Origin of the sequence: Afifella pfennigii DSM 17143, from assembly GCF_000688515.1 — a bacterium.
GTDB classification, from domain to species: Bacteria; Pseudomonadota; Alphaproteobacteria; order Rhizobiales; family Afifellaceae; genus Afifella; species Afifella pfennigii.
The window spans coordinates 1-47,941 of sequence record NZ_JHZK01000028.1 but is presented as its reverse complement, the minus strand read 5'-3'; the positions used below and the strand labels follow the sequence as shown (position 1 = coordinate 47,941).

Here is a 47,941-nt window from a genome sequence, read left to right as displayed (position 1 = left end):
GCGATCTCCGCATCGAGCCACGCCCAGTCGATCCGCTCGCCCAGCCGGACGAGCTCGTGTCGCATGTTGATGATCTGGTCGAGCCGGGCGCGGAACAGGTCATCGGTGAGCTCGCGATTGGGCGCTCTCGGTCGCATCGTCACCTCTCGTGATCCTCTCAATCGAATCACGGAAAGGCGCCGCCGGGAATCCCCAAACCGCATGCGAAATCGCAAGGTTCCGCAGGCTCAAGCCACCGAATCCTGCAAAACCGAAACCTTGCGAGAGACCGAAATCCGTCGACTATCAGCCGCTTATGCGTTCTTCACAGTCAACTGAAAAGCTGCCGCTGCCCATACTGATTTTCTCTTCCTTGGCCTTGCGCGCAGCGGAACGCGTATGAACTTGATCGAGATATTAATTTTAAATCAAATCACTCGCATCATTGTCAGTATAATCGTATTTATATATTGTAATAAAGCCATTATTGGATGCATATACGCAATATATATATGTATGTATGACGCGCCTATCTGCCAAACACAGGGACATAGCAGGACGTAGCCTCACCGGGAGAGCTTGCGTCGGCGGCGGCGACGCTTGACCCTTTTTCTCCTGCGGTAGTTTCAGGTGAGGGCAAAGAGAGAGTCGCGGACGCACCTTTGACAGGCAAGGAAGTCGCGGCGGCGATGCTCTATGATGATCGGCGGCGAGGTCACCACCTGACGCGGGAACTGCTTCGTCTCTGGAAGAAGCCTACGGGGAAGCCGATGGAGCCAAGGCGAACCCCGGCGCGATCGGGGGCGGCCACTCCAGACCTCCGCTGCGCGAGCGCCTGACCTGGCGGCCGACGGCGCGTTTCAGGAGATCGGCAAGCTGGTCGTCGAAGTTCCGGTACCGGATCTCCTGCGTCACAGTCCCGTCCTTGATACTCTGGTGCGTGATCACCCGCCGCTGATTGCGCCGGAACATGAGCTCGTCGACATACCTCTGAAGGTGCTTCCGGCTGATGAAGTGAAAGACGCCGAGCTGCGCCCGCTTCAGGAGGGAGGCCAGGCTCTCCGCCCGGTTGGCGTGGACCGACCCGATGGCGAACTGGTCATCGCCGTGCGTGACCGTCGAGTGCTCCTTGAAAGCCTTGGCGGCACGGGAGATGGCGCGGTCGTCGTCGGACATGATCACCGCGTCCTTGGAGACGAAGCGGTCGAGGAAACGGCCGACGTTCTGCGCGTCACTCTTCTCGATCACCGCAGCGGCCACCCGGCCGTCGCGGCTGGCTGCGACGGCGACCTGCGGGCGTGCGGATCCCTTGCCCGGCGGGTTCCAGACGTATTTGTGGAACCGGCTCTTCTTCTTGCGCGGCGGGGCGCCCATGAAGGTCGTGTCGACCTCGACGATCTTCCCCAGGAGCGGCTCGTCTCCGTCTCGGTCGTCGGTCATCTCGCGGATGGCGTGGGCGATCTTCCAGGCTGTCGGCTGCCGGACCCCCAACTGCTTGCCGAGGATGACGGAAGAGACACCCTTCGAGGAGATCAGAATCAGGTACAGAGCCCGGAGCCACACCTTCAGGGGGAGCTTTGTGGCATGCATCGGGGTCTTGGTGGTGACGGTGAACTGCCCGGAGCAGTAGCGGCATTCGAAGAGACCGGCGCGCGATTTCCGGCCCTTCTTTCGGAAGCGCCAGACCTCCGCGGAGCCGCAGTGCGGACAGTGGGGGCCATGCGGCCAGATGAGGGATTCGAAGAGCCGACGCGCAGAATCCTCGGTCGGATACTTCGCTTCCAGCCACTCCAGGCTGTTGACCCTCGGTGCCCTTTTCCCGGCCATGCCACGACCCACGAAAGAAGGCCTCGCATGTGGGTGGCGCCGGAGCCCGATCAAGCTCCTGAGAGAGACGACCTAAAACCTTGGTTAACCTGTGCAATCAGGTGAATGCACCTGCGTTTGGCAGATAGGCGCGATGTATGATATTAAATAAAGTAAAAAATAACATCTAATACAGCTATCCAGTAGGTTATATTTTTTTATAATATTTCGTGTTATGCCGATTTTAGAAATATGTAAATCGGATGTGCTCATAACATACACATAGCCAAACGGCGCATCTGAAGTGCGTCTGCATAGAGCGTCCCTCTCAGAATAAGAGAGGATTGCAGGCACTCCGTCCCTTGCAAGCCCGTGTCTCACGCCATCCGCAGAGATACGGCTGACTATCAGCTCTCGCCTACCCCGCCTTCACCATCAGCACCCAGTTGTCGCCCTCGCTGCGCCAGCCCTCCTTCACCATTTTGCGCCGCGCCAATTCGCGAAAGCCGCAGCTCTCGTAGAGCCGGCGGGCGCCGGTATTGGCGTCGGAGACGATGAGGGAAAGGCCGGCAGCGCCGGCTTCCTCCGCGAGCCGGTCGGCGATGGCGAGAAGCTCACGGCCGTAGCCCTTGCCGCGGTGCTGCCGATAGGTGGCGAGCACATTGATGTACCAGGTGCGGAGAGCAAGGTTCTCCAGCTCCAGGAGCGGCACGAAGATAGGCGGCACGTCCGGGCCGATCGGCTCCGGCTCGCCGGTGAGGCGATAGCCGATGAGGCAGGCGGCGACCTTGCCGCCCTCCTCGCGCAGGACGGCGTTGCGATAGGAGAAGCTGCCTTCCTCGCGCCGCGCCCGCCGGCGGCCGACCTCCATGGCGTCCTCGCCCGGCTCGGCCATGCCCGACCACAGATAGACCGGCAGGCCCTCGCCGGCGATGGCGACGAAATCGGCGAGCGCGGCGGCGTCCTCCGGCCTCGCCTTGCGGAAGGGCGGCTTCAGCTCCATCCCGGTTCCCTCCCGGCGCCTCTGTCGGCGCGGCCTCTACATGCCCGTATAGATCGGGCCTTCGCCGCCCTGCGGCGGCACCCAGGTGATGTTGCGGTTCGGGTCCTTGATATCGCAGGTCTTGCAGTGGACGCAGTTCTGCGCGTTGATGACGAAGCGCGGCTCGCCGCCATCCTCCGTGACCCATTCATAGACGCCGGCCGGGCAGTAGCGTGCCGAGGGCCCGGCATAGGCGCCCCATTCGCTGTCCTTCTGGATGAGCGGGTCGGCGAGGCGCAGATGCACCGGCTGGTCCTCTTCGTGGTTGGTGTTCGACAGGAACACGGAGGAGGGCTTGTCGAAGGTGAGGACGCCGTCGGGCTTGGGATAGGCGATTTTCTCGCATTCGGCGGCCGGCTTCAGGCTGGCGTAGTCCGCCTTGCCGTGGGAGAGCGTGCCGAAGAGGGAAAAGCCGGCGAGCGAGTTCGTCCACATATCGAGGCCGCCGAGCATGACCCCGAGCCGGGTGCCGAAGCGCGACCAGAGCGGCTTGACGTTGCGCACCTTTTTCAGGTCCTCGCCGATGGCCGAGCCGCGCCAGGCGGCCTCGTAGCCGGCAAGCTCGTCATGGCCGCGCCCGGCGGCGAGGGCTTCGGCCGCATGCTCGGCGGCGAGGATGCCCGACAGCATGGCGTTATGCGTGCCCTTGATGCGCGGCACGTTGACGAAGCCGGCCGAGCAGCCGAGGAGCGCCCCGCCGGGGAAGGAGAGCTTCGGCACCGACTGGAAGCCGCCCTCGGTGATGGCGCGCGCGCCGTAGCCGATGCGCTTGCCGCCTTCAAAAAGCGGCGCGATCTCCGGATGCGTCTTGAAGCGCTGCAGCTCCTGGAAGGGCTCCAGATAGGGGTTGTCGTAGTTGAGATGGACGACGAAGCCGATGGCGACGAGATTGTCGCCGTAATGGTAGAGGAAGGAGCCGCCGCCGGTCCTGTTGTCGAGCGGCCAGCCGAAGGAATGCTGGATGAGGCCGGGCTCGTGCTTGTCCGGCTCCACTTCCCACAGCTCCTTGAGGCCGATGCCGAACTTGGCCGGCTCGCGGCCTTCGTCGAGCGCGAAGCGGGAAATAAGCTCCTTGGCGAGCGAGCCGCGCACGCCCTCGGCGATCAGCGTGTAGCGGCCGAGAAGCGCCATGCCCGGCTGATAGGCCGGGCCGGGCTTGCCCTCGCGCGTCACGCCCATATCGCCGGTGGCGACGCCGATGACCTTGCCTTCCTCGTCGGTGAGGATCTCCGCGGCGGCAAAGCCGGGATAGATTTCAACGCCCAGCGCTTCCGCCTTGCCGGCGAGCCATTGGCACACCTGGCCGAGCGAGCCGATGTAATTGCCGTGGTTGCCCATCAGCTTCGGCATCAGGAAATTGGGCAGCCGCGCCGCCCCTGCCGGGCCGAGATAAAGAAAGCGGTCCTTCTTCACCTCCGTCGTCAGCGGCCTGTCGGCATCCTCGCGCCAATCGGGAAACAGGCTGTCGAGCCCGGCCGGGTCGATGACGGCGCCGGAAAGGATATGGGCGCCGACCTCCGAGCCCTTCTCCAGGACGACGACGGAAATTTCCGCGTTGAGCTGCTTCAGCCGGATCGCGGCGGCAAGGCCGGCCGGCCCCGCTCCGACGATGACGACGTCGTACTCCATGCTCTCGCGCTCGGGCGCCTGCGAACCTTGTCCGTCCGTCATCTCGCTCGATCCCATCTGTCTCTCCCGTTTATCTGCTGCAACGCATAGACTGCCTGGAAGCTTCCATTCAATTGCTGCGGCGCATTATCCTGCCTGCCGCGGCCTTTCAGAAGCCGCCGCTTGATGGCAGAAAGGCTCCGTGAGCCCCGCCCTGTCCAAGCCCGCCCTGAAGGAGCTTCTGCGCTTTTACGTGGAAGCCGGCGTCGATTGCGCCGTCTCGGAGGGCCCGCTCGACCGTTTCGCCGAAAGCCGGGAACGCGCCGAGCGTGCCAATGCGGCGCGCCGCCGTGCCGAGATGGAGCGTGAGGCGCGGCAGGCCGAGCGCGCAAGAGACCCGGGGCGGGAGCCGGGCGGGCGCGCGTCCTCGCCGCCGCCGGCGCCGCTCGCTCCGGCGCAGTTGCCCTCCGAGGAGGCGGTGATGGCGGCGCGCGAGGCCGCCCGCGGCGCCGCTTCGCTGGAAGAGCTGCGCGCCATCCTGGAGGGCTTTGAGGGCTGCAACCTGAAGCGCACGGCGACCAGGCTCGTCTTCGCCGACGGCAATCCGGAGGCAAGGGTGATGCTGGTCGGCGAGGCGCCGGGCCGCGAGGAGGACATTCAGGGCCTTCCCTTCGTCGGCCGCTCCGGCCAGCTTCTGGACCGCATGCTCGCCGCCATCGGGCTTGATCGCGAGACGGTCTATATCGCCAACACCATCCCCTGGCGCCCGCCCGGCAACCGCGAGCCCTCGCCGATGGAGCGGGCCATCTGCCGGCCCTTCATCTCGCGCCAGATCCAGCTCGCCGACCCCGATTTCCTCATCCTTCTGGGCAATGCCGCCGCCAAGGAGATGCTGGAGACCAATACCGGCATCACCCGCCTGCGCGGCCGCTGGCAGGATTTCGACACCGGCAGCCGGAAAATCCGCGCCATGGCGACCTTCCATCCGGCCTATCTCCTGCGCAATCCGATGCAGAAGAAGCTCGTCTGGCGGGACCTTCTGGCGCTTGCCGAGGCGCTGGAAAAAGGCTCCGGGGAGGCCTGAGGCGGGCCGCCAAAAAACCGTGATCGGCAAGGGCTTGACCGCCCATCGGCGGCGGGTCTACGGGCGCTCTTATCGAACGCTTGCGAATCGGCCATGGCACGTCATCTTCTGCCAATCACAGCGCTATTGGTGAGCGTCGCCTTCCTGCTCACCGCCAACGGTCTGCACGCCATCCTGCTGCCCATCCGCGGCGGGCTGGAGGGCTTTTCCTCGCTCTCGCTCGGCCTTGTCGGCACCGGTTGGGCGCTCGGCTTCATCGCCAGCAGCCTGATGGCGCCGCGCATCGTCGGCGCGGTCGGGCATGTGCGCGCCTTCGCCGCCTGCGCCGCTGCGGCGGCCATCATCATCCTTCTCAACGGCATGTGGGTGAACCCGCTCTCCTGGATTGTCCTGCGGGTCTTCTCCGGCTTTGCGCTCGCCTCCAGCTTCATGATCATCGAAAGCTGGCTCAACGAGCGCGCCACCAACGAGAGCCGGGGAATGGTCTTCGGCGTCTATATGACCATCACCTATGTGGCGATCGTCGTCGGCCAGCTCCTCCTTGCCGCTTCCGACCCGAACGACACGCTGCTCTTCATGGTCGGCGCCATCTTCTTCTGCCTGGCGCTGTTGCCGCTCACCCTGTCGCGCGTCGCCGTTCCGCAGCCTTTGACGGCGGTGCATCTCGATTTGCCGGGGCTCTTCCGCAACTCGCCGGTCGCCTTCGTCTCCGTCCTGATGGTGGGCGTTGCCAACGGCGCCTTCGGCACGCTGGGTCCGCTCTTTGGCGTGCGCATCGGCCTTTCCACCGGCCAGATTGCCGGCCTGATGAGCCTTGCCATCATCGTCGGCGCCTTCGCGCAGATGCCGGCGGGGCGGCTGTCGGACCGTATGGATCGGCGCTTCGTGCTCTCCGCCGCCGGCCTGCTCGCGGCTCTGGCGGGGATCGGCCTGGCGGCGGTGCAGCCGCAGGGGCCGATCGCCCTCATCGGCTTCTTCATCGTCTATGGCGGGGCATCCTACGTGCTCTATTCCATCGCCGTCGCCCACGCCAACGACCACGCCTCCGACCTCTCCTTCGTGCAGGTCTCCGGCGGATTGCTCTTGCTCTACGGCGTTGGCACCATGGTCGGCCCGCCGATTGCGGCCGGCGCCATGGAAAGTCTTGGGCCATCCGGCCTTTTTTGGCTGACGGCGGCGGGGCATCTTTCTATCGCCCTTTTCGCCCTCTACCGCACCAGCCAGCGTCCCGCCGTGCCGCAGGAGCTGCGCGAGGGCTACGCCGCCGTGCCGAGCCCGCGGGCGCTCACCCCGCAGACGGCCGTGTTGCAGCCCGACCCGGAGAGCCTGGAGAGCGGCGAGGAGGAGGAAGGCGCCGCCGCGACGCCGCAATGAGCTTGCGCGCGTCCAGGAGCCGCGTCGGAGGGGCATGGAACTTGCGTGCCGTTTCGGGGACAATCGCCGGAACGAAGGAGGTGAGGCGTGGATTTCGGGCTTGACGCAGTGATGCTGGCGCGCATCCAGTTCGCCTTCACCGTCGCCTTCCACATCGTCTTCCCGGCCTTCACCATCGGCACCTCCGCCTTCGTGGCGACCTTGGAAGGCTACTCGCTGGCGACGGGCAGCGAGCGACATCACCTGCTGGCGCGCTACTGGACCAAGGTCTTCGCCGTCTCTTTTGCCATGGGCGTCGTTTCCGGCATCGTGCTCTCCTACCAGTTCGGCACCAATTGGAGCCGCTATTCGGAGGTGCTGGGCAACGTCATCGGCCCGGCCATCGGCTATGAGGTGCTGACGGCCTTCTTCCTGGAGGCCGGCTTCCTGGGCATCATGCTCTTTGGCTGGAACAAGGTGCCGCGCCCGGTGCATTTCGCCGCCTCCGTGCTGGTGGCGCTCGGCACGGCGCTGTCGGCCTTCTGGATCCTCTCGGCCAATTCCTGGATGCATTATCCGGCCGGCTACGAGATGCGCGATGGTATCGCCTATCCGACCGATTGGTGGCAGATCATCTTCAACCCGACCTTCCCCTGGCGGTTTACCCATATGGTCGTCGCCGCCTACCTCACCACGGCGCTGGTGGTGATGGCGGTCGGGGCGCGCTTCATCTTGAAAAACCGCTTTCTCGACGATGCCCGCACCATGCTGCGCATGGGGCTCGGCCTTCTGCTCATCCTCGCCCCGCTGCAACTCCTCATCGGCGACCAGCACGGGCTCAACACGCTGAAATACCAGCCGGCCAAGGTGGCGGCGATCGAGGCGCACTGGCCGCAATCCGGCGTCGCGCCGCTCATCCTCTTCGCCATTCCCGACGAGGCGGCGGAGACGAACCGCTACGAAATTTCCATTCCCAACGTGGCGAGCCTTATCCTGACGCATGAATGGGAAGGCGAGGTGACCGGGCTGAAGGCCTTCGCGGCCGAGGACAGGCCGCCCGTCTGGCCGGTCTTCTTCGCCTTCCGGCTGATGGTGGGCATCGGCCTCTTCATCATCGCGCTCGCCTTCTGGGGCGGCTGGGCCTGGCTGCGCGGCAGGCTGATCGTCTCAGACAGGTTCCTGCAGGTGGCGGCCTATTCCTGGCCGCTCGGCTTCATCGCCATCCTCGCCGGCTGGATGGTGACGGAGATCGGCCGCCAGCCCTGGGTGGCGACGGGTATTTTGCGCACCGCGGAGGCGGCCTCGCCCGTGCCCGCCGCGCATGTCGCCACCTCGCTCGCTCTCTTCGTTATCGTCTACGCCATCATCTTCGCCGCCGGCATCCGCTATATGAACCGGCTCTTGAACAAGGGCCCGGACCGCGAGGCGACGCTGCCGGAGCTCGGCGTGCCGCAGCGCCCGCTCTCCGGCGCCGGCGGCGGCAAGGCGGAGCCTTCCAGCGCGGCGAAGACGGGGTAGGAGATGCAAGCCTGGCTGCCTGAGATTTGGATCGCGCTTTTGGGCGTTGCCGTCGTGCTCTACGTCCTCATGGACGGCTTCGATCTTGGCATCGGCATCCTCTTCCCGCTGGCGCGCGACCGTGTGGAGCGCGATCAGATGATGAGCTCGGTGGCGCCTTTCTGGGACGGCAACGAGACCTGGCTGGTGCTCGGCGGCGGCGGGCTCTGGGTGGCCTTCCCGCAGGCCTACGCCATCATCATGCCGGCGCTCTACATCCCGGTCATCGTCATGCTCCTGGCGCTGATCTTGCGCGGCGTCTCCTTCGAGTTCCGCGTCGTCTCCGAAAATCGTTTCTGGGACTTCACCTTCTTCTTCGGCTCGCTGGTCGCCACCTTCGCCCAGGGGCTTGTCCTCGGCGGCCTCATCCAGGGCATTCGCGTTGAGGACGGCGCCTTCGCCGGCGGTCCCTTCGACTGGTTCGACGCCTTCACCGTCACCTGCGGCCTCGGTCTCATCGCCGGCTACGCCCTGCTCGGGGCGACCTGGATCGTCTTGAAGACGGAAGGCCCGGTGCGCGAGGGCATGCGCAAGCTCGCCGGCCCGCTTCTCGTCCTCGTCCTCGTCTTCATCGCCATCGTCAGCCTGTGGACGCCGGTGGCGGTGGGGCGCATCGCCGAGCGTTGGTTCGACTGGCCCAATGTCGCGCTCCTATGGCCGCTGCCGCTGTTGACGCTGCTGCTCGGCTTGCAGGTCTATCGCGGGATCGAGGAGGGTCGCAGCGTCCTGCCCTTCTTCGGCTCCATGGGCATCTTTCTTCTCTGCTTTCTCGGCCTCGCCATCTCCTCCTGGCCCTATATCGTGCCGCCGCCGGGGGAGGGGCCGGGCGGCGTGACGGTGGCGGAGGCTGCCGCCGCGCCGGAAACGCAGCTCTTTCTTCTCGTCGGGGCCTTGGCGCTGATCCCGGTCAATCTCGGCTATACGGCCTATAATTACTGGACTTTCCGCGGCAAGGTCCGCCCGGGCGACACCTATCACTGACAAGACCTATCATCGAGGAAAGGGAGCAGGGCATGGGCGACAGGCCCTTCATTCCGGTCGCGATCGCGGTGCTGACCGTCTCCGACACGCGAGATCTGGCCGATGACCGCTCCGGCGGGACGTTGCAGGCGCGCATCGAGGAAGCCGGACACCGCCTCGCCGGGCGCCGGATCGTGCGCGACGAGGTGGGCGAGATCCGCGCTGCGGTGAAGGCGTGGATCGAGGATGCGGCGGTCGATGTCGTCATCACCACCGGCGGCACCGGCTTCACCGGCCGCGACGTGACGCCGGAGGCGGTGGAGCCGTTGTTGGAAAAGCGCATGGAGGGCTTTTCCATGCTCTTCCATCGTCTTTCCTTCGACAAGATCGGCACCTCCACCATCCAGTCGCGGGCGACGGCGGGGGTGGCGGGCGCCACCTACATCTTCGTCCTGCCGGGCTCGCCCGGCGCCTGCCGCGATGCCTGGGACGGGATTTTGCGGCCGCAGCTCGACTACCGCACCATGCCCTGCAATTTCGTGGAGATCATGCCGCGGCTGGACGAGCATCTGCGCCGCAGCAAGAATTGAGGCGCTAGAGCCTTTCATGGCCAGGTGGAAGCGATTCTGTTTCTTGGTCGCCGCGGCGATCCGCAAGGAGGGGCTCGCGGCGCGATGCGAGGCATCGGGCAAGAGACCCGACAAAGCGGGCGCCCGGCGAGCGGAAACCCGGCGGGCCAGGCGCCTTGGCGCCAAATCCATCGGGTCTCGGCTCATCCGTAGCACCGCTACGGTCTCGCCGATCCCCAAGGGCCTTGTCGCCAATGCGCTCTGGCAGAACGCTCCCACCTGGCCATGAAAGGCTCTAAGCTCTCACGCTGGCGGCTCCATCCGCGCCGCGATCCGCCGCGCCGCCCGTCCGCGCGCCAGGGCTTCCAGGCATGAGGCGCCGCGCGCCGCCAGCACCGCCTCCTCGCGCCGGATGAGGAGGCCGCGCCTTAGCGCCCGCGGCCGGTCGAACATCGCGGAAAGTCGCTGAAGCCGCGAGCCTGCGGGGGTGAAGCGCGCCGCGCCGCCTTCCGATAGGGCGAGGAATTCGCGCACCTCGCCGATCCAGCCCTCCACGGGCCTGGCGCCGCCCTCCATCAGGAGCAGCCAGTCGCCGCGGGCCGTCTTGAGGGCCGCCTCCATCCGCGCGCAAGCGATAAATTCCGCGCCCGCCTCTTCGGCGACCGCCTGCATCTCCGCGCTCGGGCGATCGCCGACGACGAGCGCCTCGCGCACCATGCCTTCGATGGCCGCCGGGACGAGGGCGGCGAGGCTGCGCGCCAGGTGCTGCGCTTCCTCCGGTTGGGCGATGACGGCGCTGAGCATCGGGGCCTGTTAGCCGAAAGTCGCGCCAAGCCCAAGGCATAGCCGTCGTATCGGTCGCTGCGCCTAAGGCCGCTCGGCTTGCGTCGGCACTGTATGGGAATAAAGTCATATATGTTCTTGTCTTGTTCTCATTATCGCGCTATGTCACGTTGCATGTCTGAGCCGAGCCCCGACACCGCCCTTCAGCCCCGCACCCCGGGCGCCGCTCCCGCGCCAGCCCCGCGCCGGAGCCCCGTCTCCTCTCCAGCGTCTCGCGTCAGGGGGGAGGCGGCGTGGCGGGCGCTCGGCCGGGCAGACCTTTTCCCGCCCGCGGCGGGGCCGGGGATTCTGCCGCAGCGGCGGCGCGGCCGCGGCGCCGCCTCCAACGAGAGCGGGCGCTACGAGACGGAAAGGCGCGAGGCCTTCGACGACGGCTGGGAGAGCCTGGAGGAGCTGCCGCGCCTGAAGACCGAGGTCACCATCGAGCGGCCGAGGAAGATCATCACCCGCAACGCCTCGCCCGACATTTCCTTCGACCGCTCCATCAATCCCTATCGCGGCTGCGAGCATGGCTGCGCCTATTGCTTCGCCCGCCCGACCCACGCCTATATGGGGCTTTCGCCGGGCCTCGATTTCGAGACGCGGCTCTTCGCCAAGCCCGACGCGGCAAGGCTCCTGGAGAAGGAGCTGGCGGCGCCCGGCTATCAGGTGAAGACCATCGCCATCGGCACCAACACCGATCCCTACCAGCCGATAGAGCGGCATTACCGCATCATGCGGCAGGTCTTGGAGGTTTTGGCGGAGGCGAACCACCCCGTCGGCATCGTCACCAAATCGGCGCTCGTCCTGCGCGACCTCGATATTCTCGGTCCCATGGCCGAGAAGGGGCTCGCCAAGGTCGGCATCTCGCTGACGACGCTCGACCGCAAGCTCGCCCGCGCCATGGAGCCGCGCGCCAGCGCGCCGGAGAAGCGGCTGAAGGCGATCGCCGGCCTGGCGGAGGCCGGCGTGCCGGTGGCGGTGATGACGGCGCCGGTCGTGCCGGCCGTCAACGACGCCGAGATCGAAAAACTGCTGGAGGCTGGCTCTGCGGCCGGGGCGAGCTCGGCCGGCTATGTGCTGTTGCGCCTGCCGCTGGAGGTGGCGCCGCTCTTCACCGAATGGCTGCGGGAGAATTTCCCGGACCGGGCGGAGCATGTCCTGTCGGTGATGCGCGGCATGCGCGGCGGCAAGGATTACGATGCCGCCTGGGGCGAGCGTATGCGCGGCAGCGGTCCCTATGCCTGGCAGATCGGCCGACGCTTCGAGCTGGCCTGCCGGCGCCTCGGCCTCAATGTGCGCCGCGACACGCTGCGCACCGACCTTTTCACGCCGCCGGTGCCGGTGGGCGGGCAACTGAAGCTGCTGTAAGGGGGCGCCTTCGGGCAATCTCGGCGCAGTTTCGCTCCCCCGCACGGTGGGGTGGGAACGCCAGCCTCTGCGCCATGCGCGGCGTAAGGGTCATAGGCAGCCCCGCGCTTTGGCTTGCGCGGCAAGGCTCGGCGGCCTATCGCCGAGAGATGGCTGGCAGGACGGCGATTCGAACAAGCGCGGGCGCGGCAAAGCCCGCCGGGCCGCATTTCAAGGCCGAGCGCCGGTTGATGCGCGCCGGCTACAGGCGCATCGCCGGCCTCGACGAGGTGGGCCGCGGCCCGCTCGCCGGCCCGGTCGTCGCCGCCGCCGTGGTGCTCGATCCGAAAAACGTTCCTGCCGGCATCGACGATTGCAAGGCGCTGACCGCCCAGCGGCGCGAGGCGCTTTATGCCGAGCTGCTTCGCTCCGCCGATATCGCCGTCGCCTATTGCTCCACGGCGACGGTCGACCGCATCAACGTCCTGCGCGCTTCCCTGTTGGCGGCGGAGCGCGCGCTTGCCGCCCTGCCGAGCCCGGCCGACGCGGCGCTCATCGACGGGCGCGACCTGCCGGCGGGCCTTTGCGTGCCCTGCGAGGCGATTATCGGCGGCGACGCTTCCTCGCTCTCCATCGCCGCCGCCTCCATCGTCGCCAAGGTCTGCCGCGACCGCATGATGGCGGCCTGCGATGCCAGCTTTGCCGGCTACGGCCTTGCCTCCCACAAGGGATACGCCACGGCCGGCCACCGCGCCGCCCTCGTCAGCCTCGGGCCTTCGCGCCTGCACCGGCAGAGCTTTGCGCCGGTCGCCGCCTGCCTTGCGGCGAAGTAGCGCCCGGATAACGAGACCCCGCGACGAAAAAAGGCGGGCCGCGGCCCGCCTTCGTTCTTGCGAAACATCCTGCCGCGCCTTGGCGGCGTCTCAGTGGCGCTTCAGCCCCTCGATGGAGGCATCGACCAGCCGCGTTCCCGTCTCGCCCTGCGCCTGCTCGCCCAGAATGCTGGCGGAGGCGGCGACGGCGACATCGACGGCGCGGGCCTTCACCTCGCTGACGGCCTGCGCTTCGGCCTGCTGGATGCGCATCTCAACGCTCTTGGTGCGCCGCTCGATATACTCCTCAAGCCGCTGCTTGGCTTCCGCGGCATGGGCGGCTGCCTCGTGCTCGGCGAGCGAAACGATCTCGGCCGCCTCTTCCTCCGCCTCCTGGCGCTTGCGCTGATATTCGGCAAGCAGCGCCTGCGCTTCCTCGCGCAGCCGTCGCGCCTCGTCGAGCTCGTGGCGGATCTTCTCCGAGCGTTTGTCGAGCGCCGCGGTCAGCATCCCCGGCACCTTCAGATAGGCCATCAGCGCCAGGAAGGTGATGAGGCCGATGAAGACCCACAGCGTTGCCCAGTCGTTCGCGCTCATGCCTGCCTCCGCTCGCCGCCCGCCTGGGAGACGGCGCGGGCGATTTCGCCCTCGTTCGGGCTCTCGCCGGAGAGCGAGGAGACGATCGCCTGGGTGGTCTCCTTGGCGATGGCGTCGACCTCCGCGAGCGCCTTCTCCTTCACCTCGGTGATGCGCTCTTCAGCCTCTGCCAGCTTGCCCTCCAGATCGGCCTCGACCTTGGAGCGCTCCGCATCCGCCTCGGCCTTGGCCTTGTCGCGGGCCTCCTGGGCGATGCCGTGCGCTTTGGCGCGCGCCTCCGCCAGCGCCTGCTCGTAGGCGGCGACGGCTTCCTCGCTTTCCCGCTTCAGCTTCTCCGCCTCGGCGAGATCGTCGGCGATGCGGTCGTTGCGCTCTTCCAGGATGGTCGCCACGCGCGGTAGCGCCACCCGGCTGAGCAAGAGGTAGAGCAGGCCGAAGAAGACGGCGAGCCAGATGAGCTGCGACAGGAAGGTGGACGGGTCGAAGGGCGGGAAGACGCCGTGCGCGCCCTCCATCGCCTCGCCATGCTCGGCGGCGACGTCAGCCGCCGTTTCGGCGGCTGTCTGCGCTAGTGCCTTGGTCACCACGTGCTCTTCTCCTCAAAGCCGCTTGCGATGCGCACGGCAAAAACCGCCGGGCGCCACGCGGCCGTTCGGTGCTCAGACGGCAAAGATGAGCAGGAGCGCGATCAGGAGCGAGAAGATGCCGAGCGCTTCCGTCACGGCGAAGCCGAAGATGAGGCGGCCGAACTGGCCGTCCGCGGCCGCCGGGTTGCGCAGCGCGCCTTCCAGGTAGTGGCCGAACAGCGAGCCGAGGCCCACGCCCGCGCCGCCCATGCCGATGCAGGCAATGCCCGCGCCGATCAGCTTTGCAGCATCTGCTTCCATGATTCTTTCTCCATTCAAGCGTTGAGAGGGGTCGGCGCCGTCAGTGCGAAGGGTGCAGCGCGTCGTTGAGGTACATGCAGGTCAGGATGGCGAAGACATAGGCCTGCAGGAAGGAGACCAGGATTTCCAGTGCGGTGATCGCCACGACCATCAGGAAGGGCAGGACGGCGCCGGCCCAGCCGACGGCGCCGAACGCGCCGAGCGACAGGATGAAGCCGGCGAAGACCTTCAAGGTGATGTGGCCGGCCAGCATGTTGGCGAAAAGACGAATCGACAGGCTGACCGGGCGCGACAGGAAGGAGAGGAACTCGATCGCCACGATCATCGGCACCAGGGGGCCGGGCACGTCTTTGGGCACGAACAGCTTCATGAAGCCGAAGCCGTGCTTGGCGAAGCCGTAGCCGACGACGATGCTCATGACGAGCAGCGCCAGCGCGCCGGTGATGACGATATGCGCCGTCACCGTGAAGAAATACGGCACCATGCTGAGCAGGTTGGCGACGAGGATGAAGGAGAACAGCGCGAAGACGAAGGGAAAGAAGCGCATCCCTTCCGAGCCCGCCGCCTCGCGCAGCATGTTGGCGGTGAACTCGTAGAACATCTCCGTGACCGACTGCAGTCGGCCTGGAACCAGGCCGCGTCCGCGCGTCGTCATCAGCATGAAGCCGATGATCAGCGTCACGGTGATCGCCATGAACAGGGCGGAGTTGGTGAAGGCGAAGGTGGAGCCGCCGATCTGGCCGAACTCCACGAGGTTGGTCACCTGGAACTGATGGATCGGATCGACCCGATCCGCATTCGCTGCTGCGCTCGCCAAAGCCTGACCCTCGTTCTCCTCAGCCGTTTCCGGCCCCAGCCTCATTCGTGACGGGCAGGCCCGCCGTCCCTTGCCTTGCCCAGCCGCTCGTCCGGCTCGGCGACTTTGCCGGCGGCGCGCAGGACGTTGAGAACGCCCGCGGCGAAGCCGAGCAGCAGAAAGCCGATGAGGCCCCATGGAGAGGTGCCGGCGACCTCGTCGAGGCCCCACCCCAGGGCTACGCCGACCAGGACCCCGGCGACGAACTCGCTTGCGAGTCGCAGCGCCGCCGCATAGCCCGTCCCGCTGGAGGGCCGCGACGTCTCAGCCACTTCCCGTCCGCGCTTTCCTTCCTCCAGAGAGCGCGACAGCTCGGCCAAGCGTCGGGTCAGGTCGGCATCGGCTGAAGACCCGCCCCCGCCTTCTGTCTTCTTTTCCTCACGCTCCCTTTCGGGGCGGTCATCGGCCATGCCCTGGCTCCCTTGCACAGAAGCCGATATGCGGCGCCATCGGTGAAGACGGGGCGGGTTCAGGCCCCTGCGAAACCGGGCGCACCATAGTTTTGCCTCCACCCCAAGTCAAGGACGTCTCGCAGTGCACTAAGGCGCTGAGATTCATAGAAAAATAGCTTTCGGACGGGTTTCGTCAGAGGCTCGCGGCGCCGCCCTCAGCCGGCTTCGCGAAAACGCTCGGCCGTCTCCAGATCGACCGAGACGAGCTGCGAGACGCCGCGCTCGGCCATGGTGACGCCGAACAGCCGGTCCATGCGCGCCATGGTGATCGGGTTGTGCGTGACCACCAAAAAGCGCGTATCGGTCTTGGCGCGCATATCGTCGAGAAGGTTGCAGAAGCGCTCCACATTGGCGTCGTCGAGCGGCGCGTCCACCTCGTCGAGGACGCAGACGGGGGAGGGATTGGTGAGGAAGACGGCGAAGATCAGCGCCATCGCCGTCAGCGCCTGCTCGCCGCCGGACAGAAGCGTCATGATCTGCGGCTTCTTGCCGGGGGGGCGCGCCATCACCTCCAGCCCGGCCTCCAGCGGGTCGTCCGATTCGGTCAGCATCAGCTCCGCCGCGCCGCCGCCGAAGAGGGTTTGGAAAAGCTCGCGGAAATGCCGGTCGACCTCGGTGAAGGCCGCCAGAAGCCGTTCCCTGCCTTCGCGGTTGAGGCTGCCGACCGCCTGGCGCAGGCGGCGAATGGCGGCGATGAGGTCGTCGCGCTCCGCCGTCAGATTGACCAGCCGCGCCTCCACCTCGCGCGCTTCCTCCTCGGCGCGCAGATTGACCCCGCCGAGCCGTTCGCGCTCGCGCAACAGCTTCTCCTGGCGCTGCTCGGTGGCGGCGAGCTCGGGCAGGGCCGCGCCAGGCTTCAGCCCGGCCAACTCGCGCAATCCTTCGGGCCTGACGCCGAATTCGCTGGATATCTCGGCGACAAGATCGGCGCGCCGGGCGCGCATCGCGCCGGCCCGCTCCTCCTCGCGCGCCTTCGCCTCGCGTGCCGAAGAGAGGGCCTCCAGCGCCCTTCTTGCCGCCTCGGCCAGGTCGCGATGCGCCGTCTCGGCCTTGGCGAGGCTGTCCGCTTCCTCTTTGGCGCGTGTCTCCGCCTTGCCGATCTCGGCAAGAAGCGCGCGCTCGCTTGTGACGAAATCCTCCGGCTGGGCCGAAAGCTTGTCCATCTCTTCCGCAAGGCCGGCAAGGCGCGCCTCAAGCTCGCCGACGCGGCCAGCCGCCCGCTCGCCGCGCCCCTTCCAGGCGCCGCTCTCGCGCGCCAGTGCCGCCAGCCGGTCCTGGCGGGCGGCCGCCGCCTGGCGCAGGCTCTGCGCCGCCGCCCGGGCATCGGCCGCAAGGCGCCGTGCCTCCGCCACCTTTTCGCCGAGCGCCGCGACCTTTGCCTCCGCCTCTGCCTGAGCCGCGCTGGCGGCGAGCGCCTTCAAGGCTTCGGCAAGGCGCTCCCTTTGTGTCTTGCGCTCGCTCTCGTTGCGGGCGAGCGCGGCGGTAAGCGCGCTTTGCCGCTCCGCCTGGCGGGCGAGAGCGCGTTCCGCTTCCGTCAGCGCCGCCTGCGCCCGGTCGCGGCCGGCGCGCTTCTCCTTCAGCGCCGTGCGCGAGGCCCGCTCGGCCTCTTCGCCGGCGCTGCGCTTCTGGCTCGTCTGCTGCAGCGCCGCTTCCGTCTTGGCGGCCGTCTTCTCGGCCTTGTCGATGTCGCGCGCCAGGGCTTCCAGCCGGTTACGCTGCTCCAGCCGGGCGGCCGCCGGCGTCTTGGTGCCGCCCTTGATGATGAGCCCGTCCCAGCGCCAGAGCGCGCCGTTCTGGCTGACCAGCCTCTGGCCGACGGCGAGCTTGCCGGCCAGCGCCTCGCCCTTGTCGTCGTCGACCACGCCGATTTGGGCCAGCCGGGGCGCCAGGCAGGCGGCGCCGGTGACGACATCGGCGAGCGGCTTCACACCCGTCGGCAGCTTCGGCGCGCGGGCAATCTTGCCGCGCTCCTTCCAGGCGATCGGCGCTTCCGCGTCGGTGGAGGCGTCCAGATCCTCGCCGAGGGCGGCGGCGAGCGCCGCCTCAAAGCCCGGCTCGACCTTCACATTCTCCATGACCGGGGTGAAATCGCGCTCGCCGAGCGGCCGCAGCAGCTTCGACAGAGCCTCCGATTCGGCCTTGAGCCCGGTTAAAACGCGCTGCGCTTCGGCGCGCTTTTCGCGCGCCTGCGCCTCGCTGTCGCGCAGCTTGCCGGTTGCCGCTTCCTTCTTCTGTGCCTCCGCCTCGGCCCGCTTCAGTGCCGTTTCCGCCTGCTTCAGCGCCGCCTCGGCTTCGGCGAGCTTTTCCTGCGCGCCGGAACCGGCGCCAAGCGCTTCTGCCTCGCGGGCAAGCTTCGCAGCCTCGCTTTCAAGCCGCGCAAGGGCGCCTTCGGCTTCCTTGCGGCGCATCTCGTGCTGGCGCCGCTCGGCTGCGCGGGTCGCCAATTCGCCCTGCGCTTCGGACAGCGCTTGTTCCTCCGCGGCGAGTGCCTCGGCGGCGGCCTCCGCCTTCTTGGCCGCCTCCGCCTCGCGCTTGGCCGCGCCCGCTTTGTCCCGCTCCAGGGCTTTCGCCTCCGCGTCGAGGCGCTTTGCCGCCTCCTCGGCCTCGCGGCGGTGTTCCTCCTCGCGGGCGATATCGGCCTTGGTCTCCGCCTGGCGAGAGCCGAGCTCGGCGAGCCGCGCCTGGCGGCGTTCGGCCTCGCGCTTCAATTCTTCCGCTTTCAGGCGCAGATGCTGGACCGCGGCCCCGGCGCTGGCCGCGCGCTGGCGCAGAGCCGGCAGGCCAGAGCCGGCGACGGCCTCTTCCTTGGCGGCCTTGGCCTGTTCCTCGGCCGCCTTGGCGAGCGAGACGCTGGCCGCCGTCAGCGCCGCTTCGGCCTTGGTCAGCCGTTCCTCCGTTTCCGCGACGCGGATGAGGGCAAGCTGCGCCTCCGCCTTGCGGATGTCGAAGGAGAGGTTGCGATAGCGCACCGCCTGGCGCGCCTGGCGCTTCAGCGTTTCCAGCTGGCCGCCGATCTCGCCGATGACGTCTTCCAGCCGCTCCAGGTTCTGCTCCGCCGCCCTCAGCTTCAGCTCCGCCTCGTGGCGGCGCGAATGCAGGCCGGAAATGCCGGCCGCGTCCTCCAGGATGGAGCGCCGGTCCTTCGGCTTGGCGGCGATGAGCTCGCCGATCTGGCCCTGGCGCACCAGGGCGGAGGAGCGCGCCCCCGTCGCCGCGTCGGCGAACAGAAGCTGCACGTCGCGGGCGCGCACCTCGCGGCCGTTGATGCGGTAGAGCGAGCCGTGGTCGCGCTCGATGCGCCGGCTGATCTCAACTTCGCCGCTTTCCGTCAGTCCCTTGCCGGTGGCGCCGCGCGCCACGCCCGAAGGGTTTTCCACGATGGCGGCGAGCGAGACCTCGGCGGTGTTGCGGGCCGGCCGGTTGGCCGAGCCGGCGAAGATGACGTCCTCCATGCCGGAGCCGCGCATCGCCTTGTGCGAGGTCTCGCCCATGACGAAGCGCAGTGCTTCCACGAGGTTGGACTTGCCGCAGCCATTCGGCCCGACGATCGCCGAAAGTCCCGGCTCGATGGTCACATCGGTCTGGTCGACGAAGGATTTGAAACCGGCGAGCCGCAGCCGCGTGATCTTCATGCGCGGCCGCCCCCGCGCCGGTTGGCGGCAAGAATCGTCAAGTGCCGGAGCCTGCCCCGCAAGGCCTTCCGGTCAAAGGAACTTTTCGATTTCCTCTTTGATCTGGTCAAAGCTCAGCGCTCCGACATTCATCTCGCCCTCGATGAAGAAGGTCGGCGTGCCTTGCACGCCGAATTCGGAAGAGGCCCGATCCTTCGCCGTGTTCAATCCATCGAAGAGTGCCTGATTCTGCAAGCAGGCTTCAAAGCTTTCCTCAGAAAAGCCGACCTGCTTGGCCAGATCCAGGATAGCCGCGTAGCGGTCTTCGGCCAGACCCCATTGCCTCTGGCGCTCGAAGAAGAGGTCGATGATCTCGAAATAACGCCCCTCCGGCGCGCAGCGCGCGAGCATGGCGACGGCATAGGCGGAAGCGTCGATGGGAAATTCGCGGAAGACGAAGCGCACCTTGCCGGTGTCGATATACTGCTCCTTCAGCTCCGGATAGGTTTCCTTGTGGAAGGTGGCGCAATGCGAGCAGGACATGGAGGCGTATTCCACCACCGTCACCGGCGCGTCTTCGGCGCCGAGCACCCGGTCGCCGAGCGGACCCGGCTTCATCAACTCGTCCATGGAGACTTTGGTGTTGGACTGGGCGAGGGCGGCGGCACCGCCAAGGCCGGAAAAGGCGACGAGCGAGCCAAGGCCGAGAGCGGCGACGAATTGGCGACGGGTGAAAAAGGGCAAGGCATATCCTCCTGACGGCACGAAATGGATGCGGGCGGCGGTATGAACCGCGCGTGAACGCTCCTGGCTAGCGCCCAGCTTGGAGCGCCAGCTTTAGGACGAATGAATGTGGCGGCAAAGAGCCGGAAGGCCCGTGCGCGCCTCACGAGCGCGAGAGCACCGCCCGGCCGAGTTGGCGCAGGGATTCCCGCAAAGGGCCTTCCACGCCGGCAAGCCGCGCCTCCAGGCGTCTTTCGGCTTCCTTGTCCGGCTGGCGCGACATTTTCTCGGCCGGCGTGGGAAAAGGGTGCTGCACGAGCTTGATGGCGCCGACGGCGCGAAAGCCGAGAAAGGCGTTCAGCCGGTCGCGCACGCCCTCGAGCTCGTAGGAGAGGGGGAGCGCGACCGACGGGTCGACATGAAGCACGAGCGTCGCCGCCCGGCCCTCGCCGGAGCGCGGCCAGGAGATGCGCTGCGGCGCCGTCAGCCCGGCATAGCGCGGCCCGACGATATCGGGCCACCAGGCAATCAGCTCGGCGCGGGCGAGGCCGCGCTTGCGCATCAAGGGGTCGAGCGTGCCGCCGACGAGCTCGCCGATGGGTTTGGCGCGGCTCTTTCTGATGGCCTTGGTCACGGCTTGCCGGATGAGCTCGCGTCAAGGCCCCGGCGCGGCGCGGCGTGGCGGCGGGCGGTGGAAAACCTGGCGGTCGGCGCTTGCAATCGGCGTCCCCTTTGGAACGATGCGAGGATGTTTCAGTCTAGTGGAGCCGAGGGCGGGCCGAAAGGTCCGGCCGCTGGGGAAAACGGGGAGGGGGCCGGCGCGGCGTCGGCGCTGCTTGCCTGGTACGACCGCCATGCCCGCATCCTGCCCTGGCGCGTCGGGCCGGCGGCGCGGCGCGGCGGCGAAAGGCCCGATCCCTATCGTATCTGGCTGTCGGAGGTGATGCTGCAGCAGACGGGGGTGAAGGCCGTCGCGCCCTATTTCGCCGATTTCACCGCCCGCTGGCCGAATTTCGAGAGCCTTGCGGCCGCGCCGGAGGAGGAGGTGATGGCCGCCTGGGCGGGCCTTGGCTATTACCGCAGGGCGCGCAATCTCATCGCCTGCGCCCGCAAGGTCGTTGCCGAGCATGGCGGCCGTCTGCCGAACAATTCCAAGTCGCTGGCGGCGCTGCCGGGCATCGGCCCCTATACCTCGGCGGCGATCGCCGCCATCGCCTTCGATGAGCCCGTCGCCGCCGTCGACGGCAATGTGGAGCGGGTGGTGAGCCGGCTCTTTGCGCTGGCAACGCCGATGCCGGCCGGCAAGAAGGAGGTGGGGGCGGCGCTGGCGCCGCTGGTGCCGCGCCGGCGACCGGGCGAGTTCACCGAGGCGCTGATGGATCTCGGCGCCACCATCTGCACGCCGAAGCGCCCGGCCTGCGCCCTTTGTCCGCTAAACGGGCTCTGCCGCGCGAGGGCACGCGGCGATCCTGAGGCCTATCCGCTCAAGGCGCCCAAGCGCGCCCGCGCCGGCAGGCACGCCGCCGCCTTCGTGGCGCTGCGGGGGGAGGAAATCCTCCTCGCCCGCCGCCCGCCGGAAGGGCTCCTCGGCGGCATGACGGAGGTGCCCAATTCTGAGTGGCGCGCCGCGCCGGCGAAAAAGATGCCGAAGCCGCCGCTTGCCGCGCCCTGGCGGAGGCTGGAGGCGAAGGTCACCCACATCTTCACCCATATCGAGCTCGAAGTGACGGTCTATGCGGCAACGGTGCCTGCCGGCACTGCGGCGCCGCAGGGTTTCTGGTGGCAGGATCTTGCCGGCCTCAGAGCCGCCGGCCTGCCGAGCGTGATGCTGAAAATCGTCGAGGCGGCCCTGCCCGGCGCGAGCCGTGGCGCGCGCCTTGCCGCACCTGCCGCCGCGCGAGGGTCGCTGTCATAGTTTTGCCGTCTCCTCTCGGCTATGGCGCCGCATGCTTCAGAAGAACCTTGCGGCGCCGCCTTTGCGCCACGTCGTCTTCGATATCGGCCGCGTGCTCCTGCATTACGACCCGAACCTTGCCTATGCCGATCTCATCGCGGACGCGGCCGAGCGGCGCTTCTTCCTCACCGAGGTCTGCTCGGCCGGCTGGAACGCGGAGCAGGACAGGGGCCGCCTTTGGGCCGATGCGGAGGCGGAGGCGATCGCCCGTCATCCGGACAAGGCCGACCTCATCCGCGCCTTCCGTCGCCGCTGGTCGATGATGGTCCCCTATGCCTACGAGGACAGCCTGGCGCTCTTTCGCGCCGTCATCGCCGGCGGCAGCGACGTGACGCTCTTGACCAATTTCGCTTCCGACACTTTCGCCGAGGCGCGGTCGCGCTTTGCGTTTCTTGACGAGGCGCGCGGCGTCACCGTCTCCGCCGCGCTCGGCATCATCAAGCCCGATGAGAAAATCTATCGCCGCCACGCCGAAATCTTCGGGCTGGAGCCGGCCGCCACCCTCTTCATCGACGACAGCGCGGCGAATGTGGAGGGCGCCCGCCGGGTCGGCTGGCGGGCGGTGCATTTTACCGGCGCCGAGAAGCTCCGCGCCGACCTTGAGGAGGCCGGCGTGCCGCTCGCCTGAGCGCCGGCTTCGCTCCAGACACCGCCGCTGCATGTCTTGCCGTTCTCTTGTTCTGAGAGCGGAACGGCATGGATGCCAAGGCGGGGCCTTGGCATGACGACAATCTCCGGGCCCGACGCCTGCCTCCGCCATATCAGACTCGCCCCCCTGTTGTCGTCATGGCCGGCTAGCCCCCGCGTCGTCCCTATGGCCGGACTCGCTCACCCCTGTTGTCGCCATGCCGCCCCGCTCCCCCGTGTTGTCGTCATGGCCGGGCTTGACCCGGCCATCCATTCCAGGGCGCCCGAGCCGAGGTATCGAGCCGACATAGGCAAGCACCCCGCCCGACGCTCCAGAACCCTCTCCCCGCCGGGAGACCTACCCGCTGCCAGGCTCACGCCGCCTGTGCGCTGCGCACCTGCTCGCGCAGGGAATCGATGGGCTTCAGCCCGTCACCTGCCCGCAGATGCCAGAAGACCCAGCCATTGCAGGCTTCCTGCCCCTGCACCAGGGCGCCGACGCGGTGGATGGAGCCTTCGTGGCGGGTCCCGCCGGCCTCGCACAGAAGCGAGCCGTCGGCGCGCACCAGGGCCGAAAGCCGGCCTTTCGGGTCGTAAAGGCGCGTGCCGGCCTTCAAAAGCCCGCTCTCCAGGAGCGAGCCGAAGGGAATGCGCGGCTGGGCGCGCTTGCCGGCGACGACCTTGAGCGCCGGCGCCTCGGCGGGCTCGGCCGCGGCGATGCGGGCCTTGGCGGCCTCGATATAGGCGCTCTCGCGCTCCACGCCGATGAAGTGGCGGCCGAGCTTCTTGGCCACGGCGCCCGTCGTGCCGGTGCCGAAGAAGGGGTCGAGCACGACGTCGCCCGGCTTGCTGGTGGCCAGAAGCACCCGGTAGAGCAGCGCCTCCGGCTTCTGCGTGGCGTGCACCTTGCGCCCGTTCGCATCCTTCAGCCGTTCCTCGCCGGTGCAGATCGGCAGGCTCCAATCGGAGCGCATCTGCAAGTCGTCGTTGAAGGCTTTGAGGGCGTCGTAATTGAAGGTGTAGCGCTTGGCCTTGGCCGAAGGCACCGCCCAGATCAGCGTCTCGTGCGCGTTGGCGAAGCGCCGGCCGCGGAAATTGGGCATCGGGTTGACCTTGCGCCAGATGACGTCGTTGAGCACCCAGAAGCCGAGGTCCTGCAAGATCGCGCCGAGCCGGAAGATGTTGTGATAGGAGCCGATCACCCAGATGCCGCCCTCCGGCTTCAACACGCGGCGGCAGGCCATCAGCCAGGCGCGGGTGAAGGCGTCATAGGCGGCGAAATCGTCGAACTGGTCCCATGCGTCGTCCACCGCGTCGACCTTCGACTGGTCGGGACGGTGGAGCGCGTTCTGCAGCTGCAGATTATAGGGCGGGTCGGCGAAGATGAGGTCGACGCTCTTCGGCGGTATCTTTTCCAGCGCCGCGACGCAATCGCCCTTGATGATGGTGTCGAGCGGCAGGCTCGGCGTCTCGCTCGCGGATGCGGCCAGGCGCCGGGTGGAGGAAGTACGCATCAACAAATCTCTCCCGTTCCGGTCTGGGCAACGCTCGCAGAACAGGGTGAACGGCGCGTTGACAAACACGGTTAAGCCGGTGTGAAGACGCTTGCCGTGGAGCGCCATCGCGCCCTTAAACTTGTCGGCCGGGGCTGCTATAGAGCCGCGCGCCTTTTCCTCAGCCCATGGGTTTGCCGTGCGTCCTTTCTCTTTCGCTTCCCTCTCCCGCGCCCTCGTCCCGGCGATGGCTCTTTCCCTTGCCGCCTGCACCGGGCTGGGGGGCCTTGGCGGGGGCTCCGGTGGCGGCGGCGGCGCGCAGCTGACGGGCGAGGGCGATGTGGATCTTCGCCGCTATATCGGCCCCGATTACTGCCCGGAGCTGCGCGTCAAGGGCGACACGCAGACCATTCGCCGCTTCGCCCGCGGCCAGCAGGAGACGGCCGAGAACGTCGTCTGGCAGGCCGGGCTCGGCGATACCGCCCGCGAATGCCTTTACGATACGGCCGGCAATCTGACGTTGCGCATCGGCGTTGCCGGGCGCGTTCTGGCGGGGCCGAAGGGCGGGCCGACGAATGTCGAGGTGCCGGTGCGCATCGTCGTCGTCAAGAACGAGGAGGCGGTGCTGGCCTCCGAGCTGCGGCGCGTCCCGGTCACCGTCGGGCCGGAGCTTTCGGCCGTCTTTTCAGAGGTTTACGAGCTGACGGTGCCGTCGCCGGGCGACGATCGCGACTATCTCATCTATGTCGGTTTCGACGAGGAGGCCCGCTGAGGGCGGCGCCCTGGTCAAGATTGTCGCAGCTATTTCCACCGGCTGCGTTGACTCTGCGGCCGCGATGAAGATGATGGCGCCCGCGGGTCGAGTCGCGGCCCGCAAGTGGATGACACGCCACGCGGGAGAGTTCCGCTTTCGGCCTTGCGGCCTTGAGCGGACGCCGAAGGAGCAACCGCCCCGGAAACTCTCAGGCGCCAAGGACCGCGCGGCGAGCGACGCTCTGGAAAGCAGCACCGGCCTTAAGGCTGGAGGCTCACCGAAGGAGTAACCGGCCCAAGCGTTGCCTGGGTTGGGAATCTCTCAGGTCCTGCGACAGAGGGGGCGCAAGCGGGTAGATGCCCGCCTGCGGTTCCATGTCTGATGCAGGAGACCCCGTGGCGGATCCGAGCGAGCTGAAGCATACCCCTCTTTTCGACCTCCATCGGGAGCTTGGCGGCCGCATGGTGCCCTTCGCGGGCTACGCCATGCCCGTTCAGTTCGAGGGCATCATCGCCGAGCATGGCTGGACGCGCGAGAAGGCGGGTCTCTTCGACGTTTCCCATATGGGCCAGCGCTTTCTCCTCGGCCCCGACCACGAGACGGCGGCCAAGGCGCTGGAAGCCGTCACCCCCGGCAATCTTTGCGGGCTGAAGCCCGGCCGCCAGCGCTATACGCTGCTCCTTCTCGACAATGGTGGCATCGTCGACGACTTCATGGTGGCGCGCTCGCCGGATCCCGACGACGAGGGCAGCCTCTTCCTCGTCTTCAACGCCGCCCGCAAGGATATCGACGACGCCTATCTCGCCGAGCGCCTGCCTGAGGGCGTCACGCTCGCCGCGGCAGAGGACCGGGCGCTCCTCGCCCTGCAGGGGCCGGCGGCGCACGAGGTGATGGCGCGCCACTGCCCGCAGGCGGCCGAGCTCTCCTTCATGGGTGTGCGGAGCGCCGCCTTCGCCCTGCCGCAAGGCGCGGTCGATATCCATGTCTCGCGCTCCGGCTATACCGGCGAGGACGGTTTTGAGATTTCCGTTCCCGCCGAGCGGGCCGAGGCCGTTGCCCGCGCGCTGCTGGCGGAGGAGGCTGTGAGGCCGGTCGGCCTCGGGGCGCGCGATTCGCTTCGCCTGGAAGCCGGGCTGCCGCTCTACGGCCACGACATCGACGAGACGACCTCGCCGGTTGAGGCCGGGCTCGCCTTCGCCGTCGCCAAGGCGCGGCGCGAGAGCGCCGATTTTCCGGGCGCTGAGCGCATCCTCGCCGAGCTGGCGGAGGGTCCTTCCCGCCAGCGCGTTGGTCTGAGGCCCGCCGGCCGCGCCCCGGTACGCGAGGGCGCGCAGATTCTCGGCGAGAGCGACGCGCTCATCGGCGCCGTCACCTCCGGCAGCTTCGCCCCCACCGTCGGCGCCCCCATCGCCATGGGCTATGTCGACCGCGCCTATGCCGAGCCCGGCACGAAGGTCCAGCTTGCCGGCCGGCGCGGCAGCGAGCCCGCCGAGATCGTCGCCATGCCTTTCGTCCCCCACCGATATCGCCGCTCCGGCGGCAAGCAATCAGGAGCCGCATGAAATGACCACCCGCTACACCAAGGACCATGAATGGGTGCGCCTTGACGGAGACACCGCCACGATCGGCATTTCCGCCTATGCGGCGGGCGAGCTTGGCGACGTCGTCTTCGTGGAGCTGCCGGAGGCCGGCAAGGCGCTGGAGAAGGGCGCCGAGGCCGCGGTGGTGGAATCGGTCAAGGCGGCGAGCGAGGTCTACGCGCCCGTCTCCGGCGAGGTGACGGAGATTAATGCCGCATTGGAAGAGGCTCCGCAGACGGTCAATGAGGCCCCGGAGGGCGATGGCTGGTTCTTCCGCCTGAAGCTCTCCGACAAGAGCCAACTCGACGGCCTCATGGATGAGGCCGCCTACAAGACCTTCTGCGAAGGATTATGAGTAGCTATTTCGCCAAGATTGTCTGGTCCGGCGAGGCGGAGGACGTGCGCGCCAACCGCCACAGCCGCGCGCATGAATGGCGCCTCGATGCCGGCCTCGTCGTGCCGGCCTCGCCCGGCCCGGCCGTGCTGGCGCCGGAGCTCATCCGCGAGGACGCGGTCGATCCGGAGGAGGGGCTCGTCGCCTCCGTCTCCAGCTGCCACATGCTGTTCTTTCTCGATCTCATCCGCCTGCGGGGTTTCACCCCCATCCATTACGAGGACGAGGCGGAGGGCGAGCTCGGCGAGGTGGCGCCGCGGCGCAAGGCCGTCGTCAAGATCACGCTGCGCCCTAAGGTCACCTTCGACGGCGAGGCGCCCGACCAGGCGATGCTGGAGAAGATCCACAACAAGGCCCACGACCTCTGCTTCATCGCCAATTCGTTGAAGTCGGAAGTCGTGGTCGATTTCCGTCAATAGGGCGCGGGCCTTCACCCCGACGACCCGAAAGGAGCCACATGCGCTATCTGCCCCATACCGCCGAGGACCGTGCCGACATGCTGCGCGCCATCGGCGCCGCCCATATCGACGAGCTCTTCCGCGACGTGCCGGAGGACAAGCTGCTCAAGGCCCTGCCGGAGCTGCCGGGACACAAGAGCGAGCTCGATGTCGGCAGGCAGATGCGCGCATTGGCGGCCAAGAACCGCGCCGCCGGGGAGGGCCCGTTCTTCCTCGGCGCCGGCGCCTACCACCACCATGTGCCGGCGAGCGTCGACCATATCATCCAGCGCTCGGAGTTCTTGACCTCCTACACGCCCTATCAGCCGGAGATCAGCCAGGGCACGCTGCAGACCCTGTTTGAGTTCCAGACGCAGGTCTGCGAGCTGACCGGCATGGAGGTGGCCAACGCCTCCATGTATGACGGCTCCACCGCGACGGGCGAGGCCGTCTTGATGGCCTGCCGCCTGACCAGGCGCGAAAAGGCCGTGCTCTCCGGCGGGCTGCATCCGCAATACCGCGAGGTGGTGGAAACGCTCGCCCTGATGGAGGACGACGAATGCCTCTGCCTGCCGCCCGATCCCCGCGGCACGGAGGACATCCTCGCCGATATCGACGATGAGACGGCCTGCGTCGTGGTGCAGTCGCCCTCCTTCTACGGCCAGCTTATCGACCTGAAGCCGATCGCCGAGCGCTGCCGTCAGAAGGGCGCGCTGCTCGTTGCCGTCTTCACCGAGGCGGTGGCGCTCGGCCTCATCGAGCCGCCGGGGGCCGCGGGCGCCGATATCGTCGTCGGCGAGGGGCAGTCGCTCGGCAACGCGCTCAATTTCGGCGGCCCTTATGTCGGCCTTTTCGCCACCCGCCAGAAATTCATCCGCCAGATGCCGGGAAGGCTCTGCGGCCAGACCCACGACAAGGACGGCAAGCGCGGCTTCGTGCTGACGCTGAACACCCGCGAGCAGCATATCCGCCGCGACAAGGCGACCTCCAACATCTGCACCAATTCCGGCCTCTGCGCGCTCGCCTTCACCGCCCATATGACGCTCTTGGGGGCCAAGGGCCTGACGGCGCTGGCGCGCGCCAACCACGCCAAGGCCTGCCGGCTCGCCGACCTCCTCGCCGCCGTGCCGGGCGTTGAGGTGCTGAACGAGGCCTTCTTCAACGAATTCACTATCCGCCTGCCGGGCGATGCCGCCGAAATCGCCGAGAAGCTGGCGGGCGAGGGCATCCTCGCCGGCCTGCCGGTATCGCGGCTGGAGCCGGGTTGCGGGCTCGACGACCTGCTTCTCGTTTGCGCCACGGAGACGGCGAGCGAGGAGGACATGGAAAGCTTTGCTGATGCGCTGAGGAGGGCGCTGGCATGACGAACGACCTGCCCCATCCGATCGCCGCGCTGAAGCCGAAGCGCGAGACCTTCACCGGCAACCGGGCGCTCGATATCGAGGAGCCGCTTCTGTTCGAGATCGGCCGCGCGGAGATTTCCGGCGTCGATATGGAGGAGCCGGAGGATTTCCGGCCGCGCCTCGGCGGGCATGAGCGCAAGGCGGAGCTGAACTTGCCGGCGCTTTCGGAGCCGGAGGCGATGCGCCATTACGTGCGCCTGTCGCAGAAGAATTACGCCATCGACATGGGCATCTACCCGCTCGGCTCGTGCACGATGAAGCACAATCCGCGCCTGAACGAAGCGATGGCGCGCCTGCCGGGCTTTGCCGACATCCATCCGCTGCAGCCCGTCTCCACCGTGCAGGGGGCGCTGGAGCTCATCCACGAATGCGGCCGCTATCTGTGCACGCTGACCGGCATGCATTCCGTCGCCATGAGCCCCAAGGCGGGCGCCCATGGCGAGCTTTGCGGCATGATGTCGATCAAGGCGGCGCTGAAGGCGCGCGGCGAGGATAGGCGCGTCGTGCTGGTGCCGGAATCGGCGCATGGCACCAATCCGGCCACCGCGGCGCTTCTCGGCTTCAAGGTCGTGGCGGTGCCGGCGCGCGAGGACGGCACGGTCGCCGCCGAGGCGGTGCGCGAGGTGATGGCGGCGCATGAAGGCGAGGTCGCCGCCATCATGCTGACCAACCCCAATACCTGCGGCCTGTTTGAGACCGATATCGTGGAGATCGCCGAGGCGGTGCACGAGGCCGGCGGCTATTTCTACTGCGACGGGGCGAATTTCAACGCCATCCTCGGCAAGGTGCGGCCCGGCGATCTCGGTGTCGACGCCATGCACATCAACCTGCACAAGACCTTCTCCACGCCGCATGGCGGCGGCGGGCCGGGTGCGGGGCCGACGGTCCTGTCGGAGGCCCTGGCGCCCTACGCGCCGCTGCCGCTGATCGAGAAGACGGAGGCGGGCTACCGCCTGGTGGAGACGGATGAGGCGGCCTCCGACGATCCCTTCGGCCGCATGACCGCCTTCCACGGCCAGATGGGCATGTTCGTGCGCGCCTTCGCCTGGATGCTCTCCCATGGCGCCGACGGCATGCGCCAGGCGGCCGAGGACGCGGTCCTCAACGCCAATTACGTGCGTGCCCGGCTCGCCGACGTCATGACGCTGCCCTATCCCGATCATCCCTCCATGCATGAGGTGCTCTTCGACGAGCATTTCCTGGAAGGGACCGGCGTGGCGACGCTCGACTTCGCCAAGGCGATGATCGACGAGGGCTTCCATCCGATGACGGTGTATTTCCCGCTCGTCGTCCACGGCGCCATGCTGATTGAGCCGACCGAATCGGAAAGCCGCGCCTCGCTCGACCTCTTCGTGGCGGCCTTGCGCGATCTCGTCTTCGCCGCCAAGCGCGGCGACAAGGAGCGCTTCACCGAGGCGCCGCGCTTTGCCCCCCGTCGGCGCCTCGACGAGACGGGTGCGGCGCGCAAGCCGGTTCTGCGCTGGACGGCGCCCGGGCCTGAAGAGCAGGCCGAGGCGGCGGAATAGCCTCAGGCGCCTGAAAGCTTCAGGCAAACAGCGGCGTCAGCCCGCGGCGGATGAGGTCGAGGGCCAGCACCGAGACGAGAAGCCGGAAGGCGAGGCGGAAATCCGCCTCGCGCATGCGCGAAAGCCCGTGGCTGCCGGCGAGCGTGCCGAGAAAGCCGACCGCCAGAAGCCCGGCGAGCAGCGGCACCCAGGCGGCGAAGGCGAAGCCGAGCGCGGAAAAGGCGATCACCTTGAAAAGGTGCTGAAAGGTCATCATCGCCGCATGCGTGCCGATGACCTCGCGCCGGTCGCCGAGCGCGGGCGCCACGAAGGCGGCGACGAAGGGGCCGGTGGCGCCCAGAAACATGGTCAGGAAGCTGGTCACGACGCCGATGAGGGCGAAGACGAGCCGCTGCACGCGTAGCTTCAGGACCGGTATCTTCCCCCACAGCATCGCCAGGATGAACACGCCGAGCACGCTCTTCAGGAAAGCTTCCGGCAGGGCGACGACGAAGCGCGCGCCGACGAGCGCGCCGACAAGCGCCCCGAGGAGAAAGGGCCAGACCATCTGCCAGCGAACCATGCGCCGCTGCACGAAGGTGCGGCTGAGGCAGGAGCCGAGCTGAACCACGCCATGGATCGGTATGACGGCTGCGACGGGAAGCACCAGCGCCAAAACGGCGAGCATGGTAATACCGCCGCCCAGCCCGAAAGCGGCCGTCAGCGCGGAGGAAAAGAAGCTCGCGGCGAGGATGAGGAGCGCCGCGGGCAGGCCGAGATCCGCCGGCAGCCAGAAGAGGAAATCCATGGCCATGAGGTCATGCGCCGAAGCCGGCGCCCGATCAATCGCGCCGATGGTCGTCCTGGTGCACGGGCGCAATTCGGTGCATGCACCGCCACGAACGCTTCAAACCCGTCCGTTAGACCCTAGCTGCCCACCTCCTGTTCCGTCCGCCGCCTCTTCGCAGCCTTTGAGGATTTCATGACCGCCTTCGTCACCCTCACCGTCAACCCGACCATCGACGACAGCAGCGAGGCGGAGCTGGTGCGCCCCCTGCACAAGATCCGCACCAGGCAAAGCCACATTGATCCCGGCGGTGGCGGCGTCAACGTCGCCCGCGTTCTGCAGCGCCTCGGCGGCGAGGTGGAAGCCATCGTCTGTTCCGGCGGGGCGACCGGCCTCGTCCTCGGCGAGCTTCTGGAGCGCGAAGGCGTCCGCCGCCAGGAGGTCCGCATCGCCGGCATGACGCGCATGGCGCACACGGTCTTTGAGCGCGCCAGCGGTCAGGAATACCGCTTCGTGCCGGAAGGCCCGATGCTTTCGCAAGCCGAACAGGACGCCTGCCTTGAGCGGGTTGCGGCGGCCGAATGCGACTATTTCGTCGCCTCCGGCAGCCTGTCGCCCGGCGTGCCGGAGGATTTCTATGCCCGCATCGCACGGATGGTGACGCAAAAGGGCGCCCGCTTCGTCCTCGACAGTTCCGGCCCGCATTTGAAGCGCGCGCTCAAAGCGGGGCATGTCGCCCTCGCCAAGCCGAGCCTTGGCGAGCTGGCCGGCGTCGTCGGGCGCGAGCTGCACGGGCCGCGGGCCGCCATGCAGGCGGCGCAGGAGATCGTCGGCGCGGGCGGGGTCGAGATGCTGGCCGTGACGCTCGGGCGCAGCGGGGCGCTGCTGGTGAGCCGGGAGGAGGCGCATTTCTGCCGCCCGCCGGAGGTCAAGACGCTCTCCGCCACCGGGGCGGGCGACAGCTTCCTGGCGGCGATGGTCCTGCGCCTGTGGCAGGGCGAGGCGCCCGTCGATGCGCTGCGCTATGCGACCGCGGCCGGCGCGGCGACGGCCCTCACCCCCGGCACGGCGCTCTGCTACCTTGAGGATGTCGAGCGGCTGTTTGAGGAAGTCGCCGAGCGCGACGGCGACCTCGCCGAATAGAATTGGCGTAATTTTTTCGTAAAATTTGCCTTGGCTTTACCTTGGCGCGCAAAAAGCTGCGGCCTTTCCGGGAACCGAACCTCTCTTTCAGACTTGTGCGGCAATGCACAGCGCTGGGGTTGGACATCCGCCACAAGATGCGGAGGCCCCCAGGGAGAGGTTGATGACAAGGAAAGTTTTCACGCGCAGCTCCACGCGCAGGTCTTTGACGGCAGCCATTGCGGGCACCGCCGTCTTCATGACGCTCGCCTATACCACGCTCGGCGAGGCCACCGGCTCCGACGTGCCGGCCTCGGTCGTGGCGGCGCGCATCGACGGGGCTTGGGAGGTCGTGTGCGCGCGCGACACCTGGCCCAATATTACGCCGGGTTGCGCCGACGGCGCCTCCGCGCAGCCTTCCGCCAAGCGTCAGATTTCGCTGACCCATCCGGCCGACGACCCGCTGGTCGCCAAGCTGCGCTGAACGCGCCCGTGGGCGGGGCCGGCTGGCCGGCTCCGCGCCGCTTGGCGGTATCCTAATCATTTCTTTACCGGTTTCTGGACAATTCGCGCCATGAGGCGGCCGCGTGCGGCCTCGAAGGTCGCGAATGTTTGTATCTCGTCGTTTTCGCAGGCTTGCCTCCTGGCTGACGCTTGGCACCGCCCTGGCGCTCGCCGGCTGTGGTTCGGCCCCCAAGCGCATGTCGTCGCTGGAATGCATGCAGCGCGCCATGTATTTTGAATCCAACCGCTCCAGCGACGAAGGCATGCTGGCGGTCGGCACCGTGGTGATGAACCGCGTCAAGTCGAAGGATTTCCCCAACGACGTCTGTGCCGTCGTCGGCCAGAAGAACCAGTTCGCCAAGGGCTTGCTGTCGAAGCCGATGACCGATTCCGGCCGCCCGCGGGCGCAGCGCATGGCCAAGGAGGTCTTGCGCGGCAAGCGTCATCCGGGCGTCGGCGAGGCACGCTTCTTCCACACCGCCGGCTACAGCTTCCCCTATTCCAACATGCATTACGTGCTGATGGCCGGGGGCAATTCCTTCTACGTCAAGCGCAAGGCGCTGCCCGGCCGGCAGAACCGGCCGCAGGAGGTGGTCATCGCCGCCGCCAAGGCGAAACGTTCCGTGCCGAGAGAGGCGCCGCAGGCAAAGCCGCGCGCGCCGATCATGGTGGCCGATACGCGCTCGCGCGCGCCCGCCGCGCCCTCCCGCCAGGTGGTCTTCGCGCCGGCCGCGCCCGTGCAGCCGCGCCCGGCGCCGGTGCTGGCCGCCATGCCGGCCCCCGCGCCTGCGCCGCGGAGCATTGAGGAATTGATCGCCCTCAACTGAACGAAAAGTTCAGCATAAAATTCAACCTGAAGTTTATGTCGCACGGAAGCTGCGCTAGGCTCGCCCCTTGCACGCATCCAGGCCCGCACGCATTCAGGGCATTCAGGGAGGAAGACATGCGCCGCGCTCCGACCCCCACCTTTGCCTTTGCCGCCGCCTTTGCCCTCGCTCTGCCCGCCGGGGAGGCTCTGGCCGTTTGCGGCTGCACCAACATGACCATGGCCCGCGCCGATCCCGGCACGCAGATCATTTGCTCGGCCGCGCAGCGCCCCGGCTTTCCCGAATGCACCGAGCGCACCGGCGGGGCACGCACGACCTGCACCACCACCTACGAATATGCCTGCCCGACCGGCGTCAACAGCGCCAATTGGGCGGGCGCGGCGCCCTCGCAGAAGACCGGCTTCGGCGCCAACGCGACGCTGACGGGAACGGAGAGCCAATGCACCAGCGGCCAGCTCCTTACCCTCACCATCACCGGCAATGGCGGCGTGGAGCCGAACCCGAATATCAACCCCACCAATGCCACCGGCGCCGCCGGTCAGCTGGTGGGGGGCGTCACCTTCAACGTCGACAACACCGCCACCAACCCCTTCCCGCAATATCCGCGCGGCGGCGGCACCCAGAACAACCCCAATTTCGGCGGCGACAATTACCGCTGGGCCGATAACGCGGCGGTTCTCATCGAGCGCGGCAACGGGCGCACGCGCTGGTGGGACAACACCGATCAGGGCAAGGACAACCAGGCCGAGGTCGCCACCTGGAGCTACAAATTCGTCTCCTGGGTGAAGGGCTCTTCCACGGCGCAATCGAGCTGCGCCTGCGGCTTCGACATCACCGTGAACTGGCCGGCCAACGCCAATCCGGTGACGACCTACACCCAGGACCCCGCCTATTCCAGCAACTGCACCTTCTGAGGGCGGCTGGCGGCAAGGCGAGAGGCGCCCTGCCTAGCGGCGCAGGAAGGCGGGCAGGGAGCGCCAGAAGTCGCGCGGCCGCTCCGGATCGGCAAGGTCGGAATCGGCAAGCGCCTCCTCCTTGGCGGTGAGCTCGCGCATGGGCATGGGCTCAAGGCGGGGCGCCTCCCCGTTCAAGGCATCGATCGCCGCGATCATGGAGCCGCCGGCGCGCGCCAGCGCCGCCTCCACGGTCTGAGGCTCCTGGCCGAGATGCTCGGCGAGGAGCCGGTTGCGGATGGCGAGGATTTCTTCTCCGACCGCGCGGTCGCCGCCGGCTTCAAGAACCACGTCGCATTCGGTGTCGAAGCCCATGGAGCGGTTGTTGAGGTTGGCCGAGCCGATCTTCAGCACTTGGTCGTCGGCGATCATGATCTTGGCGTGCACGTAGATGGGCGTGCCCGCCTCGTTCACCGGGTAGAGGATGCGGAAACGGCCCTGCCGGTCGGCCGCCCTGATGCGCTGCAGCATCTGCGTGCGCGCCGAATCCATCACCTTGGCTTCCAGCCAGCCTTCGGCCGTGTCGGGATTGAGGACGACGATTTCCGGCGGGTCGGGTTCGGCGAGCCGCGCCGCGATCGCCTTGGCGATGGTGATGGAGGCGAAATACTGGCTTTCGATATAAAGGCTCTGCTTGGCGCCGGCGATGATGGCGAGCTTCAACGCCTCGATCTCGCTCACCTGCGCGTGCCCGTCATAGGCGGGGATGGTGCGGGCGATGCCGATCTGGATGTCGCGAAGGTTCGCCTTCAGGCTTTCCGGCCAGGCCTCGTGAGTGGCTTTCACCGGTTGCAGGTCCTCGCCCGTCGCGCGCAGCCAGCGCTGGCGCGCCAGCGCCCCGAGCGCCTCTGCCGCCGGGCCTGAGATGCAGGTCGTGGCGTCGTGCCAGGGATCGAGCCTGAACCCCCAAGGCGAGCGCCGCCCCTTGCGCCCCTCTTCGTGTGCGCAGGTGTCCCAGCGTCCGAGCGTCATGTCGATGCCGCCGCAAAAGGCAACCGCGTCGTCGATGACGATGAGCTTCATATGGTGGGCGGCGAGCGGCGGATGGGCGTGGTCGAGCCTCATCTCGACGCGCCCGGGCGCCAGCCATTGCAGCATGTAGAAGGGCGTCTCGCCGCGGGCGAGCGATTGCATGACGCCGGCGTCCCATTTGAGGATGCGGATCTCCAAATCGGAACGGCGCTTGGCCAGCCAGTTGAGGAAGCTGCCGACGGCGTTCGGCCCCTCCAGCGTCTCGCCTTCCGGCTCCAGCTTGATGCGCGCGTCGAAATCCCAGCCGATGAGCAAGACCGATCGGCGCGCCTTCAGCATCGCCTCCTTGGCGGCGCGGAAGAAGTCGGCGGCATCGACGATCACCGCCAGCCGCTCTGCCCGCGCCTTGCGCCAGCAGGTCCGGTCGTTGAGGAGCGAGACGGGGTCCTTCTCGGGCATCGGGCTTCCCATACGGCTCGGCGCCGGCGGCTAGATGTGGCGCAGCCGGTCGCCGCAGGCAAGGCGGCGTGCCATCGCGGGCGGCGGATCGTCTTCTTCTGGCCGTCATTGCGCAAGCCTAGTATGGGCCCGCAAGATCGTGATGACAGAAGAGGCCCTGATGCTGCTCCCAAGCGCCCGCCATTTCCTTTCCCTGACGCTGCCCGCCGCCTGCCTTCTCGCCGCCATGCCGTTTGCCGCCATCCCCACGGATGCGGCCGCGCAGGAGGCCGCGCCGGTGGCCGAAGTGGCGCTTTCCTCCGGCGGGCTGGCGGAGATCGTGCGCACGGCCCGCCTTGCCGGCGATGGCGAGCTCGTCCTTGCCGTGCCCTCCGATCAGGTGGACGACGTGTTGAAGAGCCTTCTCGTCTCCGACCCCGCCGGCACGGTGCGCGGCGTCGCCCTGCCGGGGCCCGACGGCACGCAGGCCGCTTTCCGCACCATGCCCTTCCAGCCTTCCGACCTTGCCTCGCCGGCGAGCCTGATGGCGGCGCTGACCGGCGCGGCGGCCGAGGCGGAGCGCGACGGCACCACCCATTCCGGGCGCGTTCTCGGCGTTTCCCGCCGCCAGCTCGGCGACGGCGCCGAGGAGATGCTGCTCTCGCTCTCCACCGCCGATGGCGAGATCGTCTCCGTGCCGCTCGATGCCGCCACGCGGCTTTCCCTGCGCGAGGAGGCGCTCAAAGCCAAGCTCGCCGACGCCGTCGACATCCTCGCCGCCGCCCGCACCGAAGGCACGCTACGCCTTGCCGTGTCGCTGAAGGGCGAGGGCGAGCGCCAGGTGGCCATCCGCTATGTCGTGCCGGCCCCCGTCTGGAAGAGCGCGCACAGGCTCGTCCTGCCGCCGGAAGGCGAGGCGGCGGAAGGCGAAGCGATGAAGGCGCGCCTGCAATCCTGGGCGGTGGTGGAGAATTTCTCCGGCGCCGACTGGCGGGGCGTGCGCCTGTCCTTGACCTCCGGCGCGCCGGTGACGCTGAAGCAGAGCCTGCATGCGGCCCATTGGGCCGACCGCGAGGAGGTGCCGGTGGCTATGGCGCCGGAGGAGGAGCGGGGGATGCCGCTCCTTTCGCGCCAGCGCAGCTTTGAGGCGCTCGGCGCCGGCCTTGCCGACATGGCCGAGGCCGCCCCCGCCGCCGCGCCCAAGGCTATCTCCGCCCCGACGGCGGAGGCGCAGGGCGCCGAAGCCAGCCTCGCCGTCACCTATACCGTTCCCTTTCCGGTCGACCTTGCCGAGGGAGGCTCGCTGACCCTGCCGGTCGTCGACCGCGAGCTGGAGGCGGAGCGCTTTTCCGTCTTTGAGCGCGGGGCGGGGGGCGAGCATCCGCGCGCCGCCGTGCGCCTCGTCAATGCCGGCGAGACCTCGCTTTCCCCCGGCATCGTCACGCTCTTCGACCCGGCGAGCGGCTATACGGGCGATGCCATGCTGCGCGCGGTGGCGCCCGGCGAGGAGACGCTGCTTGCCTTCGCCGCCGACCGCAAGGTGAACGTCAAGGTCTCCGACAGGCCGGTCGAGGCGATCATCGCCGCCCGCGTCGCCGAGGGCGTCTTGACCGCGACCCGCCGCCACCGCGCCCTCACCACCTACGACGTCACCGGCGCCGCCGACGCCGGCCGCTCCCTGCGCATCGTTCATCCGCGCCGGCCGGGCTGGGAGGCGAGCGTTGAGGGCGCGACGACGGAGGAAGAGAGCGATGCCGCCCGGCTCTTGGTGCACGCCGCCATCCCCGCCGGTGAGCGCCGGCAGGTCACCGTCACCGAGGACCGGCTGGTGGAGGAGACCTACGCCATCGCCGACGCCGACGCCGATTTCATCCTCTCCATCGCCTCCTCCAAGGGCGTCTCGGAGGAGCTTGCCGGCAAGTTGAAGGCTATCGCCGAGGTGAGATCGCGCCAGCGCCAGGCAGAAAAGGCGCTGCAAACCGCCGAGGAGGAGGCCGAGCGGCTGGCCCAGAACCAGGCGCGGCTGCGCCAGAACCTTGCCGCCGCGCCGCGCGGCAGCGATCTGGCGAACCGCTATCTCGACGATCTCGCCCGCTCCGAGGACGAGGTGCTGGCCGCCATGGACCGCGCCGATGCCGCCCGGCGGACCTTGCGGCAGCTTTCCGCCGAGCTGGAGGAGAAGGTGGCCGCGCTCTGAGAGGGCCCGTTCCCGCCGATGCGAGGGGGCGGCGCCGTGCCGCCGCCTCCCAGCCCCGTCATGGCTTGATCTTCGGCCCGTTCCGTGGTGAAGAAGCGGCGATGAACGAGCGACGCATCCGACCTGTCAGCTTTTATTGGCGCTTCCTCTAGGAAGCGGCAGTCGTCATCTTTTTGACCATTGCCGCCGTGTTTCGGGCGAGCAAGGTCATTTTCCACCACGACATCTCCCGGTTCACGGCGGCCCCATCGGAGGAAGGCCGGTGAAGATTGTGAACAATGTCGATTGGGAGATCGATCCCGCCCGTTCCGCGCTCCTGCTGCACGACCTGGAGGGCGAGGAACTGGCCCCGCTCGGCGGCCGGGAGAGAAAGCGCATCCTTGCCGAGGCGGAGCGGCTCGCCCGGCTTTGCGCGGCAAGGGGCGTGCCGGTCTTTGCCTCCAGGATGCCGCCGGCGCGGCGGGAGGGCGAGGCGGGCCTGCTCTACGACATCTGGGCGAGGCGGCGGGCCCCGGCGGCCTCTTCCGAGGCTGGCGACGGAGAGCCGGCGCCGGCCCTCCGGCTGGACGGCCTGCCGGTCACCCGCCTCGAAAAGCGCAGCTACTCCGCCTTTTACGCCAGCGAGCTGGAGGTGAGCCTGCGCCGTCTCGGCCGCGACAGCCTTCTCATCGCCGGCATCCATACCTCCATCGGCTGCCTGTCGACGGCCATCGACGCCTTCATGCGTGACATCCGCCCCTTCATGCTGGCCGATGCCATGGCCGATCTGTCGCCCGAAGAGCACGAGGCCGGCCTGAAGAAGGCGGCGCAGACCTGCGCCCGCATCGCCCGCACCGCCGAACTGGAGGCGGCGCTGCGCCAAAGGCGTCCGCCGCAGGTCTCCTTCGCCTTCGACGTCTGCTGAGACCGGCGGCGCGCGGGTTGGGGGTGCGGCCGGCGCGGTCTGCTTCAATCGGCGTCCGTGCTGTCGCCGAAGGCAAACGCCTCGCGCAGCCCCGCGACCATCTCCTGCGCGATGGCCTCGGTGGTGCCGTGCCGCGCAAAAAACGCTCCCGGATTTTGGCGCAGCACGCTGTCCGACGGCACCTTCGCGGCGGCGCTTGCCGCCTGGTCCGGCCGGGCCAGCCGCAGCGCGGCCAGAGCGATGAGCGCCTGGCTGTATTGCGATCCGTCCCGCGCCGAGCGCTGGGCCGTCGTCAGCATGGCCTCGTAGTCGCCCTGAAAATAACGATGCATCGCCAAGAGGTGGAAGTACCAGCCCGGCGGGTCGAGCGAGCGTTCTATGGCTTGCTGGAGAAGCGGGATGCCTTCGGCGAAATTGCCGCGCGCCGCCAGCCGCCAGCCGAGCTGCGCCAGCGTGTCGGGATCGTGAGGGTTGAGCTCGGCGCCGCGCCGCGCCAGCGCTTCGGCTTCCTCGTAGCGGCCCATGTAATGGCGGATCGACGACAGCGCCTTCAAGGCGAGAACGTTGTCGGGCTCAAGCTCGATCGCCCTGGCGGCCGCCTCCTCCCCCTGCCGGTAGAGCGATTGCGCCTCGCCGCCGCTGAAGCCGAAGCGGCCATCGTCCATGTAGATCCAGCCCAGCATGGCCCAGGCGTCGGCATAGGCGGGGTCGCGTTCGACCGCCGCTTCCAGGCAGGCGCGCATCGGCGCGAACGCGGCGGCCGAAAAGCTTCGCCTGTAATTGTACGACCTCAGCACGCACAGATAGCTGCCGATGCTTTCCGGCGCGAGCGCCGCGTCCCGCGCGCGCAGATCCTCGCTGATGGCGCCGTAGGGCTGGCCGAGCACGGTGGCAATGCGAGATGAGACGTCGCGGCGAAGCGACATGATCGCGCCGGGAGCCAGAGGCACTTCGTAGGATTCGCTCCACACGACCTCGTTCGTCTCCGCCTCGAGCAAACGCACGGAGATCTCCGTGCGCGTGCCCTCCGACAGCACGTCGCCGCTCAGCAGATAGACGATGCCCGCGCCGATGCGTTCCGAGATCGCCGCGGAGGAGACGGCCTAGCCGGACGGCTGGTAGAGGCGCAGCCCCTCGAATTTGCGCAAATCGACGACGAGCTCCGCGCTCAGACCCGCGGAAAGGGAGGCGGAGGCGTCCGAGGCGTCGATGGCGCGAAACGGAAACACCACCACCTTCGGGTTGCCCCGCTCCGTCGTGGCCGGCTCGGGATCGGCGACGACAAGCTGCCAGAACGAAGACGCCGCGATCGCCCCCGCAATGAGGAGGCCCGCCAGAGCGAGCCAGCGCCCGCGCTTTGCCGAATTTGCGGGCGCGGGGGGCGTGACGACCGGTTGGCCGTCCGTGTCGCGCCTTGCCGGGGCCTCGCTCGACGCCGCATTCGGCGGCCCGGCATCGCCAGCCCTGTCTGCCTCCACGCGCCAGTCGAACCTCGGCGCGTATCCGCCCTTGGGGATGGAGATGCGCACCGCGTCGCGCGCGCCTTCTCCCATATAGTAGCTGTCGAGATCGCGCCGCAATCGCCGTGCCTCGATGCGCACCACCGGATCGGCTTGGGCGTCGAAAGTCTCGTCGCGGCCGAAGACTTTGAGCGCGATGGCGAAGCCCTTCAGGGCCCCGGCCCGGCCTGCGAGGCTTTCCTCCACGACGAAGCGCAGGAACCGCCGACGCCGCTCGCTTGCCTCGAATTCGGCCGCCGCCAGCAGGCGGTCGAGCTCGGCCAGAATGTCTTCCGGCGCCGGCCCTGCGCAAGCATCGCCCCGATCTGTGGCCGCCGCGGGCTGCACGGTCGATGTCTCCGCAACGCTGACTGCGAACGATTTTACACCGGGCGGCGAGTTTTTGCGAGACGGTTTGCTCGCAATCGGGCGGCACACCGCCTGTTTGCGGCTGTATTGGCAAAGGTTCGAACATGTTCGTTGCTTCCAGAAGATCGTGAAAAGACACAAAAACGCCTGAAAGCGCCAGAGGGCGCGGGAGATGAGGCGGGTGACAGTTCGCGTGCTTCGATCTTCGACGACATGCCTTAGGAGAGTGCAGGCAAAGTGCGCGAGACCTTCTTCGTGGCGCGTTGGCCGGAGCGCGAATTTCAGATCCGTCGCAGATGCGCCAGGGACGAGGACTTCCGCGCCATCGTTTCCGACTACGACCAGGCCTGCGCGGCGCTGGCGCATTGGCGTCAGGCGGCCGAGGCCAACTCGGAGAAGATCCGCGAATACGAGGAGATCGTCAAAGAGCTTGAGGCGGAAATCCTGGAGCGCCTCGCCTGCGCGCCGTGATCGTGGCCCCGAGCCAGAAAGGACGAAGGCCGGTTTTCACCAAGCATGAGGGAGATTTCTCGATGCATGAACAAATGCGCAAGCGCGAAGCGTTTCCGTGGCGAGGATTGGCAGCGTTCGCCCTCGGTGCCGCCGTCTTCTCGGCAGGCTTTATCGCCGCCCCGGCCAAGGCGCAGGATTCGGAGGCTGCCGGCAGCAAGCCCAATATCCTCCTCATCGTTTCCGACGATACGGGCTGGGGCGACCTTGGGCCCTATCTCGGCGGCGAGGGGCGCGGCATGCCGACGCCGGCCTTCGACAAGCTTGCCGCCGAGGGCATGACCTTCACCAACTTCTACGGCCAGCCTTCCTGCACCCCCGGCCGCGCCGCCATCCAGACCGGGCGCAATCCCAACCGCAGCGGCATGACCACCGTGGCCTTCCAGGGCCAGGGCGGCGGTCTGCCGGCGGCCGAATGGACGCTCGCCTCCCTCCTCAAGGAGGCCGGCTACAAGACCTACTTCACCGGCAAATGGCATCTGGGCGAGAGCGACTACGCTCTGCCGAACGCGCAGGGCTACGACGTGATGAAATACGCCTTCCTCTATCACCTCAACGCCTACACCTACCCCGATACGAACTGGTTTCCGGGCATGAGCGACGAGGTGAGGAAGGTCTTCCAGGATTCCACCAAGGGCGCTTTGTCCGGCAATGCCGGCGAGGAGGCGACGGAGGTCTGGAAGGTCAACGGCGAGTACGTCGACACCCCCGATCAGGGCGTCGTCGGCATCCCCTTCCTCGACGCCTACGTGGAAGCGGCGGCGATCGAGTTCCTGGAGGACGCGGCACAGGATTCCGACACGCCGTTTTTCATCAACCTCAACTTCATGAAGAACCATCAGCCGAACCTGCCGCACCCCGATTTTGAGGGTCAGTCCATCTCCAAGTCCAAATACGCCGATGCGGTGGTGGAGCTCGACGCGCGGGTCGGCAACGTGCTCGACAAGCTCGACGAGCTTGGCCTCACCGACGATACGCTGGTCTTCTACACCGTCGACAACGGCGCCTGGCAGGATGTCTATCCGGATGCGGGCTATACCCCCTTCCGCGGCACCAAGGGCACGGTTCGCGAGGGCGGCAGCCGCGTGCCGACCTTCGCGCGCTGGCCGGGCAGGATCGCGCCGGCGAGCGTCAGCCACGACATCACCGGCGGCCTCGATCTGATGGCGACCTTCGCCTCGCTCGCCGGTATCGACCTGCCGACGCAGGACCGCGAGAACCAGCCGATCGTCTTCGACAGCTTCGATATGACGCCCGTGCTCACCGGCACCGGAGCCTCCGAGCGCAACAACTGGTTCTACTTCACCGAGGATGAGTTGACGCCGGGCGCCGTGCGCGTCGGCAACTTCAAATACGTCTTCAACCTGCGCGGTGACGACGGTGCCGACACGGGCGGGCTCGCCGTCGACACCAACCTCGGCTGGAAGGGCGCCTCGAGCTATGTCGCGACGGTTCCGCAGGTCTTCGACCTGCTTGCCGATCCGCAGGAGCGCTACGACATCTTCATGACCAACTTCACCGAGAGCACCTGGGCCGTGGTTCCGGCCAACCAGGCGGTGGCGGACCTCATGAAGACCTATGTCCAGTATCCGCCCCGCAAGCTCCAGAGCGAGACCTACAGCGGACCGATCACGCTCAGCCGCTACCAGCGCTTCCAGTATGTGCGCGATGCGCTGGAGAAGGAGGGCGTCACCATTGGGCTGCCCACCGGCAACTGAGCCGTCAATGACGAACTGCCGGGCCCGAATGGGCCCGGCCCTTTCCAGTCTGGGCCGATCCCTGAACGGCCCGCAGCCTGAAGGGTGGACGAAGATGCCGTGCATGCCATCCCGCCTCTTGGCCCTCGCGGCGATCCTTTTCGCCGCGCCCGCCATGGCCCAGGACGATCCCTTGCCGTCCTGGAACGAGGGCGCCAGCAAACAGGCCATCATCGCCTTCGTGGAAGGCGTCTCCAGCGAGGCGAGCGCCGATTTCGTCGACGAAGCCGAGCGCATCGCCGTCTTCGACAACGATGGAACGCTCTGGGCCGAGCAGCCCGCCTACTTCCAGCTCCTCTTCGCCATCGACCGGGTCAAGGCCCTGGCGCCGCAGCATCCGGAATGGCAGACGCAGGAGCCTTATGCATCCATCCTCAAGGGCGATCTGAAGACCGCCTTCGCCAATGGCGAAAAGGACGTCGCCGCCGTCGTCGGCGCAACGCATGCGGGCATGACGACGGACGAATTCGCCGCCGTCGTGGAGGAATGGCTCGCCACCGCCAGGCATCCGACGAGGGATGTGCCCTATACGCAGATGACCTATCAGCCGATGCTGGAGCTTCTCGCCTATCTGCGGGCCAATGGTTTCAAGACCTTCATCGTCTCCGGCGGCGGCATCGACTTCATGCGCGTCTTCACCGAGCGGGTCTACGGGGTGCCGCCCCAGGAGGTCGTCGGCAGCGCCGGCAAGCTGAAATTCAGCGTGGTCGACGGCCGCCCGATCCTGGAAAAGCTCCCCGAGATCGACTTCGTCGATGACGGTCCGGGCAAGCCCGTCGGCATCCAGATGCATATCGGCCGCAAGCCGATCGCCGCCTTCGGCAATTCCGACGGCGACCTGCAGATGCTGCAATATACCTGCCTGCCGCCGGGGCCCGATTTCTGCCTCTACGTGCACCACACCGATGCGAAGCGCGAATGGGCCTATGATCGCCAGGCGACCTTCGGCAAGCTGGACAAGGGCCTCGACGCGGCGGCCATCAACGGCTGGACGCTCGTCGATATGGCCAAGGACTGGAAGACGGTGTTCGCGAAGTGAAGGCGGGCGCGGGGCGCGCGCTCGCCTTCGGCCCGTGCTGAAGCGGCCGGGGCCTCAAGGGGCGGCCGTTCAGGGCCGCCCGCCGTTCTTGGCCAGCAGCGAGGCGACCTCCGCGCCGCTGCGCCCGGCGCGCGCGCCGATGGCGTTCAAGGTCTCGCCGCTTTCTGCCGCAATCGCCGCGCCCTTCAGCACCTCCACCGCCTTTTCCGGGGTGAGGCCGAAGGCGGGCGCGGCATCCTCCAGGCTGGCGCTGGTGACGGCGCGGAACACCGCGCCGGGGCTGACATTGGAGCTCGTGCCGGTCATGCCGGTGATGAGGACGGAGGCTGCGAGGCTGACGGCGAAGGCGGCGACGGCGGCGCTGCGCTTCCAATAGAGCGTGAAGGGCTTCCAGTTGCGCACCAGATGCCAGCCGCCGAGCGCGATGAAGGCGATCGACAGCCATTCGTGCGAGAAGCGCACCAGGCCGCCATACCAGTGGAAGAGCAGCATCACCCCGGTGACGGAGGAGACGACGAAGAGGACGATCATCACCGGGGTGACGATGTTGCGGGCGGAAAGCGCGGACATTTCTTTTCTCCGACAAGTGCTGGGCGGGCCGCAGGGCCGCGTCCGGGCCGGCGGGGCGGGAGAGCGGGGGCCTCCGGCGCCGCTCTCCTGCGGCGCCGGCGGGCGCTTTGAGCATGCCGTCGGCTTTCGCGGCAAGAGCTACGCCCGCGCCTTGCGGGAATCAAATTAAATGAATTTAATCAGCAACTTAGAAGATTTCTAAGGCGGGCGCCGGAAAGCCGATGGTGCCGTAAGCGAGGCCGTGGAATGGATGCCAAGGCGGGGCCCAGGCATGACGACAGTCTCAAACTCGGCATTCGTTGTCGTCATGGCCGGGCTTGACCCGGCCAACCATGCCACAGCCCGTCAGCGGGATTGTGGGCTCTCCACCGCAGGCTACCTGATGGCGGTGTGGCTCCCCGTGGTAGAGAAATGCCCGCCTAAGCGGGCGCCGAACGGCGCGCGGCAGGACGACGAAACGACGCGTTCATCTGTCGTCAGGCCAGGGCCCCACCTTGGCATCCATGCCGTTCCGCCGTCGACAGGCTCTGACTTCGCGGTGTCCATTGAACCACGACATGCTCCGATGAAGCCGCCCCGATCGGCTCGCAATTGTCAGTTTCCGCTTCTATCGCTCAAGTTTCGGCGATGCCCCGTCTGAACGAATGGGGTGGCGTCCCGGCGCCGGTGTTAGAGCCTGCCGCCACGAACACCGGCACCACCAGAACCAACGGACAGGGACCATGACATCATCACCAAAGCTGTTCGGGCTGCTTGCCTGGACCGTTTTTGCGTTTCTTTTTCTTTCCGGCGCGGCATGGGCGCAGACAACGGTGCCCATCGGCACGGTTGAGGCCACCATCGACGGCGTGTCCTATCGCGGCGAGACCTTGCATGTGCCCTCGGAAGACACAGCCACGGCGGAAATCCGCAGCTTTGGCCCCATAAGCATGGTGTCGATCCAAGCACACGACCCTGAAGCCGAAAGCATGATGCGTGGTGTACTGAGTGTCGACATCGGTCCCGTCAGCGGGTCCGACGCAGCGGGCGCCGAAGCGTCGGTGAGTTACTTTCCCGAAGGGATGCGGAATTTCTACGTCAGCGACGAGGACCCCGCCCACGCCTCCATTACCGTAGAGACCTTGGCTATTGAGGGCGAGAAGGGCAGGGCAAGGGGCGCGTTCTCCGCGTTTTTGTGCAAGCGCGAAAGCGCGATGTCTGAACTCGATAGCGAGGATTGCATCACGGTCGAGGGCACCTTCGACACCGTGCTTCATCTCGCGGGCTGAGCGGCGCCAGGAAAAGGAAACGACGCGATGTGAGATGTCAGTGTCGCTCGATCCGTCGGGACCACGACCTCGCCGTTCCTTCTCTTGAGCGTGGCGGTCGATTTCGCGATCACGCTGGCCTTCACCCAGCCTGACGAAACCGGTCGCCACGAATTCCGCTATCTCAACTTCTCCGCTTAGGCGGTGCTCGGCCGCGCCATCAGCGAGGTGGAGGAAGGCAGGCGATACGGTGAACCGACCGGCGTTTGCACAGTTCCGGAGGCATGATGAAAACCCCAGCTGCAATTGCCCTCTTCTCAGGCATGGCGGTAATGACGGGACTTGCTCCATGTCCCGTCCATGCCGATCCATCGGCGCAGTTCGTCAACGCGGGCGGCTACGCTGCGGTGGAGGCGGACCGGTTATGGGACGCCATCAACGAAGCCCTTTCTGAGGCCAGCCCGCAATCGGCCTTGTTGCCTGCTGCCGACATCGGTCCGATGCCGCTGGCCGTTTTTGCCCTCGATATGTCGGAGCCTGGGCTGGAACGCGTACGCTATCGGATACGCTATGGGACCAATTGGATCGACGCCCCGCCGAGCGCGGCTCCCCTTCCGATCAGCTATATCGAAGTGGTCCGTTTCAATCTCGGGCCGGCCATTCGCGACGATCTCATCGGCACGCTCGGTGATGAACACGTAGCGGGAGAGGAAGAATTCGGTGTGGGCCCGCATGTGGGATGGCGGCTGATGACCCGGCCGATCATGGGCAATCGGGCCATGATCATGGCCGCCGGGCGCATGGAAATCGGGGCGACGGCGGCACAAGGCGAAGCGTGCCTTGGTTCACCCTGTCTCGATGTGCGCTCGCCTATCGAAACCGCCGCAGCTTGGGGAGAACTGGAACATGCCGGCGCCGTTTCCCGAGGTCCATGGCCGGACAGGTCGGGCAATGTCGTTGCCCCGGCGGTAGCCACTGATCTGTTGCTGGGCGAGATCGACGACATCGAGACGGATATGGCACCCTCCGAGCCGAAGATCCCCGACTGGGCGATCGAGGCGGTCATCGACGTCAACCTTGGACAGGATGAAGGTCTGGACGCCGTCTATCGGTGGGATGGATTGCTCGATGGTTCGGTTGCTGCGATTTGGGAGCGGTTGGCGTCGTTTTCGACCGGTAGCGGGGAACCAACAATGTTTCGTGCCAGGGCTTATGAATGCGCGCGCGGGCCCGAATTTGCACCGCCAGGCGAGTTTTGCCCCTGAGCCAGTCCTGAGTGATGGCGAGGAGACGGTCCGGCGGATCCTCGAAGATCGACGGCAGACATCAAATTAAATGAAAAAAAAATCAATAATTTAGTAGAATTCCAAGGCGGATGATTGCAAGCCGATGCTGCCGTAGGCGAGGCCGTGGAATGGATGCCAAGGCGGGGCCTTGGCATGGCGACAGTCTCAAACTCGGCATTCGTTGTCGTCATGGCCGGGCTTGACCCGGCCAGCCATGCCACAGCCCGTCAGCCGCCGCCGCATTTTTGAGCTTTCCGCCGCAGGCCGCCCTGACAGGGGTGCGGCTCCCCGTGCTGGAGAGGTGCCCGGGTGAGCGGGCGGTGAGCGGCGCGCGGCGAGACGGCCTGAATAACGCCTCCCGCATGTCTCGTCGTGCTTAAGCGGCAGGACGACGAAACGACGCCTTCATCTGTCGTCATGCCAAGGCTTGACCCACGGCTGTCCGGTTTAATTTCACGCCCATTGCAGGAGCATTTGGTTGGGGTCCTTGGACGGCTCTGGGGGTGGCTCGATCAGGCGGTCGATGCGCTTTTTGTGCATGAGGTTGGCGCGCACGAGCCTGGCGAAGGCGAGCGGGCTTTGAATGGCGTTCTGGGCGGCCTGGGCGAGGCGCAGGATGAGGAAGGCGATGAGCGCCACGGCGATCTGGATGCGCACGGCGTTCTCGCCGCGCCCGAGAAAATGCCTGATCTTGAGCGTCTGCTTGACCCACCGGAAGAACAGCTCGATGGCCCAGCGCCTTTTG

General features: G+C 67.4%; 45 protein-coding genes, 1 pseudogene and 1 riboswitch. Of the genes and pseudogenes, 26 read left to right on the top strand and 20 right to left on the bottom strand.

Features of this window, described 5'->3' with window-relative positions; genetic code table 11:
* The 4 genes and pseudogenes from Q331_RS23790 to Q331_RS0116095 form a co-directional block, all read right to left on the bottom strand.
* A pseudogene (locus Q331_RS23790) lies at positions 1-137 on the bottom strand (IS5/IS1182 family transposase); the annotation flags it as partial.
* 598 nt (positions 138-735) lie between these two features.
* The gene (locus tag Q331_RS22150; RefSeq protein WP_051631263.1) at positions 736-1,806 is read right to left on the bottom strand and encodes an IS1595 family transposase; all 1,071 of its coding nucleotides are present in this window, start codon (positions 1,804-1,806) and stop codon (positions 736-738) included.
* A gap of 397 nt (positions 1,807-2,203) precedes the next feature.
* Entirely contained in the window at positions 2,204-2,788 is a 585-nt protein-coding gene (locus Q331_RS0116100; protein WP_026381519.1) for a GNAT family N-acetyltransferase, read from the bottom strand.
* 36 nt (positions 2,789-2,824) lie between these two features.
* On the bottom strand, positions 2,825-4,498 hold the full coding sequence (locus tag Q331_RS0116095) for an electron transfer flavoprotein-ubiquinone oxidoreductase (RefSeq protein ID WP_026381518.1): 1,674 nt from the start codon (positions 4,496-4,498) through the stop codon (positions 2,825-2,827).
* A 139-nt stretch (positions 4,499-4,637) separates the two neighbouring features.
* Between Q331_RS0116095 and Q331_RS0116090 the strand changes: the two genes are divergently transcribed.
* From Q331_RS0116090 to moaB, 5 genes are all read left to right on the top strand, one after another.
* Positions 4,638-5,519, top strand: a complete 882-nt coding sequence (locus tag Q331_RS0116090; RefSeq protein WP_026381517.1) for a uracil-DNA glycosylase — start codon at positions 4,638-4,640, stop codon at positions 5,517-5,519.
* A gap of 93 nt (positions 5,520-5,612) precedes the next feature.
* A complete protein-coding gene (locus Q331_RS22145) occupies positions 5,613-6,893 on the top strand; it encodes an MFS transporter (RefSeq protein ID WP_034492689.1) in 1,281 nt (426 codons plus the stop codon).
* A 111-nt stretch (positions 6,894-7,004) separates the two neighbouring features.
* On the top strand, positions 7,005-8,390 hold the full coding sequence (locus Q331_RS0116080) for a cytochrome ubiquinol oxidase subunit I (protein WP_034492710.1): 1,386 nt from the start codon (positions 7,005-7,007) through the stop codon (positions 8,388-8,390).
* Between the two features lie 3 nt (positions 8,391-8,393).
* Complete coding sequence (gene cydB / locus Q331_RS0116075) at positions 8,394-9,410, top strand: cytochrome d ubiquinol oxidase subunit II (protein ID WP_026381515.1); 1,017 nt, start codon at positions 8,394-8,396, stop codon at positions 9,408-9,410.
* 32 nt (positions 9,411-9,442) lie between these two features.
* Positions 9,443-9,979 (top strand): molybdenum cofactor biosynthesis protein B, encoded by a 537-nt coding sequence (gene moaB, locus Q331_RS0116070; protein ID WP_026381514.1) that lies wholly within the window; start codon positions 9,443-9,445, stop codon positions 9,977-9,979.
* A 282-nt stretch (positions 9,980-10,261) separates the two neighbouring features.
* Here moaB and Q331_RS0116065 read toward each other — a convergent pair whose 3' ends face one another.
* Entirely contained in the window at positions 10,262-10,762 is a 501-nt protein-coding gene (locus tag Q331_RS0116065) for a glycosyltransferase family protein (RefSeq protein WP_026381513.1), read from the bottom strand.
* Between the two features lie 153 nt (positions 10,763-10,915).
* Here Q331_RS0116065 and Q331_RS22140 point away from each other — a divergent pair, with 153 nt between their 5' ends.
* Together Q331_RS22140 and Q331_RS0116055 are read left to right on the top strand one after the other, a co-directional pair.
* The gene (locus Q331_RS22140) at positions 10,916-12,151 is read left to right on the top strand and encodes a PA0069 family radical SAM protein (RefSeq protein ID WP_084175107.1); all 1,236 of its coding nucleotides are present in this window, start codon (positions 10,916-10,918) and stop codon (positions 12,149-12,151) included.
* A 230-nt stretch (positions 12,152-12,381) separates the two neighbouring features.
* Positions 12,382-12,963 carry a ribonuclease HII gene (locus tag Q331_RS0116055; RefSeq protein ID WP_245615702.1) on the top strand — a complete coding sequence of 194 codons (582 nt, stop codon included), beginning with the start codon at positions 12,382-12,384 and terminating at the stop codon, positions 12,961-12,963.
* Between the two features lie 90 nt (positions 12,964-13,053).
* Here the strand turns inward: Q331_RS0116055 and Q331_RS0116050 are convergent, their stop codons facing one another.
* From Q331_RS0116050 to Q331_RS0116015, 8 genes are all read right to left on the bottom strand, one after another.
* Entirely contained in the window at positions 13,054-13,539 is a 486-nt protein-coding gene (locus Q331_RS0116050; RefSeq protein ID WP_026381511.1) for a F0F1 ATP synthase subunit B family protein, read from the bottom strand.
* Entirely contained in the window at positions 13,536-14,123 is a 588-nt protein-coding gene (locus tag Q331_RS0116045) for a F0F1 ATP synthase subunit B (RefSeq protein WP_245615700.1), read from the bottom strand. Before Q331_RS0116045 ends, Q331_RS0116050 begins: the two co-directional genes overlap by 4 nt.
* Before the next feature lie 75 nt (positions 14,124-14,198).
* Positions 14,199-14,426 carry a F0F1 ATP synthase subunit C gene (locus Q331_RS0116040; RefSeq protein ID WP_026381509.1) on the bottom strand — a complete coding sequence of 76 codons (228 nt, stop codon included), beginning with the start codon at positions 14,424-14,426 and terminating at the stop codon, positions 14,199-14,201.
* A gap of 40 nt (positions 14,427-14,466) precedes the next feature.
* Complete coding sequence (locus Q331_RS0116035) at positions 14,467-15,288, bottom strand: F0F1 ATP synthase subunit A (protein ID WP_084175106.1); 822 nt, start codon at positions 15,286-15,288, stop codon at positions 14,467-14,469.
* Positions 15,285-15,692 carry an AtpZ/AtpI family protein gene (locus Q331_RS0116030; RefSeq protein WP_026381507.1) on the bottom strand — a complete coding sequence of 136 codons (408 nt, stop codon included), beginning with the start codon at positions 15,690-15,692 and terminating at the stop codon, positions 15,285-15,287. Before Q331_RS0116030 ends, Q331_RS0116035 begins: the two co-directional genes overlap by 4 nt.
* A 197-nt stretch (positions 15,693-15,889) precedes the next feature.
* On the bottom strand, positions 15,890-19,366 hold the full coding sequence (smc, locus tag Q331_RS0116025; RefSeq protein ID WP_026381506.1) for a chromosome segregation protein SMC: 3,477 nt from the start codon (positions 19,364-19,366) through the stop codon (positions 15,890-15,892).
* Positions 19,367-19,438: 72 nt separating this feature from the next.
* Positions 19,439-20,089 carry a DsbA family protein gene (locus Q331_RS0116020; protein WP_026381505.1) on the bottom strand — a complete coding sequence of 217 codons (651 nt, stop codon included), beginning with the start codon at positions 20,087-20,089 and terminating at the stop codon, positions 19,439-19,441.
* A 142-nt stretch (positions 20,090-20,231) separates the two neighbouring features.
* On the bottom strand, positions 20,232-20,702 hold the full coding sequence (locus tag Q331_RS0116015) for a DUF721 domain-containing protein (protein WP_084175105.1): 471 nt from the start codon (positions 20,700-20,702) through the stop codon (positions 20,232-20,234).
* 114 nt (positions 20,703-20,816) lie between these two features.
* Here Q331_RS0116015 and mutY point away from each other — a divergent pair, with 114 nt between their 5' ends.
* Both mutY and Q331_RS0116005 read left to right on the top strand, forming a co-directional pair.
* On the top strand, positions 20,817-21,983 hold the full coding sequence (gene mutY / locus Q331_RS22135) for an A/G-specific adenine glycosylase (RefSeq protein WP_084175104.1): 1,167 nt from the start codon (positions 20,817-20,819) through the stop codon (positions 21,981-21,983).
* A 31-nt stretch (positions 21,984-22,014) separates the two neighbouring features.
* Positions 22,015-22,650, top strand: coding sequence for an HAD family hydrolase (locus Q331_RS0116005; protein WP_026381503.1), 636 nt, complete (start codon positions 22,015-22,017; stop codon positions 22,648-22,650).
* Between the two features lie 373 nt (positions 22,651-23,023).
* On the opposite strand, the gene Q331_RS0116000 is transcribed toward Q331_RS0116005, so the two are convergent.
* Positions 23,024-24,163: a site-specific DNA-methyltransferase gene (locus tag Q331_RS0116000; RefSeq protein WP_034492685.1), complete on the bottom strand. Its 1,140-nt coding sequence runs from the start codon at positions 24,161-24,163 to the stop codon at positions 23,024-23,026.
* A gap of 226 nt (positions 24,164-24,389) precedes the next feature.
* Here Q331_RS0116000 and Q331_RS23215 point away from each other — a divergent pair, with 226 nt between their 5' ends.
* From Q331_RS23215 to gcvPB, 6 genes are all read left to right on the top strand, one after another.
* Positions 24,390-24,914 (top strand): hypothetical protein, encoded by a 525-nt coding sequence (locus Q331_RS23215; protein WP_051631260.1) that lies wholly within the window; start codon positions 24,390-24,392, stop codon positions 24,912-24,914.
* 112 nt (positions 24,915-25,026) lie between these two features.
* Positions 25,027-25,131: riboswitch (glycine riboswitch) on the top strand.
* Between the two features lie 139 nt (positions 25,132-25,270).
* The gene (gene gcvT, locus Q331_RS0115985; RefSeq protein ID WP_026381500.1) at positions 25,271-26,458 is read left to right on the top strand and encodes a glycine cleavage system aminomethyltransferase GcvT; all 1,188 of its coding nucleotides are present in this window, start codon (positions 25,271-25,273) and stop codon (positions 26,456-26,458) included.
* Position 26,459: 1 nt separating this feature from the next.
* On the top strand, positions 26,460-26,831 hold the full coding sequence (gene gcvH, locus Q331_RS0115980) for a glycine cleavage system protein GcvH (protein ID WP_026381499.1): 372 nt from the start codon (positions 26,460-26,462) through the stop codon (positions 26,829-26,831).
* Positions 26,828-27,289, top strand: coding sequence for an OsmC family protein (locus Q331_RS0115975; protein WP_026381498.1), 462 nt, complete (start codon positions 26,828-26,830; stop codon positions 27,287-27,289). The genes gcvH and Q331_RS0115975 overlap by 4 nt, the downstream gene beginning before the upstream one ends.
* A 38-nt stretch (positions 27,290-27,327) precedes the next feature.
* Positions 27,328-28,671: an aminomethyl-transferring glycine dehydrogenase subunit GcvPA gene (gcvPA, locus tag Q331_RS0115970; protein ID WP_026381497.1), complete on the top strand. Its 1,344-nt coding sequence runs from the start codon at positions 27,328-27,330 to the stop codon at positions 28,669-28,671.
* Complete coding sequence (gcvPB, locus tag Q331_RS0115965; RefSeq protein WP_051631259.1) at positions 28,668-30,236, top strand: aminomethyl-transferring glycine dehydrogenase subunit GcvPB; 1,569 nt, start codon at positions 28,668-28,670, stop codon at positions 30,234-30,236. Before gcvPA ends, gcvPB begins: the two co-directional genes overlap by 4 nt.
* A 19-nt stretch (positions 30,237-30,255) precedes the next feature.
* On the opposite strand, the gene Q331_RS0115960 is transcribed toward gcvPB, so the two are convergent.
* On the bottom strand, positions 30,256-31,029 hold the full coding sequence (locus Q331_RS0115960; protein WP_026381495.1) for a sulfite exporter TauE/SafE family protein: 774 nt from the start codon (positions 31,027-31,029) through the stop codon (positions 30,256-30,258).
* 168 nt (positions 31,030-31,197) lie between these two features.
* Here Q331_RS0115960 and Q331_RS0115955 point away from each other — a divergent pair, with 168 nt between their 5' ends.
* The 4 genes from Q331_RS0115955 (at position 31,198) to Q331_RS0115940 (ending at position 34,369) form a co-directional block, all read left to right on the top strand.
* Positions 31,198-32,145, top strand: a complete 948-nt coding sequence (locus Q331_RS0115955; RefSeq protein WP_026381494.1) for a 1-phosphofructokinase family hexose kinase — start codon at positions 31,198-31,200, stop codon at positions 32,143-32,145.
* Positions 32,146-32,308: 163 nt separating this feature from the next.
* Positions 32,309-32,608 (top strand): hypothetical protein, encoded by a 300-nt coding sequence (locus Q331_RS0115950; protein WP_156953385.1) that lies wholly within the window; start codon positions 32,309-32,311, stop codon positions 32,606-32,608.
* Positions 32,609-32,732: 124 nt separating this feature from the next.
* Positions 32,733-33,455, top strand: coding sequence for a cell wall hydrolase (locus Q331_RS24430; RefSeq protein WP_084175103.1), 723 nt, complete (start codon positions 32,733-32,735; stop codon positions 33,453-33,455).
* Positions 33,456-33,571: 116 nt separating this feature from the next.
* A complete protein-coding gene (locus Q331_RS0115940) occupies positions 33,572-34,369 on the top strand; it encodes a hypothetical protein (RefSeq protein WP_026381492.1) in 798 nt (265 codons plus the stop codon).
* A gap of 33 nt (positions 34,370-34,402) precedes the next feature.
* Here Q331_RS0115940 and Q331_RS0115935 read toward each other — a convergent pair whose 3' ends face one another.
* Positions 34,403-35,839, bottom strand: a complete 1,437-nt coding sequence (locus Q331_RS0115935) for a phospholipase D-like domain-containing protein (protein ID WP_026381491.1) — start codon at positions 35,837-35,839, stop codon at positions 34,403-34,405.
* 160 nt (positions 35,840-35,999) lie between these two features.
* Between Q331_RS0115935 and Q331_RS22120 the strand changes: the two genes are divergently transcribed.
* Both Q331_RS22120 and Q331_RS22115 read left to right on the top strand, forming a co-directional pair.
* Positions 36,000-38,015 carry a hypothetical protein gene (locus Q331_RS22120; RefSeq protein WP_156953384.1) on the top strand — a complete coding sequence of 672 codons (2,016 nt, stop codon included), beginning with the start codon at positions 36,000-36,002 and terminating at the stop codon, positions 38,013-38,015.
* A 262-nt stretch (positions 38,016-38,277) separates the two neighbouring features.
* Positions 38,278-38,919: an isochorismatase family protein gene (locus Q331_RS22115; protein WP_051631257.1), complete on the top strand. Its 642-nt coding sequence runs from the start codon at positions 38,278-38,280 to the stop codon at positions 38,917-38,919.
* 44 nt (positions 38,920-38,963) lie between these two features.
* Here Q331_RS22115 and Q331_RS0115915 read toward each other — a convergent pair whose 3' ends face one another.
* Positions 38,964-39,923: a tetratricopeptide repeat protein gene (locus Q331_RS0115915; RefSeq protein WP_156953383.1), complete on the bottom strand. Its 960-nt coding sequence runs from the start codon at positions 39,921-39,923 to the stop codon at positions 38,964-38,966.
* Between the two features lie 99 nt (positions 39,924-40,022).
* Positions 40,023-40,766 carry a hypothetical protein gene (locus Q331_RS0115910; protein ID WP_026381489.1) on the bottom strand — a complete coding sequence of 248 codons (744 nt, stop codon included), beginning with the start codon at positions 40,764-40,766 and terminating at the stop codon, positions 40,023-40,025.
* A 258-nt stretch (positions 40,767-41,024) separates the two neighbouring features.
* On the opposite strand from Q331_RS0115910, the gene Q331_RS0115905 reads away from it, so the two are divergent.
* The 3 genes from Q331_RS0115905 to Q331_RS0115895 all read left to right on the top strand — a co-directional run bounded on the left by Q331_RS0115905 (position 41,025) and on the right by Q331_RS0115895 (position 44,093).
* Positions 41,025-41,258 (top strand): hypothetical protein, encoded by a 234-nt coding sequence (locus Q331_RS0115905; RefSeq protein WP_026381488.1) that lies wholly within the window; start codon positions 41,025-41,027, stop codon positions 41,256-41,258.
* Between the two features lie 74 nt (positions 41,259-41,332).
* Positions 41,333-43,015, top strand: a complete 1,683-nt coding sequence (locus Q331_RS0115900) for an arylsulfatase (protein WP_026381487.1) — start codon at positions 41,333-41,335, stop codon at positions 43,013-43,015.
* A 103-nt stretch (positions 43,016-43,118) separates the two neighbouring features.
* Positions 43,119-44,093 carry an HAD family hydrolase gene (locus Q331_RS0115895; RefSeq protein WP_210164976.1) on the top strand — a complete coding sequence of 325 codons (975 nt, stop codon included), beginning with the start codon at positions 43,119-43,121 and terminating at the stop codon, positions 44,091-44,093.
* Positions 44,094-44,162: 69 nt separating this feature from the next.
* Here the strand turns inward: Q331_RS0115895 and Q331_RS0115890 are convergent, their stop codons facing one another.
* Entirely contained in the window at positions 44,163-44,663 is a 501-nt protein-coding gene (locus Q331_RS0115890) for a DUF4405 domain-containing protein (protein ID WP_026381485.1), read from the bottom strand.
* 722 nt (positions 44,664-45,385) lie between these two features.
* On the opposite strand from Q331_RS0115890, the gene Q331_RS0115880 reads away from it, so the two are divergent.
* Together Q331_RS0115880 and Q331_RS0115870 are read left to right on the top strand one after the other, a co-directional pair.
* Entirely contained in the window at positions 45,386-45,931 is a 546-nt protein-coding gene (locus Q331_RS0115880; RefSeq protein ID WP_034492677.1) for a hypothetical protein, read from the top strand.
* Positions 45,932-46,194: 263 nt separating this feature from the next.
* Positions 46,195-47,175, top strand: a complete 981-nt coding sequence (locus Q331_RS0115870) for a hypothetical protein (RefSeq protein WP_156953382.1) — start codon at positions 46,195-46,197, stop codon at positions 47,173-47,175.
* Positions 47,176-47,649: 474 nt separating this feature from the next.
* Here the strand turns inward: Q331_RS0115870 and Q331_RS22110 are convergent.
* Positions 47,650-47,941 (bottom strand): IS4 family transposase (locus Q331_RS22110; protein ID WP_034492672.1); only part of this gene is annotated, 292 nt, incomplete at its 5' end.

Coding starts and splice junctions, on each gene's coding strand:
- Q331_RS22150 (WP_051631263.1), bottom strand. CDS start 1,806: ATGGCCGGGAAAAGGGCACCGAGGGTCAACAGCCTGGAGTGGCTGGAA.
- Q331_RS0116100 (WP_026381519.1), bottom strand. CDS start 2,788: ATGGAGCTGAAGCCGCCCTTCCGCAAGGCGAGGCCGGAGGACGCCGCC.
- Q331_RS0116095 (WP_026381518.1), bottom strand. CDS start 4,498: ATGACGGACGGACAAGGTTCGCAGGCGCCCGAGCGCGAGAGCATGGAG.
- Q331_RS22145 (WP_034492689.1), top strand. CDS start 5,613: ATGGCACGTCATCTTCTGCCAATCACAGCGCTATTGGTGAGCGTCGCC.
- Q331_RS0116080 (WP_034492710.1), top strand. CDS start 7,005: ATGCTGGCGCGCATCCAGTTCGCCTTCACCGTCGCCTTCCACATCGTC.
- cydB (WP_026381515.1), top strand. CDS start 8,394: ATGCAAGCCTGGCTGCCTGAGATTTGGATCGCGCTTTTGGGCGTTGCC.
- moaB (WP_026381514.1), top strand. CDS start 9,443: ATGGGCGACAGGCCCTTCATTCCGGTCGCGATCGCGGTGCTGACCGTC.
- Q331_RS0116065 (WP_026381513.1), bottom strand. CDS start 10,762: ATGCTCAGCGCCGTCATCGCCCAACCGGAGGAAGCGCAGCACCTGGCG.
- Q331_RS22140 (WP_084175107.1), top strand. CDS start 10,916: ATGTCTGAGCCGAGCCCCGACACCGCCCTTCAGCCCCGCACCCCGGGC.
- Q331_RS0116055 (WP_245615702.1), top strand. CDS start 12,382: ATGCGCGCCGGCTACAGGCGCATCGCCGGCCTCGACGAGGTGGGCCGC.
- Q331_RS0116050 (WP_026381511.1), bottom strand. CDS start 13,539: ATGAGCGCGAACGACTGGGCAACGCTGTGGGTCTTCATCGGCCTCATC.
- Q331_RS0116040 (WP_026381509.1), bottom strand. CDS start 14,426: ATGGAAGCAGATGCTGCAAAGCTGATCGGCGCGGGCATTGCCTGCATC.
- Q331_RS0116035 (WP_084175106.1), bottom strand. CDS start 15,288: ATGAGGCTGGGGCCGGAAACGGCTGAGGAGAACGAGGGTCAGGCTTTG.
- Q331_RS0116030 (WP_026381507.1), bottom strand. CDS start 15,692: ATGGCCGATGACCGCCCCGAAAGGGAGCGTGAGGAAAAGAAGACAGAA.
- smc (WP_026381506.1), bottom strand. CDS start 19,366: ATGAAGATCACGCGGCTGCGGCTCGCCGGTTTCAAATCCTTCGTCGAC.
- mutY (WP_084175104.1), top strand. CDS start 20,817: ATGTTTCAGTCTAGTGGAGCCGAGGGCGGGCCGAAAGGTCCGGCCGCT.
- Q331_RS0116005 (WP_026381503.1), top strand. CDS start 22,015: ATGCTTCAGAAGAACCTTGCGGCGCCGCCTTTGCGCCACGTCGTCTTC.
- Q331_RS0116000 (WP_034492685.1), bottom strand. CDS start 24,163: ATGCGTACTTCCTCCACCCGGCGCCTGGCCGCATCCGCGAGCGAGACG.
- Q331_RS23215 (WP_051631260.1), top strand. CDS start 24,390: ATGGCTCTTTCCCTTGCCGCCTGCACCGGGCTGGGGGGCCTTGGCGGG.
- gcvT (WP_026381500.1), top strand. CDS start 25,271: ATGTCTGATGCAGGAGACCCCGTGGCGGATCCGAGCGAGCTGAAGCAT.
- gcvH (WP_026381499.1), top strand. CDS start 26,460: ATGACCACCCGCTACACCAAGGACCATGAATGGGTGCGCCTTGACGGA.
- Q331_RS0115975 (WP_026381498.1), top strand. CDS start 26,828: ATGAGTAGCTATTTCGCCAAGATTGTCTGGTCCGGCGAGGCGGAGGAC.
- gcvPA (WP_026381497.1), top strand. CDS start 27,328: ATGCGCTATCTGCCCCATACCGCCGAGGACCGTGCCGACATGCTGCGC.
- gcvPB (WP_051631259.1), top strand. CDS start 28,668: ATGACGAACGACCTGCCCCATCCGATCGCCGCGCTGAAGCCGAAGCGC.
- Q331_RS0115960 (WP_026381495.1), bottom strand. CDS start 31,029: ATGGCCATGGATTTCCTCTTCTGGCTGCCGGCGGATCTCGGCCTGCCC.
- Q331_RS0115955 (WP_026381494.1), top strand. CDS start 31,198: ATGACCGCCTTCGTCACCCTCACCGTCAACCCGACCATCGACGACAGC.
- Q331_RS0115950 (WP_156953385.1), top strand. CDS start 32,309: ATGACAAGGAAAGTTTTCACGCGCAGCTCCACGCGCAGGTCTTTGACG.
- Q331_RS24430 (WP_084175103.1), top strand. CDS start 32,733: ATGTTTGTATCTCGTCGTTTTCGCAGGCTTGCCTCCTGGCTGACGCTT.
- Q331_RS0115940 (WP_026381492.1), top strand. CDS start 33,572: ATGCGCCGCGCTCCGACCCCCACCTTTGCCTTTGCCGCCGCCTTTGCC.
- Q331_RS0115935 (WP_026381491.1), bottom strand. CDS start 35,839: ATGCCCGAGAAGGACCCCGTCTCGCTCCTCAACGACCGGACCTGCTGG.
- Q331_RS22120 (WP_156953384.1), top strand. CDS start 36,000: ATGCTGCTCCCAAGCGCCCGCCATTTCCTTTCCCTGACGCTGCCCGCC.
- Q331_RS0115900 (WP_026381487.1), top strand. CDS start 41,333: ATGCGCAAGCGCGAAGCGTTTCCGTGGCGAGGATTGGCAGCGTTCGCC.
- Q331_RS0115895 (WP_210164976.1), top strand. CDS start 43,119: ATGCCATCCCGCCTCTTGGCCCTCGCGGCGATCCTTTTCGCCGCGCCC.
- Q331_RS0115890 (WP_026381485.1), bottom strand. CDS start 44,663: ATGTCCGCGCTTTCCGCCCGCAACATCGTCACCCCGGTGATGATCGTC.
- Q331_RS0115880 (WP_034492677.1), top strand. CDS start 45,386: ATGACATCATCACCAAAGCTGTTCGGGCTGCTTGCCTGGACCGTTTTT.
- Q331_RS0115870 (WP_156953382.1), top strand. CDS start 46,195: ATGATGAAAACCCCAGCTGCAATTGCCCTCTTCTCAGGCATGGCGGTA.